This is a genomic window from Paracnuella aquatica (assembly GCF_003332885.2).
Classification (GTDB): domain Bacteria; phylum Bacteroidota; class Bacteroidia; order Chitinophagales; family Chitinophagaceae; genus Flavisolibacter; species Flavisolibacter aquaticus.
Map to the genome: position 1 here is coordinate 57,672 of NZ_QOWJ01000011.1, position 55,883 is coordinate 113,554.

The 55,883-nt window shown below is 50.3% G+C and carries 56 protein-coding genes (2 of these 56 cut by a window edge); 28 read left to right on the forward strand and 28 right to left on the reverse strand.

Annotated elements, in window-relative coordinates; genetic code table 11:
• Positions 1-67 carry the beginning of a DUF2911 domain-containing protein gene (locus tag DRJ53_RS14995; RefSeq protein WP_114236470.1) on the reverse strand. 527 nt of this gene lie to the left of the window's left edge, so only the first 67 of its 594 coding nucleotides appear in the window; its start codon is at positions 65-67; the stop codon falls past the left edge of the window.
• Between the two features lie 56 nt (positions 68-123).
• Positions 124-714 carry an acyl carrier protein phosphodiesterase gene (locus tag DRJ53_RS15000; RefSeq protein WP_241558571.1) on the reverse strand — a complete coding sequence of 197 codons (591 nt, stop codon included), beginning with the start codon at positions 712-714 and terminating at the stop codon, positions 124-126.
• Positions 715-1,187: 473 nt separating this feature from the next.
• Between DRJ53_RS15000 and DRJ53_RS15005 the strand changes: the two genes are divergently transcribed.
• A complete protein-coding gene (locus DRJ53_RS15005; RefSeq protein WP_123893593.1) occupies positions 1,188-1,628 on the forward strand; it encodes a hypothetical protein in 441 nt (146 codons plus the stop codon).
• Positions 1,629-1,780: 152 nt separating this feature from the next.
• The gene (locus DRJ53_RS15010) at positions 1,781-2,755 is read left to right on the forward strand and encodes a deoxyhypusine synthase family protein (RefSeq protein ID WP_114236472.1); all 975 of its coding nucleotides are present in this window, start codon (positions 1,781-1,783) and stop codon (positions 2,753-2,755) included.
• A gap of 108 nt (positions 2,756-2,863) precedes the next feature.
• Here the strand turns inward: DRJ53_RS15010 and DRJ53_RS15015 are convergent, their stop codons facing one another.
• The 3 genes from DRJ53_RS15015 to DRJ53_RS15025 form a co-directional block, all read right to left on the reverse strand.
• Positions 2,864-3,229, reverse strand: a complete 366-nt coding sequence (locus DRJ53_RS15015) for an SPW repeat domain-containing protein (protein WP_114236473.1) — start codon at positions 3,227-3,229, stop codon at positions 2,864-2,866.
• A gap of 51 nt (positions 3,230-3,280) precedes the next feature.
• Positions 3,281-3,538, reverse strand: coding sequence for a carboxypeptidase regulatory-like domain-containing protein (locus tag DRJ53_RS15020; protein WP_162303887.1), 258 nt, complete (start codon positions 3,536-3,538; stop codon positions 3,281-3,283).
• An 80-nt stretch (positions 3,539-3,618) separates the two neighbouring features.
• Positions 3,619-4,626, reverse strand: coding sequence for a trypsin-like serine peptidase (locus DRJ53_RS15025; RefSeq protein ID WP_114236475.1), 1,008 nt, complete (start codon positions 4,624-4,626; stop codon positions 3,619-3,621).
• Between the two features lie 441 nt (positions 4,627-5,067).
• On the opposite strand from DRJ53_RS15025, the gene DRJ53_RS15030 reads away from it, so the two are divergent.
• Complete coding sequence (locus tag DRJ53_RS15030) at positions 5,068-5,877, forward strand: SDR family NAD(P)-dependent oxidoreductase (protein ID WP_114236476.1); 810 nt, start codon at positions 5,068-5,070, stop codon at positions 5,875-5,877.
• Positions 5,878-6,164: 287 nt separating this feature from the next.
• On the opposite strand, the gene DRJ53_RS15035 is transcribed toward DRJ53_RS15030, so the two are convergent.
• The 7 genes from DRJ53_RS15035 to gmk form a co-directional block, all read right to left on the reverse strand.
• Complete coding sequence (locus tag DRJ53_RS15035; protein WP_114236477.1) at positions 6,165-7,631, reverse strand: M28 family peptidase; 1,467 nt, start codon at positions 7,629-7,631, stop codon at positions 6,165-6,167.
• Positions 7,632-7,753: 122 nt separating this feature from the next.
• Complete coding sequence (locus DRJ53_RS15040; protein WP_123893595.1) at positions 7,754-8,182, reverse strand: hypothetical protein; 429 nt, start codon at positions 8,180-8,182, stop codon at positions 7,754-7,756.
• Between the two features lie 92 nt (positions 8,183-8,274).
• Positions 8,275-8,727, reverse strand: a complete 453-nt coding sequence (gene rpiB, locus DRJ53_RS15045) for a ribose 5-phosphate isomerase B (RefSeq protein WP_114236479.1) — start codon at positions 8,725-8,727, stop codon at positions 8,275-8,277.
• Positions 8,728-9,180: 453 nt separating this feature from the next.
• Positions 9,181-10,035, reverse strand: a complete 855-nt coding sequence (gene tatC, locus DRJ53_RS15050; protein WP_114236480.1) for a twin-arginine translocase subunit TatC — start codon at positions 10,033-10,035, stop codon at positions 9,181-9,183.
• Positions 10,036-10,276: 241 nt separating this feature from the next.
• The gene (locus DRJ53_RS15055) at positions 10,277-12,877 is read right to left on the reverse strand and encodes a zinc-dependent metalloprotease (protein WP_206609800.1); all 2,601 of its coding nucleotides are present in this window, start codon (positions 12,875-12,877) and stop codon (positions 10,277-10,279) included.
• 304 nt (positions 12,878-13,181) lie between these two features.
• Entirely contained in the window at positions 13,182-14,441 is a 1,260-nt protein-coding gene (locus tag DRJ53_RS15065) for a hemolysin family protein (RefSeq protein WP_114236482.1), read from the reverse strand.
• A gap of 195 nt (positions 14,442-14,636) precedes the next feature.
• Positions 14,637-15,218 (reverse strand): guanylate kinase, encoded by a 582-nt coding sequence (gmk, locus tag DRJ53_RS15070; RefSeq protein WP_114236483.1) that lies wholly within the window; start codon positions 15,216-15,218, stop codon positions 14,637-14,639.
• A 240-nt stretch (positions 15,219-15,458) separates the two neighbouring features.
• Here gmk and DRJ53_RS15075 point away from each other — a divergent pair, with 240 nt between their 5' ends.
• Positions 15,459-16,310, forward strand: a complete 852-nt coding sequence (locus tag DRJ53_RS15075) for a helix-turn-helix domain-containing protein (RefSeq protein WP_114236484.1) — start codon at positions 15,459-15,461, stop codon at positions 16,308-16,310.
• Positions 16,311-16,395: 85 nt separating this feature from the next.
• Here the strand turns inward: DRJ53_RS15075 and DRJ53_RS15080 are convergent, their stop codons facing one another.
• The 4 genes from DRJ53_RS15080 to DRJ53_RS15095 all read right to left on the reverse strand — a co-directional run bounded on the left by DRJ53_RS15080 (position 16,396) and on the right by DRJ53_RS15095 (position 22,924).
• On the reverse strand, positions 16,396-18,864 hold the full coding sequence (locus DRJ53_RS15080) for a TonB-dependent receptor domain-containing protein (protein WP_123893597.1): 2,469 nt from the start codon (positions 18,862-18,864) through the stop codon (positions 16,396-16,398).
• 333 nt (positions 18,865-19,197) lie between these two features.
• Positions 19,198-20,070, reverse strand: coding sequence for an aldose 1-epimerase family protein (locus DRJ53_RS15085; protein ID WP_114236486.1), 873 nt, complete (start codon positions 20,068-20,070; stop codon positions 19,198-19,200).
• Between the two features lie 651 nt (positions 20,071-20,721).
• Positions 20,722-22,035, reverse strand: a complete 1,314-nt coding sequence (murA, locus tag DRJ53_RS15090) for a UDP-N-acetylglucosamine 1-carboxyvinyltransferase (protein WP_114236487.1) — start codon at positions 22,033-22,035, stop codon at positions 20,722-20,724.
• Positions 22,036-22,216: 181 nt separating this feature from the next.
• Positions 22,217-22,924 (reverse strand): DUF4290 domain-containing protein, encoded by a 708-nt coding sequence (locus DRJ53_RS15095; RefSeq protein ID WP_114236488.1) that lies wholly within the window; start codon positions 22,922-22,924, stop codon positions 22,217-22,219.
• A gap of 730 nt (positions 22,925-23,654) precedes the next feature.
• Here DRJ53_RS15095 and DRJ53_RS15100 point away from each other — a divergent pair.
• From DRJ53_RS15100 to htpG, 9 genes are all read left to right on the forward strand, one after another.
• On the forward strand, positions 23,655-24,725 hold the full coding sequence (locus tag DRJ53_RS15100) for a glycosyltransferase (RefSeq protein ID WP_162303888.1): 1,071 nt from the start codon (positions 23,655-23,657) through the stop codon (positions 24,723-24,725).
• 38 nt (positions 24,726-24,763) lie between these two features.
• Entirely contained in the window at positions 24,764-25,114 is a 351-nt protein-coding gene (gene gldC, locus DRJ53_RS15105) for a gliding motility protein GldC (protein ID WP_175580760.1), read from the forward strand.
• A gap of 103 nt (positions 25,115-25,217) precedes the next feature.
• The gene (locus DRJ53_RS15110; protein ID WP_114236490.1) at positions 25,218-25,676 is read left to right on the forward strand and encodes a GatB/YqeY domain-containing protein; all 459 of its coding nucleotides are present in this window, start codon (positions 25,218-25,220) and stop codon (positions 25,674-25,676) included.
• 113 nt (positions 25,677-25,789) lie between these two features.
• Complete coding sequence (locus DRJ53_RS15115) at positions 25,790-26,308, forward strand: CvpA family protein (protein WP_114236491.1); 519 nt, start codon at positions 25,790-25,792, stop codon at positions 26,306-26,308.
• Between the two features lie 279 nt (positions 26,309-26,587).
• A complete protein-coding gene (locus DRJ53_RS15120; RefSeq protein WP_114236492.1) occupies positions 26,588-27,364 on the forward strand; it encodes an alpha/beta fold hydrolase in 777 nt (258 codons plus the stop codon).
• A 34-nt stretch (positions 27,365-27,398) separates the two neighbouring features.
• The gene (locus tag DRJ53_RS15125; RefSeq protein WP_114236493.1) at positions 27,399-28,055 is read left to right on the forward strand and encodes a CBS domain-containing protein; all 657 of its coding nucleotides are present in this window, start codon (positions 27,399-27,401) and stop codon (positions 28,053-28,055) included.
• Positions 28,056-28,122: 67 nt separating this feature from the next.
• A complete protein-coding gene (locus DRJ53_RS15130) occupies positions 28,123-29,568 on the forward strand; it encodes a POTRA domain-containing protein (protein ID WP_162303889.1) in 1,446 nt (481 codons plus the stop codon).
• Positions 29,569-29,593: 25 nt separating this feature from the next.
• A complete protein-coding gene (locus DRJ53_RS15135; RefSeq protein ID WP_114236495.1) occupies positions 29,594-30,472 on the forward strand; it encodes an NAD kinase in 879 nt (292 codons plus the stop codon).
• Between the two features lie 191 nt (positions 30,473-30,663).
• The gene (htpG, locus tag DRJ53_RS15140; protein WP_114236559.1) at positions 30,664-32,553 is read left to right on the forward strand and encodes a molecular chaperone HtpG; all 1,890 of its coding nucleotides are present in this window, start codon (positions 30,664-30,666) and stop codon (positions 32,551-32,553) included.
• Between the two features lie 76 nt (positions 32,554-32,629).
• Here the strand turns inward: htpG and DRJ53_RS15145 are convergent, their stop codons facing one another.
• A complete protein-coding gene (locus DRJ53_RS15145) occupies positions 32,630-32,860 on the reverse strand; it encodes a hypothetical protein (protein ID WP_114236496.1) in 231 nt (76 codons plus the stop codon).
• 778 nt (positions 32,861-33,638) lie between these two features.
• Here DRJ53_RS15145 and DRJ53_RS15155 point away from each other — a divergent pair.
• Complete coding sequence (locus DRJ53_RS15155) at positions 33,639-34,145, forward strand: DinB family protein (RefSeq protein ID WP_114236498.1); 507 nt, start codon at positions 33,639-33,641, stop codon at positions 34,143-34,145.
• Between the two features lie 113 nt (positions 34,146-34,258).
• Here the strand turns inward: DRJ53_RS15155 and DRJ53_RS15160 are convergent, their stop codons facing one another.
• Together DRJ53_RS15160 and DRJ53_RS15165 are read right to left on the reverse strand one after the other, a co-directional pair.
• On the reverse strand, positions 34,259-34,510 hold the full coding sequence (locus tag DRJ53_RS15160; RefSeq protein WP_114236499.1) for a hypothetical protein: 252 nt from the start codon (positions 34,508-34,510) through the stop codon (positions 34,259-34,261).
• A gap of 86 nt (positions 34,511-34,596) precedes the next feature.
• Complete coding sequence (locus DRJ53_RS15165; RefSeq protein WP_114236500.1) at positions 34,597-35,031, reverse strand: hypothetical protein; 435 nt, start codon at positions 35,029-35,031, stop codon at positions 34,597-34,599.
• 203 nt (positions 35,032-35,234) lie between these two features.
• Between DRJ53_RS15165 and DRJ53_RS15170 the strand changes: the two genes are divergently transcribed.
• Together DRJ53_RS15170 and DRJ53_RS15175 are read left to right on the forward strand one after the other, a co-directional pair.
• A complete protein-coding gene (locus DRJ53_RS15170; protein WP_114236501.1) occupies positions 35,235-35,690 on the forward strand; it encodes a CBS domain-containing protein in 456 nt (151 codons plus the stop codon).
• A 21-nt stretch (positions 35,691-35,711) separates the two neighbouring features.
• Complete coding sequence (locus DRJ53_RS15175) at positions 35,712-36,359, forward strand: GDSL-type esterase/lipase family protein (RefSeq protein WP_114236502.1); 648 nt, start codon at positions 35,712-35,714, stop codon at positions 36,357-36,359.
• A 68-nt stretch (positions 36,360-36,427) separates the two neighbouring features.
• On the opposite strand, the gene DRJ53_RS15180 is transcribed toward DRJ53_RS15175, so the two are convergent.
• Positions 36,428-36,871, reverse strand: coding sequence for a DMT family transporter (locus tag DRJ53_RS15180; RefSeq protein ID WP_114236503.1), 444 nt, complete (start codon positions 36,869-36,871; stop codon positions 36,428-36,430).
• Between the two features lie 504 nt (positions 36,872-37,375).
• On the opposite strand from DRJ53_RS15180, the gene porG reads away from it, so the two are divergent.
• From porG to DRJ53_RS15205, 5 genes are all read left to right on the forward strand, one after another.
• Positions 37,376-38,215, forward strand: a complete 840-nt coding sequence (porG, locus tag DRJ53_RS15185) for a type IX secretion system protein PorG (protein ID WP_114236560.1) — start codon at positions 37,376-37,378, stop codon at positions 38,213-38,215.
• Positions 38,216-38,386: 171 nt separating this feature from the next.
• The gene (locus tag DRJ53_RS15190) at positions 38,387-39,139 is read left to right on the forward strand and encodes an isoprenyl transferase (protein ID WP_114236504.1); all 753 of its coding nucleotides are present in this window, start codon (positions 38,387-38,389) and stop codon (positions 39,137-39,139) included.
• Between the two features lie 246 nt (positions 39,140-39,385).
• Positions 39,386-42,139 carry a BamA/OMP85 family outer membrane protein gene (locus DRJ53_RS15195; protein ID WP_114236505.1) on the forward strand — a complete coding sequence of 918 codons (2,754 nt, stop codon included), beginning with the start codon at positions 39,386-39,388 and terminating at the stop codon, positions 42,137-42,139.
• Between the two features lie 125 nt (positions 42,140-42,264).
• A complete protein-coding gene (locus tag DRJ53_RS15200) occupies positions 42,265-42,777 on the forward strand; it encodes an OmpH/Skp family outer membrane protein (RefSeq protein WP_114236506.1) in 513 nt (170 codons plus the stop codon).
• A 174-nt stretch (positions 42,778-42,951) separates the two neighbouring features.
• Positions 42,952-43,509 (forward strand): OmpH/Skp family outer membrane protein, encoded by a 558-nt coding sequence (locus tag DRJ53_RS15205; protein WP_114236507.1) that lies wholly within the window; start codon positions 42,952-42,954, stop codon positions 43,507-43,509.
• Positions 43,510-43,612: 103 nt separating this feature from the next.
• Here DRJ53_RS15205 and DRJ53_RS15210 read toward each other — a convergent pair whose 3' ends face one another.
• The 5 genes from DRJ53_RS15210 to DRJ53_RS15230 all read right to left on the reverse strand — a co-directional run bounded on the left by DRJ53_RS15210 (position 43,613) and on the right by DRJ53_RS15230 (position 48,210).
• Positions 43,613-44,005, reverse strand: coding sequence for a hypothetical protein (locus DRJ53_RS15210; protein WP_114236508.1), 393 nt, complete (start codon positions 44,003-44,005; stop codon positions 43,613-43,615).
• Between the two features lie 225 nt (positions 44,006-44,230).
• Entirely contained in the window at positions 44,231-45,304 is a 1,074-nt protein-coding gene (locus DRJ53_RS15215) for a carboxypeptidase-like regulatory domain-containing protein (RefSeq protein WP_162303890.1), read from the reverse strand.
• A gap of 127 nt (positions 45,305-45,431) precedes the next feature.
• On the reverse strand, positions 45,432-46,466 hold the full coding sequence (locus DRJ53_RS15220; protein ID WP_241558572.1) for an NAD-dependent epimerase/dehydratase family protein: 1,035 nt from the start codon (positions 46,464-46,466) through the stop codon (positions 45,432-45,434).
• 333 nt (positions 46,467-46,799) lie between these two features.
• The gene (locus DRJ53_RS15225) at positions 46,800-47,261 is read right to left on the reverse strand and encodes a hypothetical protein (protein WP_123893601.1); all 462 of its coding nucleotides are present in this window, start codon (positions 47,259-47,261) and stop codon (positions 46,800-46,802) included.
• A gap of 103 nt (positions 47,262-47,364) precedes the next feature.
• The gene (locus DRJ53_RS15230; protein WP_114236511.1) at positions 47,365-48,210 is read right to left on the reverse strand and encodes a 3-hydroxyacyl-CoA dehydrogenase NAD-binding domain-containing protein; all 846 of its coding nucleotides are present in this window, start codon (positions 48,208-48,210) and stop codon (positions 47,365-47,367) included.
• Positions 48,211-48,373: 163 nt separating this feature from the next.
• Between DRJ53_RS15230 and DRJ53_RS15235 the strand changes: the two genes are divergently transcribed.
• The gene (locus DRJ53_RS15235) at positions 48,374-48,592 is read left to right on the forward strand and encodes a hypothetical protein (protein WP_114236512.1); all 219 of its coding nucleotides are present in this window, start codon (positions 48,374-48,376) and stop codon (positions 48,590-48,592) included.
• Between the two features lie 51 nt (positions 48,593-48,643).
• Here DRJ53_RS15235 and pheS read toward each other — a convergent pair whose 3' ends face one another.
• The 3 genes from pheS to DRJ53_RS15250 all read right to left on the reverse strand — a co-directional run bounded on the left by pheS (position 48,644) and on the right by DRJ53_RS15250 (position 51,784).
• Positions 48,644-49,672 (reverse strand): phenylalanine--tRNA ligase subunit alpha, encoded by a 1,029-nt coding sequence (pheS, locus tag DRJ53_RS15240; protein ID WP_114236513.1) that lies wholly within the window; start codon positions 49,670-49,672, stop codon positions 48,644-48,646.
• A gap of 522 nt (positions 49,673-50,194) precedes the next feature.
• On the reverse strand, positions 50,195-51,010 hold the full coding sequence (murI, locus tag DRJ53_RS15245; protein WP_114236514.1) for a glutamate racemase: 816 nt from the start codon (positions 51,008-51,010) through the stop codon (positions 50,195-50,197).
• A gap of 456 nt (positions 51,011-51,466) precedes the next feature.
• Complete coding sequence (locus DRJ53_RS15250; protein WP_162303891.1) at positions 51,467-51,784, reverse strand: HPF/RaiA family ribosome-associated protein; 318 nt, start codon at positions 51,782-51,784, stop codon at positions 51,467-51,469.
• 197 nt (positions 51,785-51,981) lie between these two features.
• On the opposite strand from DRJ53_RS15250, the gene DRJ53_RS15255 reads away from it, so the two are divergent.
• From DRJ53_RS15255 to DRJ53_RS21735, 6 genes are all read left to right on the forward strand, one after another.
• A complete protein-coding gene (locus DRJ53_RS15255; protein WP_114236516.1) occupies positions 51,982-52,350 on the forward strand; it encodes an aspartate 1-decarboxylase in 369 nt (122 codons plus the stop codon).
• Complete coding sequence (locus tag DRJ53_RS15260; RefSeq protein ID WP_114236517.1) at positions 52,347-53,399, forward strand: ATP-grasp domain-containing protein; 1,053 nt, start codon at positions 52,347-52,349, stop codon at positions 53,397-53,399. The genes DRJ53_RS15255 and DRJ53_RS15260 overlap by 4 nt, the downstream gene beginning before the upstream one ends.
• 63 nt (positions 53,400-53,462) lie before the next feature.
• Positions 53,463-53,933, forward strand: coding sequence for a hypothetical protein (locus DRJ53_RS15265; protein ID WP_123893603.1), 471 nt, complete (start codon positions 53,463-53,465; stop codon positions 53,931-53,933).
• 184 nt (positions 53,934-54,117) lie between these two features.
• Positions 54,118-54,813 carry a DUF4397 domain-containing protein gene (locus tag DRJ53_RS15270; RefSeq protein WP_114236519.1) on the forward strand — a complete coding sequence of 232 codons (696 nt, stop codon included), beginning with the start codon at positions 54,118-54,120 and terminating at the stop codon, positions 54,811-54,813.
• 173 nt (positions 54,814-54,986) lie between these two features.
• On the forward strand, positions 54,987-55,652 hold the full coding sequence (locus DRJ53_RS15275; protein WP_241558573.1) for a PQQ-dependent sugar dehydrogenase: 666 nt from the start codon (positions 54,987-54,989) through the stop codon (positions 55,650-55,652).
• Positions 55,616-55,883, forward strand: the 5' portion of a protein-coding gene (locus DRJ53_RS21735; RefSeq protein ID WP_241558574.1) for a PQQ-dependent sugar dehydrogenase. Its footprint extends 74 nt past the window's final position; 268 of the gene's 342 nt are visible here — the first part of the coding sequence; the start codon lies at positions 55,616-55,618; the stop codon falls past the right edge of the window. The genes DRJ53_RS15275 and DRJ53_RS21735 overlap by 37 nt, the downstream gene beginning before the upstream one ends.

A 55,883-nucleotide genomic window follows, 5' to 3' on the forward strand; every position in this document is an offset into this window, starting at 1 on the left:
CCGAAGTTTGGGCATTGGCGGCAGCGCCACAGGCAGCAAGCATCAGGGTCAGGAACAGGTGTTTCATACTAAATGGAATTAGGGCTTAAAAATAAATAATATCCGGGGGTAGAACGCAACTCATTACCCCAGCAGTTCGGTCAGGCGGCCTTTTGCAAATTTTTTAACATCGGGAAAAAACTCGTTGAAGCATTGCTGCAGCACCGGCTGATGCTGTTGCAACAGGTATCCTGCATGCTCGCCGTCGTCGGGCATCGAGGCGCGGTACATCAATCCGCGCAGGCTGTTGCCAATGCCTTCCAGGGTGCGGTAGCGATACAGCCAGTTGTCGCGTTTCATATAAGTAAACAGCTGTGCAAAACGCGGCGGCAGCTGGGCGCCAAAAGCATCGATGGTGGAATAAGTGTTGTGGCTGAAATGCAGCAGGCCCTGGTCGTCAAAAGTTTCGGGGTCGTTGGCCAAAAAATAATCAAAGGCCACATCGGCCAGTGGTGCGCTGTACAGGCGGTAATGCGGCCTGAACACTTCCTGCGCTGCTTTGGTGGCCGGGTGGCTGTCGGTAAAGGCATCAATATCGCGGTGCAGCCTGATGCCTTTCTGGATGCCTTCGGGGTAATTGTATTGTGCACGCCCCTTGATGCAATCCGAGATCATATTGCCCACCAGTATTTCGGTGTGGTTAAAAGAAAGATATGCGTGGCCCAGAAAATTCAATACTGCAATTTAAGATATGCAGCGCCATTGTGCCCAATGCGGTGCGGTCATTTAACAACAAGTATTTTTCTGCCGGGGCGTTTGATTTCTATCAATAGATGAATGTGATAATTAGATTACCGAGGCATGGCATAAAAACATTGCGCTGTCACTAACCATTACCATTCATCACCTGCGGGCTATTTGTTTAAAAAACTATTGCATCGTTTTTTAGTAAATGAGTTGCTGCCATTGAGTAGCATTTATGTGATGCTTGCAATGTTGTTGTTTACAACATTCACATGAATATGTGGTTGTGTAAAAGCTTTGCGGGCTAAAGGTTTGCAGCGACGGGCACTCTTTCTTTGTTAAGCCTTTTAACAGCCCTTGCCACCCCTCACAATTCACTTGCCCCGGGGTGTAACCCACACTACTTTTGAATCGTCAAACAAACACAGAACAACCAAAACATATCATACTTCAACTAACAAATCATGAAACCTTTATTTATCCTGCTGACCGTTCTTTCTTCCTTTATGGCCCAGGCCAAAAACAACCCCGGAGGGGAAGTAACACCGGCAGCCCTCAAAAGCTTCAGCATCACCTTTGCACAGGCAAGCGATGTAACCTGGACCGCCATCGATGATATGTACAAAGTATCTTTCCAGGTAGCCGGCCAGTATGCCGCTGCTTACTACAGCAACAACGGCAACCTGATGGTGGTAACCCGCAACATCTCTTCGCTGCAACTGCCCGTGGTGCTGCTGGCTTCCATCAAAAAAGACTACAACCAAAGGTGGATCTCCGACTTGGTGGAAGTATCGGATGAAAACGGCACTTACTACTATGTAACCCTGGAAGATGCCGAGCAAAAACTCATCCTGAAATCAGATGGCGCCACCCGCTGGAACAAATACCAGAAATACGAGAAATAACCAAAGCCATTACTATCCTGCAAAAAACCATTGCCTTTAACCCATAACCTATTTGAACGAGCAGTTTTCGTTGTGTGTCCTATTCCCGCAGGGTTTCGTCCCTGCGGGATTTTCTTTTGTAAAAGGTTATTTTTGCCGCTCAATTTTTTACCATGAGCAAAGGACCTGTTTCCCAATTTATAGAGCACCAGTACCGGCACTTTAATGCGGCAGCACTGGTAGACGCAGCAAAAGGCTACGAGCAGCACCTGCTGGAAGGCGGTAAAATGATGATTACACTGGCCGGCGCCATGAGTACGGCCGAGCTCGGTGTGTCGCTGGCCGAAATGATCCGCCAGGATAAAGTGCACATTATTTCCTGCACCGGTGCCAATCTCGAAGAGGACATCATGAACCTGGTGGCGCACAACCATTACGAACGCATTCCCAACTGGCGCGACCTTACGCCGCAACAAGAGTGGGACCTGCTGGAGCGTGGCCTCAACCGCGTTACCGATACCTGCATTCCCGAAGAAGAAGCATTCCGCCGCATACAGCGCCATATTCATCAACTTTGGAAAGACGCCAACGAAAAAGGAGAACGTTATTTTCCTCACGAATACATGTACCAACTGCTCAACAGCGGCGTGATGAAGGATGACTACCAGATAGATACCAAAGACAGCTGGATGATTGCCGCCGCCGAAAAGAACCTGCCGATTGTAGTGGGCGGTTGGGAAGACAGCACCATGGGCAACATCTTTGCTTCGTATGTGTACAAAGGTGAGATCAGCGCCACCACCATGAAGAGCGGAATTGAATACATGGTGTGGCTCGCTAATTATTATAAAGACAACAGCGCAGGCAAAGGCATCGGCTTTTTCCAGATCGGTGGCGGCATTGCCGGCGATTTTCCCATCTGCGTAGTGCCGATGATGTACCAGGACCTGGAGATGCATGAAATTCCGTTCTGGAGTTATTTCTGCCAGATATCGGATTCCACTACCTCGTACGGTTCGTACTCCGGTGCACACCCCAACGAAAAAATTACCTGGGGTAAACTCGACATCAATACACCTAAATACATCATTGAAAGCGATGCTACCATTGTAGCACCGTTGGTGTTTGCATGGATACTGGGTTTATAGAAAAATCATAAACAGTTGCTGCATTGCTTAATGCAATAGCAATGCAAAACATTGTTCCATAAAAAAATCCCGCAGCAACCGTTGCGGGATTTTTTTATTTTAAATTCTTCAATCACTTTTTCGGGTACCCAACACCGATAGTACGCCTACCACCAGGCTTACAGCACCCATCAGTAAAAATGTATTGCGGGCACCCTTGTGGTGCTGCACACCCAACACCCACGGTGCTGCAAACGATGCGGCGCCTACGGCGAGGTCAATGGCGAGGTGCCCTTTATAAGGCAGCCATTTGGCAACGCCCCATTCTGCATCGGTAAGCAATGCATAAGTAAGTGCCCCTGCGGCCGCGGCTTTGCAGGCTGTTTTGGCCTGTGGCAAATGTTGAAACCCGGCTATGCGCGGCGCCATCCACACAAGGGGTGCATAGGCAAAATCGGCTATGCCGTGCTGGCTGCGTTTGATCGCGATGCTCATAATTTTTTTGTTACTGCATACAACTACAGCGCCAATAATAAAAGGGGCCGATCAGTAAGTAAGCCGTATGGTATCGGCACTAGAGGTTAGCTGCACATTTTTTTGTACCGATGCACCGCCGGTTTGCACCTGCAGCGAATAACTGCCCGGCAGCGTAATGTTCGACAGGTAAAAAGCGCCGTTTTCGTCGGTAATCGCAGCCATATCGGTAAATGAACCGGTGCCGCCGGCAACCATCACCACAGCATCGGCAATGGGTTGGCCAGAGCTGTTTACTAAAATTCCTTTAACGGTACCGGTAGTGGCCATTTTGTCGCTTTTTGCAATACATCCAATGAACAGAAAAAAGGCCGGAATGATCAGCCAACGGACCAACCCGGCCTGCATTTTTATACACCCATTGCTTTCCATGACATCAGGTTGTTGTACACAGCCTGCACAATGCGGGTAGCCGAGTTGCCGCTGGTGGCACCATTGGTATGTATGCCTACAGCAAAACGCTGGTTACCGATCTTCAGCCATACCGGCGAGCCGCTTTGTCCGCCCATCGTATCGATCTCGTAAGTAATCACCCGCGAGGCAACGCTTTTTGCTTTTTGTGCCATAAACCATTGCTGGTTGCCGCCTTTATCGCCGGGGTATCCCGATAGATTGAGCAGCGCTGCTTTAAGATAAGCGTCGTCTTTTACCGCAAAACCAAACGCACCGGTGCGGGCACCTGGCCGGTAGTTGTTGGGTAAAATAATGGCGCCATAATCGTAGTTGCGATTTTTGCTTTGCGTCCAGCCCTGCACGCTGCGGAACACGGTGGCAACGCCGGAGCCAAAAGGCCGTGCAGCATCGTTCATGCCCGGGATCACTTCAATGCTGCGGGGCCAGCCGCCCTGGTCGTGCATATACACGCAGTGGCCGGCGGTAATAACGGTGCGGGGCGAAATAAGCCAGCCGGTACCAATATAACGGGCACCATTAGCCGCAGTTATTTTAAGGGCGCAAATGGCGTTCCATGGAAATGTGGAAGTGTTCAGGATCCTGGTGCGCTGGTCCTGCCCGATGATTACTTCGGTGGTGAGCAGGTCGCGTTCCAGCAGCTCGGGGTACGATGCATAAATGGCATCCAGTGCAACGGCGTTTTCTTCAACCGCTTCAAAGCCGGGTTCTTCCAGTTGCGGCGCATCCAGCAGGCTCTCGGTTTCGCTGCGCGATGTGTTGCCTACTTCGCGGTCCACCTCGTTGGGGTTGAGCAGCACAAAACCGCCTTCGGGCACTTCAAATTCGGTTTCTTCGGCCAGGCCTTGCCGGCCGGTTCCGTTGCTTGTGGTAGGGGGTACTTCCAATGCAGGAATTTCGCTGGTTAAAGCATCAATGCCCAACGGTGTTGTCGTTTTTGCAGCCATGATGATTGGTTTTTTTGAAGTGAAATAAATGGGGCAAACGGCAGAATGGGCATGCTGCAAACAGTGGCGGGAGTAGGATACAGCCAATGGTGGTGCAGGCAAAGCGCTGCCTGTGACAGGCGGCGCCGAGAGAACCCGATTAAAGGATTATCAAAGATGGAAGGTGGGGCAGGATGGGATGGGTAGCTATCTCTGATAATGGCGAAAGCAATCGGTGTTCTTGCAATGTGTTACAATTTGGCGCACCGGCAAACGGGCTGCAAGCTGCCGCTGTTTCAAGCACACACGATCCGTTTCTTTTTGCGTTTGTCTGGCATAAATATAAACAATCATATTAGGAAATAAAATCTTTATTTATTGCTGGGCCTGTTGGTTTTAGGCCAAATTTTAGCCATTGGGTGGCATGGTCTTTTTTACCGGTATCAATCCAAAAAATAAAACATGGAACAAACCTCAAAGGGCTATGCATTGATCACTGGTGCCTCCAGCGGCATTGGTTGGGAGTTGGCAAAATTGTTTGCCGCCGACGGCTATCCGCTGATCCTTGTTTCCCGGGATGCGGCTGAACTGGAGGCCAAGGCCAGTGAACTGGCAGGTGCACATGGCGTGGAAGCAGTGGTGATTGCAAAAGACCTGTTTGTGCCGCAGGCTGCCACCGAACTGTACAACGAAATAAAAAGCCGCGGGCTCACTGTGGAAGTGTTGGTAAACAATGCCGGGCAGGGCCGCTATGGGCTGTTTGTAGCGTCTGATGTGGCACGGCAACTGGAAATCATACAGCTGAATGTAACGGCACTGGTCGAGTTGACGCATCATTTTTTAAAAGACATGGTGGCCCGAAATGGCGGCAAAATATTGCAGCTCGCATCCATTGCATCCGAAGTGCCGGGACCGCTGCAAAGCGTTTATCATGCCACCAAGGCGTTTGTGCTCAGCTTTACACAGGGCCTAATCAACGAGTTGAAAGATACCGGCGTTACCATGACGGCCTTGCAGCCCGGCGTGACTGATACCGACTTTTTCAACAAAGCCGATTTCCCGAAAGATCTGAAAATACTAGAACCGGATAGCATGGCCGACCCGGCAAAAGTGGCCAAAGACGGCTACGAGGCACTGATGAAGGGCGATGATAAAATTGTATCCGGCATGAAGAACAAAGTGATGACCACCATGAGCAATGTGATGCCCGATGCCCTGGTGGCCGAACAGATGCGGCAGATGCACACCAAGAAAAGCGATGAAAAGGAATAGGATGTTTATATCCTGTTAGCTTGAATAACTACAATTAAAAAGACCCCAGCGCTTTTTAAAGGCCGGGGTCTTTGTGGTATGAAAAAGGGCAGGATCTTTTGCTTGTTGCACCGCTGCCAATTGCTGCGGTGCCGTGGGCCAATGATTTCATGGGTTGCAACTGTTTTATAGACCCGAAAAATGGCGCAGGGTTTAATTTGCCTGGTAGCTAAAGGGCTTAAAAACCAGAAGGCCCGAAGCAAATGCTTCGGGCCTTCTGTATGTTGTATTGATGCTGTTGCTCGATCTTATCGGCGCAGCGCTGGCAGTTCGCGGTCGCGTTTCAGCATGTCGTTGCGGTTGGCCATTTCCCACGCGGTATGAAATACCAGGCGGGCACGCTTTTCCATCAGGTTGTAATTGATCTTGTCCGGCGTGTCGGTAGGCTTGTGGTAATCGGCGTGGGTGCCATTGAAGTAAAATATAATGGGCACACCGTTCTTGGCAAAATTGTAGTGGTCGCTGCGGTAATAAATAAACTCCTTGTCGTCCGGATCATTGTATTTATAATCGAGTTCCATTTTAATAAACTTCTTATTGACTGCTTCCGAAATGGGGCGCAGGTCGGAGCTCAGCTTATCATCGCCCACCACGTACACGTAGTTGGTCGAGTCGCCAACGGTGCGTTTGGGATCAATGCGGCCAATCATATCGATGTTTAGGTTGGCAGTAGTTTTTGCCAGCGGGTAAGTTGGGTGCATCGAATAATACTCCGATCCCAACAGGCCACGTTCTTCACCGCTTACGGTCATGAACAAAATAGAGCGGCGCGGACCACGGCCTTCTTTTTTTGCCTTGGCAAAAGCTTCGGCCAGTTCAATCACGCTTACGGTGCCCGATCCGTCATCGTCGGCGCCATAATAAATCACACCGCCTTCACGCTTGCCTTCATGGTCGTAGTGTGCGGTAATCACCAGATATTCGTCGGCTTTATCGGCACCGGGCAATACGCCCAGTACGTTGGAGCTTTCGTGCTTGATGGTTGTTTTGTCCACCGTCAGCGCTACCTGTGCAGGATACGCTTTGGGTGCACCGGTTGCTGTTTTAGCCGCTTCAAAATTGTCTTTTAAAATGGCTTTGGCAACGGCTTCCGAAACGGTGATCTGCTGGAGTGGCAGTGATTTGGCAAACTGTTGCACCACCATGCGGCCTTTGCGGGTTGGCTGCGCAGGTGCTTTGTAGTTGGGCGAAAGAATCATCACCGCGGCAGGGCCTTTGGCACGGATGGCCTGCATCGTTTGTTGGTTGGCCGCATCGGCAAAAACCAATACCATTTTGCCCGCCAGGTCGGCGGTTGCTATACCATCAGCGTTGCTTTTTGCAATAGCCACTACCTCGCCTAAGCGAAAGGTGCCCGCCAGCGAAGACGCAGGGCTGATGGAAAAATCGTTGAACAATTGAAATGCCTGTCCGTCCACTTCCAGGCTGGCGCCTGCCAGCGAATCCTGGAACAAGGGGTACATCTGCTGGAAAGAGCCATTGTTGCCGGGCTCCAGGCCAATGCGGCGAAACTCGTTTTCGATGTATGCGGCTGCTTTGCGCTGGCCTTCGGTGGCGGTTTCGCGGCCTTCCATTTCGGGGCCTGCCACAATGTACAGGTGCTTTTTAAGATCGGCCGCCGTGATCGTTTTGGCGTAGTTTTCTGGCTTGGCCGGCTTTTGGGCCAACGCTACCAGTGAGCCGCACAGCAGCACGGGCAAGAAAATTCTTTTCATGTGAACTATTAGGTTAAAAAAGGGCCCGGTAATCCGGTGGCCGAATTTCCGTTTTTACAAACACATGAAGAAGAAAAATTGATGAGTGGTGCAAATCTTAACCTTTGGTTAGGCCATGCACTTTATTTGTTGGGGATGCGGGTGTATTGATCCTGCAGGCCATCATGGGCTTCATCGGAAAGCAGCAGCACATTTGACTCCAGCACTTCTACCAGGCGGTTTTGCTCGGGGTGCGCCGAAAAGCGGATCCAGCTTTTTTGCTTGCCATCGTGTATGCATGCCTGTTGCTGCAGGGTGTAGGTGCCCTGCGCTGTTTCCACATTGTTGGTAAACCAGCGGTAGCGGCCATCGGCCGTAAACTCCACTTTCTTTTGAACGCCGCTCGATTGGGGCGTTTCGTGAATATGGGCAGCTAATCCGCCGTCGGTTCGCTGCCAGTTCCAGGTGCCGGTAATGGTATCGGTATCATTCTCGGACAGCGTTGCTTTTTCACAGGATGCCAACAGCAAGGCGCTGCACAGCATTATGACAGTTGTTTTGAGTTGGTGCATAAAACGCTTGTTTCAGTGCTGACACGGCACTTGTTTCATTCGTTGCATGCACCAACTTATTACAACTTTCTTTTAAAATATAACGCTGTGGCTTAAATGCAAGCCATCTTGCCTACCCGTGTTGCATGGCGGCCACCTTCAAACGGCGTGGTGGCAAATGCATTAACGATGGCTTCGGCTTCGGGGGTAGGAATAAACCGCGCCGGGATACAAATGATGTTGGCGTTGTTGTGCTGGCGGGCCAGTTGTGCAATGTCTTCCTGCCAGGCAATGGCTGCACGGATGCCCTGGTGTTTGTTGGCTGTGATGGCTACGCCATTGGCGCTGCCGCAAACCAGCACACCCCACTCGGCCTCGCCGTTTTCCACCGCGCTGGACACAGGGTGGGCAAAGTCGGGATAGTCCACCGAATCTGGGCTGTTGGTGCCAAAGTCTTTTACGGTATAGCCTGCTTCGCGCAGCATATCGGCCAAAACCGTTTTGTATTCGTATCCGGCATGATCGGAGCCAATGGCTACCGGCTTGGTTTTATCAAACGTGTTCATGGTTGGTTCTTTGGGCAAAGGTAGTTAGGAGTGGGGAGTTGGCAGTTGGTAGTTGATAGTTGACAGTTGGGAGTTCAGAGTCTGGAGTTTGCAGCTTGTGGTTTTTAGTTTGTGGCACTTTATTACTGTGTTGCTGCAGTTAGTGCGTCATTGCGAGGCGCAGCGGTGGTATGTTAGTTTGTAAATGCTTTCGCGCCGAAGCAACCCCCAGCATTTAACGGTGTTTTTCAAAACGCTAAAACAAGTGCTTTTGTGTCGTGTCGTTTCGGGTGGATGGAGATTGCTTCGGCGCACAAATAATTACCTAAACCGAGTTGCCGCAGCGCCTCGCAATGACGAAGGCGCAAAATGTACTGCAATAAAAAGCCCGCTGCAGCGCAGCGGGCTTTAATAATATCTCTTGTTTTTCTATCAACTATCAACTATCAACTATCAACTCAGAACTCCCCACTCCTAACTCCACTCCTTCACTTCATCCGCAGCTTGTTCTTTTTCCACGCGGCGACAGAGGATGATGCTTACTTCGTACAGCACCAGCAGGGGCAGGGCCACCGTCATCTGGCTGATCACGTCGGGGCCGGGAGTGATGATGCCCGCAACAATCAGCACAATCACCAGCGCATACTTGCGTGACTGTTTTAGGAAAGTAGCCGTTACGATGCCCACTTTGGCCAGGAAAAACATCACCAGCGGCAACTGGAACGCCAGGCCGCTGCCCAGGATCAGGGGCGTCATGGTATCGAGGTAGGAGCCGATGGTCCAGCGGTTTTCAATGCCTTCATCGACCTGGAAGGTGGCGAAAAAATGTATGGTGTATGGCGACACTACGAAGTAGCCAAAGCCCACACCCACGAAAAACAGAAAGGAAACCCAAAAGATCACGCCACGGGTTTTGCCCAATTCTTTCTCGGTAAGGGCGGGTTTTACAAACTTCCAGAACTCGTAAAAAATATAGGGAAACGAAAGAATGAGGCCACCAATAAGTACCACCGAAAAGAACATGGATAGCTGCCCGCCCACTGCCGTGTTTTGCATGGGCACGCTAAAATCGGAGATGCACATGCTTTGGCCCAGGCCCAGTGCATGGCTTACACGGCACATGAGGCGGTAGGTTGGAAAATCGCTGTGCGTAGGGCCCATCAGGATGTTGCGAATCACAAACTTGTTGTACACCCCTACAATGATGGCGCCCGCCACAATGGCCAGCACCGACCGGAACAGGTGGCCACGCAGCACCTCCAGGTGATCCACAAACGACATCTCTGCCCGTTGGTTGGCAGCATTTCTATTAAACAGTTTTAAAGCCATCGGGATAATCTACGTAAAAAGTCGGGCAAAGATATAGTTGAGAACGCAGCAATTGGGGGAAAGTAAGGAAAGTAGCCGTTTTGGAAAAATGATGTGCCCCATTGCCGCTTAAAGTTGGGGACGATGCAGTGTGCGACGCAACAGGCGATGAGCAGAACTACTGCAGCCGGCTATCCAAAAACAAAAACAAAGCCCCGCAAAACGGGGCTTTGTAAGTGCTATTGTAAACTGGCAGTGCCGGTTATTTTACTTCCAGTGCCTTGTTGATGAGGAACACCAGGTTTTCGCGGTGGGCACGGCTTTCTTCGTTAGAAGAAACGGCGCCAGCCAACTGGGTTTTGATCTTCTTCAAAGTGTGCAGGGCAGCGGCTTTTGAAATTTCATCGTACTGCATCTTGTCTTCCACCATTTGCGACAGGCCTTTTACATAAGCCGTTTGCAGGTTTTGGCGGTACACGTTTACGTTTGTTTTCAGGTCGGCTGCAAAAACACCCGTGGTTACATCGCCCATCATATCGGCCACGCTGTATTGGTTGCCATACATGCGGCTGTTGGTGATGCGCTGCAAGGTAGCGGGGTGCATGATGTGGGCCAGGGCGCCATTCAGCTGCTGGCTCAGCATTACCGAAGTGATCTTGAAGTCCTCACCGTTGTTGGGTTGGCTAAAGCCACGGCGCTGCATCTGCAGGTAAGCAAATACGGGTGCATCGGCAGCAAAGGCATTGGGTGCAAACACGTATTTGTTGAGCAGGCTAACGGCACGCTTTTGCTGCGCCAGCGGCACTGGCGTAAATGGCTTGGTGCTAGATTGCTGGTCGGGGAAAGAACGATCGACATACACACCACCCACGTAGCGGCTGATGGCCGAGATCATGCTCATGCGCTGGCTTTGCAGCGAGCTGTAGCGGGCACGCAGCTCCTGGTAGCTTTGGCCAGGTTTGCTGTATTTGGCTACCAGCTTGGGCATCAGTGCATTCAGGAGTTTGAAGCGCTCCTCGGCATAGCCCATTGCATCGGAGGTGAGGTCGTTTACGTTCACCCGCGGGTCGATGGCTTTACCGGGCGAACGCATGTCGTCGCCGTCGTTGCCAAAGGCCAGTTTGGGATCGGTGCTGCGGGAAAGGATTTTTTTCAAACCTTCCGTTTCGGCGCCGGCTTTGAACTCGGTGTAGCCGTATTCAATAGCCCAGTCGTCGTAAGGGCCGGCAACGGTGGTGTAATAATCGCCCTGCTTGCTGCGGTCGGCTGCAACGTTGATGGCGGGGTAATCCATTACCGAACCGATGAGGCCGTATTTACGGGTCAGTTCTTTGTTGTTGATTTCTTTTGGCGACCACATCTGGCTTGCTTTCATGTTGTGGTTGAGGCCCAGCGTGTGTCCCATTTCGTGCATGATGAGGTAGATAAGAAACTGCTGGTGCATTTCACCCAGTTCTTTTACATCAGCATTCATGGCTTCCAGCGTGGTAGAGCCGGTAACCAGTTGGGCCTTCAGCTCTGATGCCAGTGTGCAATGCGTATGGTGCTGCATGTCCATTCCAGGAAAATGCAATTGCCCGGCAGTTTGCGGCTTTTCGTTGGCCAGCAGTTCGGCCATGATGGGGGTAGCGCTGCCGCTGTACCACTCTACAGTAATGTCGGCACCCAGAATCTGGCCTGTTTTGGGGTTTACAAACGAGGGCCCGATGGCACCATAAGATGGGTTGGCAGAAGACACCCAACGGATTACGTTGTACCGCACATCGGCAGGATCCCAGGTGGCGGTGTCGGGCATCAGCTTCATTTGCACGGCATTTTTAAAACCGGCTTTTTCAAATGCGGCATTCCATTTATGGCCTGCGTCGGCAATTACCTGGCGGTACTCCACCGGCGTAGTGTTTTCAATCCAAAACACAATGGGCTCCACCGGTTCGCTAACGGCGGCAGACGGGTCTTTTTTCTTCAGGAGCCAGCGGTGGATCATGTCTTTAAAGGGCACGGCCTTGATGCTGGTCTGGTCGGTAACGGTTTGGTTGAAATAACCAATACGAGGGTCGTCGGCGCGGGGGGTAAATTCGTTTTGCGGCAGCTCCAAAAATGAGTGCTGCATGCGTACCCGCACATAACGGGGATCGGTAATGTCGGCACCGCCCGATACAAAGGCCATCGGGTTATCGTAGGCCAGGTCCACCACCACATCGGTGTTGTTGGGGAACGAGCGGATGGCGGCATAGCGCGACTTCATGGGGTTGAGGCCGCCCAAGTTGAAGGTGCCTACGCTAAACGGCGTTGGCGGCGAAACCGGTTTTACCGGGTCCAGCTTTTCGCTGAGGAACAATCCATCAGCGCTGATGAGGTAACCCGAAGAGTCTTCGCCCATAATTTTTTCGGACAAAATGATGGCCTCGGGCTTATCAACGTCTTTGGTTTTGCTCACCGCGTTTTGCGGATCGTACCAAAACGATGTATTGACGCGGCTCAGCTCCAGTCGATCAAAAGATTTTTTTACCGTGAACACAAAATTGCTGCGGTGCATGCTTTGGTTCAGGTACAAGGCCGTGGGGCCGTTGATGGAAAAGCTCTGGTAAATGTACTCGTTGCCCAGCTGTCCTTTTTTCACGTACAGCTGAACCGAGCCGGTAGCCGTATCCTGGTAAATGGTAAACAAGCCTTCAGATTTGCGGCTGCTTTTTACTTTGTCGGTGATGCTGGGGGATGCAGGTTTTTTGGGTTTGGCGCTGTCGGTGGCAGCAACCGGAGTTGGTGGAGGTGTTGCAGCAGTGGCTTTTTTGCCTTTGTTCTGCCCAAAGGTGGCAGAGGCCATGCAAATGCCGGCAAGCAACATGAGGGATTTGGGGGTCATATTACGTTGTAGATTGTTTACAAGAATAGCAAATTGGTTGGATGGACTGTGTTAAAGTAAGGATGAGCGGCAGGAAAGTCGGTAAAGGCGGGAGATGGAAGTTTGGAGTTGGGAGTTCAGAGTTGGAAGTCGGAAGACCGAAGTCAGAAGAAGGGCAGGAACCAAAGCCATTCCGTTTGGTGCAAAAAAGAACTCCGGATTGGATTCCGGAGATTTTTTGAAATATTTGAAATGTCTACATCCTGTATTTTACAACATACATACCCGTCTTCGGTCTTCGGACTCCTGACTTCCGACTTCGCACTCACTTCAGCACCTTCAATTTCACCATCTCAATCCTGGTGTCGCTAACGTTGAGGATGTCGAATTCGTAGTCGTCCACGATGATACGTTCTTTTTGCTGCGGAATGGTTTCGTGGTCGTTGATGATATAGCCCGACAGGGTTTCCGATTCGTTGTTGGGGAAATTGAGGCCGTATTTTTCTGAAATATAATCCAGCTCCAGGCGGCCGGAGAAAATGTATTCGTTTTCCGAGAGGCGTTTTTCTACAAACTCCTCGCTGTCGTATTCGTCCTGTATTTCGCCAAAAATCTCTTCCAGCACGTCTTCCATGGTAACAATGCCGGCGGTGCCGCCAAACTCGTCTACCACCCAGGCAATGCTTTTGCGTTCGAGGGTAAACTTGTTAATAAGATCGGTGGCGCTCATGCTGGATGGAACAGCAGGAATGGGCAGCAATATTTCGCTGATGGCCGCGGGTTTTTTAAACAGGTCGAGCTGGTGAATATAACCCACAATGTTGTCGATGTTTTGCTCGTACACCAGCAGCTTGCTCAGTTTTGTATCAATGAATTTTTGCGTGGCCTCCGCTACCGAGCAGGTGCTTTCGATGCCGATGATTTCTTTACGCGGCACCAGGCACTGGCGGATGCGGATGCGGGGCAACTCCAGTGCATTTTCAAACAGGTCGGTGTTTAGTTCCTGCGGCTCAAATTCACCTTCGTCGGATTGCTGAAAAAGCGTTTCCACATCAATCCGCGAAAAGGCATTTTTGTTTTGGTTGATGCGTACGTTAAAAACGTATTTCAGCACCCAGTTGGAAATGGTGATGAACAGCCCAGCCAGTGGCTGCAGCAGGTTGTAAAAAAAGTTGATGACCCACACAATCCGCGACAGGATCAAATTGGCCCGTGCCCGGAAAAATGCGCGGGGAATGAATTCGGCAAAGATGAGTACGATAAGTGTGGCAATGATGATGTCGGCAAAAATGGTGTACTGCCGCTGCTCGGTGAGGCCCAGGTAAGTCCACAGCGGCGCCATTACCATCGAAAACATCAGCGAAAAGCAAACGAGGAAAATAGTGTAGCCAATAACGGTAGTGGCCACAAATACTTCGGGGTGCTCAAACAGGCTGGCCAGTAGGCTGGCGCCGGGCTTGCCCTGTTTTTTCTTTAACTCAATGTTGAACCGGTTGGCGCTGTAAAAAGCCATTTCTATGCCCGCAAAAAATCCCATCATCAGGATGGTGACCACAAACCAAACTAGCGTAGGAACAACGATCATAGCTTAAAGATAGACAAGAACAGATGAACAGAAGAAGGCGGGGAAGAATATCGAACAAGGAACAAGGAATGATGAATCGCAGAAGTGGAACAGCCAATAATCCAATAATTACTGATTATTAGATTATTGATTATTGTAGGTCATCATCGATTTCACTTCGACATTCGATATTCCTTGTTCCTTGTTCGATATTCTTTAGGCTTTTAAAAACGCAAGCACCAGCTGCTCGGTTTCGGCGGCGGCTTTTTCTAAATGTTTGTTTACAATAACGTGGTGGAAGGAATGTTTAAACGAAAGCTCATAGGCCGCTTTATTGATGCGGGCTTCCAGCGAATCGGCGGTTTCGGTGCCCCGGGAATGCAGGCGGCGCTGCAGCTCTTCGATGCTGGGCGGCTCAATAAAAAAGGAGCAGGTAGTTTCCGGAAACTGCTGCTGCACATGAATGGCGCCTTTTACATCAATATCCAGCAGGGGTACTTTGCCGGCATTCCAAATGCGCTGCAGTTCGCTTTTCAGTGTGCCGTAATATTTGCCTTCATACACCATTTCCCATTCAATAAACTCTTCATGCTGAATTTTATTGGTAAACTCCTCCACGCTCATGAAGTAATAATCGGTGCCGTCTTTTTCGGTGCCACGCGGTTTGCGGGTAGCTGCCGAAATAGAAAAGGCAAGCTTATCGGGGTGTTGCGCCAGCAGGCGGCGGGTAATGCTGGTTTTGCCGGCACCCGATGGCGCGGTCAGTATAATGATCTTTTGCTGGTTGTTGATGGTCATGATCGTGTAATGTAAAATGTCAATCGTCAATCGTCAATCGTCAATCGTCAATCGTCAATCGTCAATCGTCAATCGTCAATCGTCAATCCACTCTTTTAGCGGACAAAGTTAGCGGTTTGCCCTTCTTGATGGACGGCAACCAGGATTATGTATAATGTTGTTATTTAGCCTGCACAACAACAACGTAAGCTGACTGTTTCTCGCCTGTTTACTATTCACCACCGACCATTCACCATTTCCATGCAGCACGTCGAGTTTTTCCATACCGCGCATTTCGAGCACCGTTACCACCGCAAATATGCGGAGGGCGTGCTGGCGCAATTCATTGATTTTTTCTGGGAAACCGACTTCGATACGATGTGGCACCAATATCCTGATGGCTTTTCCGATGCGCTCTTTCCCAACATTGGTTATACTTATCTCATCAACCTCGGTACGCCCTTCGTAATGCAGTTGGAGGATGACCATTACCCGGTAAAAGGCGATGGTTTTTTGCCCCGCAATAAAGCCATGATCTGCCACCACACACCGGGCAACCGGCTGTTTGGCATCAAGTTCAAAGTGTCGCCGGTGCTGTTTCAAAAAAAGATCAACTTCCGCGAATACCGCGAGTACATTTTCCCACTGGCTTACCTCATCGATCGTAGGGTGGTGGAAGAAATAAAAGCGGCATCCAATTTTGTGCAGCGGGTGCGCATCATTGCGGCCTATTATCAGCACATCATCGAGCAGCACAGCGGCACATTGCAGGCCGTGTCAGTAGTTACTTCGGTATTGGAGCAATGCAGCCGCACCAACAATTTTGATATGCCCATCGAGGAACTGGCAGCACAGCACCAGATCTCTTCCCGAACCCTGCAGCGCTACTTTGAACGGGCAACCGGCACCAGCAGCAAACAGGCGCTGCAACTGCTGCGCATCCGCAAAGCTGTGGAGCAGCTGGTAAACGGCAATACAGATTTCAGCTGGCGCCAGTTTGGCTACTACGATTACAGCCATTTTTATAAACACCTCACCGGCTTTTTAACCCACCAGCACATACAACTGCAGCAGCCTCATTTGAAACTGCTGCAGGGGATGGAGGAGAGATGATGGATGGTGGATGATTGATGATAGACAACAGATGGCAAGGAATAATTTAATGTGGTCTTTCTTTCATCTGTTATCTATCATCTTCCTAGTTTCCTGCCCTTCTTGCTTCTTCTTCCGAAGCAGTGGTGCGGCGGCGTGCAGCCTGCACTTTGCTGTTGCCAAACCGGTACGTAAAGCTGATGTTGGCCACGCGGCTTTCGCGGAACGCATGCCAGTTTTCTACATAGCTGCCTTCGTACACCACTTTGGCCCGTGGCCTGTTGGTCCAGAAAATATCCGACACATTCAGGCGCAGTGTGCCTTTGCCTTCCAGCACTGATTTTTGCACGCCTGCTGCCAGCGCCCACTGGCCGCGGGCCACCATGTATCCGTAGCGACCGCCGCTGTTGTAGTTAGCATTCAGTTCGGCCTGCCAGCCCTTTTTAAAAGTAAAATTGTTGGTGGTCCGGATGTTGGCTGCCGGTGCACCGTTGTTCAACTGCGCACCACCCAGGTTGCCGTTGAAATGATTGTAAAAAACATTCAGGTTGTTCACCATGTTCCACCACTTGCTGATGCGGATGGGCGTGGTGGCAGTAAGCCCGAAATAATCCGATGACTGCAGGTTAACGGGAATCTGCACCGTAATATTTGAATCCTGTCCCGGCTTAATTTCAAAGGTTGGGATCACATCCAAAATCTTCGACAACACAATGTTTTGCGGGTCGGTAGTGCGGCTGTAGCCCAGTGTAAAATTCAGTTGCTTTACGGTGTAGCTGGCTTCGTAGCTCCAGGTCATTTGCGGCCGCAGGTTGGGTGCACCGGTGGAGTAAATGGTCGCATCTATCTGGAACAAAAACGGGTTAAGTTGTGAATATCCCGGCCGGTCGATGCGGCGGCTAACCGATACACCAAGTGTTTGGTCTTCTTTTAATTTATAATTGAAAAACGCACTGGGAAACAATTTAAAATAATCGTTTTTAAAAGCCTGTGCACCTTTTTGCTGGCGGGTTCGCACCATTGTTTGCTCGCCACGCAGGCCCACCTGCATGTTGAATTTTTTATATTCCTTGCTCACATTTAAATAGCCTGCGTTGTTGTATTCTTTGTAGTAAAACCGGTTTGTTTTGGTGTCGTCATTTATTGACCCCGATGGAAATACGTTGTAAAATTTCGCATCGTTGTCCGATGACACCAGGCTCCATTTGGCGCCTGCTTCCAGCTTTGCTCCGCCCTTGATCGGGTTTACATAATCTACTTTGCCGGTGCGCAAAATAAGCTTGCCGGTCTGGTCGCCATCCAGTATGTCATCGTCGCGTTTGGGCGTGCCATTGAGGTTGTAAAACGAGCTGGCCGTGCGGGTTAGCGAATGGTTGTTGTACACGCCGTAATCCACGTCGGCACTGATTTCGCGGCCGGTGCTGTCGAAGCTGTGTTTGAAGTTTATATTGGCAATAGTATTGTCCGACTTGTTGTCGTCGGTACCCAGCGATACAAAGGAAAAATTGGGATTGTATTGCAGGTCGTTCACAACGGTTTTAATCTCGGCCTTGCGGGCAAATGTGCTGAAGTTGCTGTTGACCACAAATCCTACGATTGTTTTTTTAGAAGGAAAAAAATCGACGCCAGCACGAACCGCATGTGCATTGATGTTGAACGCCGCATAATTGTCTTTATCGTCCGATCCTTTAAACACGCCTTTATCGTAAAAGTTTCGGTTGATGAACAGGTGGTTCAGCAACTCGCGGTAATTGTAATTGTAGTTGCCAAAAATGTTCACCTTTTTGTTGCGGTAATTATAAGTGGCGCCGGCATTTGTTTTGGGGTAAACGCCCTGCCCGTAGCCTGCGGTAAGGGTACCATTGGCGCCCATGCGCTGGTCTTTTTTCATGCGGATGTCGATGATGCCGGAGTTGCCCGCTGCTTCGTACCGCGCCGATGGGTTGGTGATGATGTCGATGCGTTCAATGGCATTGCTGGGCAGCCCGCGCAGGTAAGTGGCCAGGTCGGCGCCGGTCATGGGTGTGGGTTTGCCATCAATCATAATGATGACCCCGGCACGGCCCCGCAGGCTGATGGCATCGTTCTGATCCACCGTTACACCCGGCGACCGCTCCAACACATCCAGCGCCGACGAACCGGCACTGATGATGGAGCTTTCCACGTTGACCACAATGCGGTCGCTGAGTTTTTGTATGAATGGCTTTTTTGCAGTAACCGTTACGCCTTGCATTTGCGTGGCATTTTGCGGCAGCAGCGTTACCGCCGGCAGGCTAACAGCCATGGTGCCATCGGTAGTAAACGGGGCGGAAAAATAGGTGCTGAAATTAACCGCGCTTACGCGCAGCATGTAGGTACCCGCGGCTACCGATTCCCAACCTGCCGCACCGGTTTTGTCGCTTAGTGCAGTTTTCAACAAGGCCGAATCTTTTGCACGCAGCAGTTCAACGGTTGCGGCTTCTACCGGGGTTTTGCCTTCGGTAAAAATGGTGATGTTTAAGGCTTTGGTATTGTTTTGTGCCACCGTGGCTACTGTTGCAAACAGGAGCATGGCGCAAAGGGTAAAGGCTTTCATTTCAGGCTGTTTTGCCAAAGCTGGCGATAAAGCCAAAGCGGGCACAGCGCAACTAGAGGCAGCGGAGCCGCGGGTACATAAGCGGGCAAAAGCGGCGTTTAGTACGAAAATTATCGTGTCGGAAAATTACAGAGAGTTAATTTGAAAATGTGGGAATTTGAAAATGGGTGTGTCTTGCGTGTTTAGTTGCTTTTCATTTTGAAAAAAGGAATTGCCTGTTATGTTATTTTCTCTGCATTATTTAAATAGGCATTTGCCTCTCAATTATTGCCCAACAAGCACTTCACTGGCTGTTCATTTTCAAATGTTCAAATTCCCACATTTTCAAATTACTCAAAAGCACTCCACCGACCAGGTTGCTGAAAAGGTTTCACCTGCGGGTAATTTAATGATGCCTTCTTTTTCCTCCAGGTCGCCGTTGTGTATGGTGCTGTCGGCAATGCCGCACCAGGGTTCGATGCACAAAAAATCAGCACCGGGTGCTGCCCATAAACCGAGGTATGGAAACCCGCCGAAATGAAACCGCAACCCATGGGATGAGTTGTTGCATTTCAGTTGCACGCTGTCTGATTTTAAGCCTTTCAATACAATAGCATCATGCGCAAAAAGCGCTTTTGAAAGGGGCAATTCGTTGGTGTTTCGCAGCAGATCGTGGGGTTGGGTGTCAATCAATCCTTCGGCGGAAATTGGCCAACGGCCTGCCGTTTCGGCTTCGTTGAAATAAAGATGGTAATCTTCGTAGCTCAGGTGTGGCTCCAGTGGCAGCTTAAATGCCGGGTGCCCGCCCACCGAAAACAGCATTGATTCGGAAAGATGCGGATTCTCTACTTCATACTGCACAGAAACCCTGTTGTGCGATAGGGTGTAGGTTATAAAAAAGTGAAAGGCAAATGGATAAACTTCGGCTGTTTGCTCGCTGCTTTCCAGCAAAAAGCGGATGCTGGACGGCGATTGTTCCTCCACCACAAAATCGCGGTCGCGGGCAAAACCGTGGCGCGGCAGCGCATACTCGGTGCCCATGTGGCGGTACTTTCCATCCTTCAGTGCCCCAACAATTGGAAAAAGCACCGGCGAATGCTTGCCCCATACATTGGGGTCGGCATCCCACAGGTATTCCAGCCCATTGCCTTTATGAAAAATGCGGGTCAGCTCGGCGCCCTTTGCCTGCAGTGTAACCAGGAGGTCGTTGTTTTCGATGGTGAACATACCGCGAAGAAAAGAAAAAACCACACCAAAGGGAATGTCGAACAGATGAACAAGGAACGGACGAACAGATGAAGTTGGGCAGACAATGTCGAATAAAGAACAAGGAATAATGAATGGAACAGCCAATAATTAAACATTATTCATTATTGGATTATTTATTATTGGAAGCAAAGTTGCACCGCACTTCAACATTCATCTGTTCCTTGTCCTTCTGTTCGACATTTTACCCAGCGTTAGAGGTTGGGCGTAGCCCAAACCTGTTGGTAGCAAAATGGCTTTTGCTAATTCCCGTTATTTGTGTTGATCGTAGATCAACCCTGTGAACCGTGGAAATATTTTGTAAAAAAGGAAGGCGGTGGACGGGTTTGGGCTACGCCCAAAAGATTTCTCCTATCAATGCTGTGCTACCAACGGGTGTGGGCTATGCCCACATTTTTGCATGAAGACCGATGCTGGTTTTACAGCAAAATGCTACAAAATGCTAGTAAAGATCTTTCTACTGCAACCGCTCGGACAGTCACTATTTATACCTCAAAATTCTTAATTCTAATTCTCTCCTCCATTCTCTATTCAACATTCCTTGTTCCTTGTTCGATATTCTTTTCTCAACTTCCTCTGTTCGTCTGTTCCTTGTTCGTCCGTTCGATATTTCTACCCCCTGCTTACCCGTTCAATCTGGGCGCCCAGCGCCTGCAGGCGTTTGTCGATGTATTGATAGCCGCGGTCAATCTGGTCGATGTTTTGGATGGTGCTTTTGCCTTCTGCACTCAGGGCCGCAATCAGCAGCGATACGCCGGCACGAATGTCTGGCGAGGTCATATTGATGCCACGCAACTGGTGCTTCCGTTCCAGCCCGATCACCGCGGCACGGTGCGGATCGCACAGGATAATGTTGGCGCCCATTTCAATGAGTTTGTCTACAAAAAACAAGCGGCTTTCAAACATCTTTTGATGAATAAGCACCGAGCCTTTTGCCTGCGTAGCCACCACCAGCACAATGCTCAGGAGGTCGGGGGTAAAGCCTGGCCAGGGATGGTCGTAAATAGTGAGGGTGCCGCCATCGAGGAAAGACTGTATCTCGTACATATCCTGTGCGGGAATGTGAATATCATCGCCAACAAAATTCATCTGGATGCCCAGTTGCTGAAACTTCTCGGGAATGATGCCCAGGTTGGGCAGGCTTACATTTTTGATCGTAACCTCGCTTTGCGTCATGGCTGCCAGGCCAATGAACGAGCCGATCTCGATCATATCGGGCAGCATCTGGTGGTCGGTGCCGCCCAAGCTTTCCACGCCTTCAATGATCAGCATATTTGAGCCAATGCCGCTGATGTTGGCACCCATGCGGTTGAGCATTTTGCACAACTGCTGCAGGTAAGGCTCACAGGCAGCGTTGTAAATAGTGGTAGTGCCTTCGGCCAAAACTGCCGCCATTACCACGTTGGCTGTGCCGGTAACCGATGGCTCATCCAGCAACATAAAAGTGCCTTTCAGCGCTGGTGCTTCCAGGTGAAAAAATCCATCGCCGGAATGGTAGTTGAATTTTGCACCGAGTTTTTCAAAGCTTAAAATATGTGTGTCCATCCGGCGGCGGCCAATTTTATCGCCACCGGGCCTGGGGATGAGGGCTGTTTTAAAACGCGCCAGCATGGGTCCGGCCAGCATTACCGAGCCGCGCAGGCGGCCGGCTTTTTTCTTGAACGCATCGGTTTGCAGGTAGGCCACGTTTACATCATTGGCCTGGAATGTGGCCGTTTGCCGGTCGTGGCGCTCCACCTGCACGTTCATATCCTCCAGCAGTTCTATCAGCAGGTTTACATCCACAATGTCGGGGATGTTGCCAATGGTCACCTTTTCGGCGGTCAGCAACACTGCACTCAATATTTGCAGCGCCTCGTTTTTTGCACCCTGCGGAACAATTTCGCCTTTCAGTTTTTTACCGCCAATTACTTCGAACTGTGCCATTTGATAGATTGATTAAGTAACTACTAAAACGTGTTGCAGCCGGAATGTACGCCTTTTGTGTCCGCCAGCCCGCTGCCGGTGGGGCAGGTGTTGTTTCAAAAAAATAAGTTGACTGTATAACAATCAACTTACATGCGCCGGGCGCTGAGGTTTGCATGCTGCACCAGCAAGGGTGTAGCAATTATTTGAATCGCTTTTTATTGTTGTTGTGCCGGTTGCGGTTATCGCCACCACCGCGGTTGTCGTTGCGGTTGTTGTTGCCGCCGCCATTGTTGTTGCCGCGGTGCCCACCAAACTTGCGCTGTTGTTTGCCATAGCCGCCGCCTCGTTCGCGGGACTCTTGTTGCGGCCTGAAGGCTTTTACATGTGGCGTGTTGGTAAATTCGAGCTGGCCTTTGGTAATGGCGTTCAATTCGCCCTGGATGGCATCGTCGTGCACCTGGTCTTTGTGCCAGTTGCTGTACGCCAGTTTCATGTAATAGGCAATTGCGTTGGCAAATCCATTGCGCTTGTCGGGGTTTTCTTCTGCCAGCGCTTTGTCGATCACCAGTTCCAGGTTTTTGCCCAGGTGTGAAAACTTGGGATACCTTTTGGGGTATGGCAGCGGGTCGGGTCGTGCCTTCAGTGCTTCGCGGGTAGGGATGGGATAAGGCGATTCCACTTCCAGTTTAAAATCGGAAATCAGGAACAGGTGGTCCCACAGTTTATGCCGAAAGTCTTCAACGTTTTTCAGGTGGGGGTTTAAAAAACCCATTAACTCAATTACCGCATATGCGTTTTGCTGACGCCGCACCGGATCTTCAATGGTGAGGAGGTGATCCACCATTTTTTGGATGTGCCGGCCATACTCCCGCATGATCAGGTAACTTCTGGCTGTATTATACTCCATACGCAGCAAATGTAAACAAGGATTGAGGGATAAATACGGATTTCGCAGATTTTTATCACGGATGGAAGGATGGGCTTGAATTGTGCCAAGGACGCAAACAGGCAATTTCCTCTTCTATTTATATAAAAGGAGCGACAAGCATGCTCTTGTTTTTGCAAAACAGAAAAAGGAAAATATGAAATAAGGAAAAATTGTGTGGCTTAAAAATCCGCGCAATCCAAAACCAAATCCGCGTAATCAGCGATACATAAAAGAAAGGGGCCCCGAACCAAGGCCCCTTTTACAAGCCACCATCCTCTTCCACCTAAGAGGTCGTTTAAAAAATCGTATGTTAAGGGTGAAGCGTCGTTGTCTTCGTTTTTAATCTGTCAAATTGGGTGCCAATTGGTGGTTCTGCACGCCAGGTGTTTTGTTTTATTTAATGAATCCACCCATTTGTTGAATAAACACACCAAAGCGGAAACCTCTATTACAAAGACGGAAATATTTTCCACAAATGCCAGCACGTATCTGGATGTTTTTTGATGGGTTAGCAACGGCCGGCACTGCTACTTTCACTGTAGTATAAAGTTACAGAGCATCGGCCTGCCGCAGCGGTGGAAACTTGCCGATATTTAAAGCAGTACTTTATACATCCATTTGGGTATAATTACGATGGCATCCATTGGTTCGATTGGTGCCGACACTTATGCCGGTGGGCTACTGCAAGCCACCCGCGGTATATTTGCCCATGCGTTTTGCAGTTTTTTTTTATGCTGATGCTGCCGTTATAAATGATGATGCCATGTGGTGGCAACACCTGCTGCTGGCAATGGTGCAACAGGGTGTGCAGCACGAGGTGCTTTTGTTTACCAACAAACCAACAGTATTTACGGCGGTGCACAATCGAATATTGCTGCAGGCATACAAGCAGCCCACAGGTGTGTTGGTGCGCCGCCGCACCCTGAACAGGTGGCAGCAAGCAGCACAAAAATCGGAAGCGGCTGCAATGGTTTGTATCGGTATGCAAAGCTTTGTCGCCGGGGCAGTTCCCACCTATATTTTTTTACCGCCAAACCGGCCGCCGGGGCCTAAACTGTTAGATGCGGCCAAAGCAAAGGGCGCTCATTTTTGGGTAAATGACCTAGCTGCAGAAGCGGATCTTAAAAAGAGAGGCATTGTTAACATCACGGTGCTGCCGGGCGGACCTCAGTTTGTGCCGGTTGATAATGGGTTTGATGCAAACCAATTTCAAGAACAGCACACCGAAGGCCAGCCGTATTTTTTATACGCCGGCCCGGTAGCGGCCGCACCAAACATCATTGGTTTGCTCAAAGCATTTTCCCGCTTCAAGCACCGGCAAAAAACAAGTTGGAAAATGGTGCTGCTGCCCCTTGGTGGCGAAGCCGCCGGCGTGGAGGATTTGCAAAAAATGCTGGCTTCCTATAAATACCGCCACGATGTGGTGCTGCCCCAATGGACCGAAGGGCAGACCGGTGCCGCTGCGTATTTTGCCGCAGCGTACGCTTTTGTGCAGCCCACCCCGGTACGACGTTATGGCCATTATCTGAACGATGCCGTTGCTGCAGCTTTGCCCATTATTGCCACCAGCGAACCGCAGCATAAAGAAATAGCAGGCAATGTTGCGCTGTACTACGAAGGCGGCGACGAGCAGCTGCTGGCAACCTGCCTGATGCAGGTATATAAAGACGAAGCGCTGCACGGCAGGCTGTCCGTGGCTGCCCGCGAGGCGGCAGGGCAAACAGGCTGGCAACAAACCGCAGCCGCAGCCTGGCAAAGCCTGGGCGTTGCGGAAAAATAGGGGAATCAATTACCTTCGCCGCTCATTAACGCAACAAAATGATCAAGTCAAGTATCACTATAGATGTAACGCTGGACGACCAGCGGGTGCCGGAAAGTATTGAGTGGAAAGCAACAGAAAGCACCGCCGACCGGCCGCAGCAGGCCCGCGCCATGATGCTGTCGCTGTGGGATGGCCAGGAAAAAACCGCCCTGCGCATTGACCTGTGGACGCAGAAAATGATGGTGGATGAAATGGCCGACTTTTACTACCAAACCTTTATGACGATGGCCGACACGTTTGACCGCGCTACCAAGCAACCCGAACTGGTAGATGAAATGAAGTCTTTTGCCCACCGTTTCTACGAAAAGTTCCGCGAACTGCAGATGAAAGAAAATAAAGCCAGCTAATTTGGTTGACAGTTGGTAGTTGATAGTTGACAGAATGGAATGGCTGTTTACTCCCAACTCCCAACTGTCAACTCCCAACCATCAACTATAAACTCTCCCCGCTATGAGCCTCGAACAAAAGATAATGGAGCAAATGAAGGACGCCATGAAGGCCAAGAACGAAGCTGCACTGCGCGGACTCCGGGCCATCAAGGCAGAGATCATCAAAGCCAAAACAGAACCCGGCGCCAACGGTGCCGTTTCGGAAGAAGGCGAAACAAAGTTGTTGCAGCGCATGGTAAAACAGCGGCGCGACTCCCTGGATATTTACCAGCAACAAGGCCGTGCCGACCTGGCCCAGAAAGAACAGGAAGAAATTGCCGTGATCGAGCAGTTTTTGCCTGTCCAACTGGATGAAACCGCACTAAAGGCCGAATTGCAAACCATTATTGCCGAAACCGGCGCCACCTCGGCCGCCGATATGGGCAAGGTAATGGGCGCCGCCACCAAAAAACTGGCCGGCCGCGCCGATGGCAAAGCCATTTCGGCAGCAGTAAAAGAGCTGTTGCAAAACCAGAAATAATTTACGATTTCGGATTTTAGATTTCGGATTTCGGAACCATCTGATTCTTAGACCTGGCAGCCTAAATAGTAAGCCAGCCGAAATCTAAAATCCAAAATCCGCAATCCTCCTCCATGTTTATCGACAGCATTGTTGCCGGCCTGATGGTGCTGGCCCTTTGGAAAGGGTGGCGCAAGGGGCTGGTACTGGCCCTTTTTTCTTTTCTGGCCTTGGTTTTGGGCTTGGCCGCTGCGGTAAAACTGTCGGCAGTGGCGGCTGCATACCTGGGTGAGCATACCAACCTGTCGGAGCGGTGGCTGCCTTTTGCGGCTTTTGCGCTGGTGTTCATCGGTGTGGCGCTGCTGGTGCGGCTGGGCGCCAAGATGATCGAATCGGGGCTGGAGGCAGTGGCGCTGGGGTGGGCCAACCGGCTGGGCGGTGTTTTATTTTTTGCCCTGCTGTACCTTTTTGTGCTGAGCCTGTTGCTTTTTTACGCCAGCCAGCTCAATCTCATTAAGCCGGAAACTCTTGCCGCATCCACCACGTACCCGTTGTTGCAGCCACTGGGGCCGCGCATTGTGGGGTTATTAGGTATGGTGCTGCCTTTTTTCAAAAATATGTTTACAGAACTGGAAGGCTTTTTTGAACCCTGATTGCTTCCCGCCGGATCGGGTTTTTCATCCCTGCAAAAATTTGGGCGCTGTACCTGCGGCCTCTTTGGCTGCCGGCATACTTTGCTGCACAGACCATTACACATGCCGAAAAAATAGGCTTTAAGCAGCTGGCATTAATTTGTAAACAAGCCGCTGTAGCGCATCGTTACTGTTTCGGGTACAGGCCGTTGGAACAGTTTTAGTTCAGGTAGCGTATCGCTGCTGCCTCATTATCAAATTGAAGTAAAACCGCTATTTTAGCAACGTAAGGAAAAGAGCATGCAATACGAAATAAAAGAACATAATAAGTTCAGATACATAGAGGAAGGACAAGGCGAACCGTTGGTGTTACTGCATGGGCTCTTTGGCGCATTGAGCAATTTTAAAGACCTCATTGAATACTTCCGGCATCACTATAAAGTGGTGGTGCCTATGCTGCCCCTGTTTGATCTGGACCTGCTGCACACCTCGGTCGGCGGGTTGGCCAAGTTTGTACACCGCTTTCTGGAATACAAGGATTATAAAGGCGTGCACCTGCTGGGCAACTCGCTGGGCGGCCATGTAGCCCTGGTGTATTTGCTAAAACACCCTGAGCGGGTAAAATCGCTCATCCTCACCGGCTCATCGGGCCTGTTTGAAAACGGAATGGGTGATACTTACCCCAAGCGGGGCGATTATGAATACATCCGGAAAAAAGCCGAGATCACTTTTTACGACCCTGCAATGGCCACTACCGAACTGGTAGATGAAATTTTTTCCATTACCAACAACCGGATTAAGGTCATCAAGATTATTGCCCTGGCAAAAAGCGCCATCCGCAACAACCTGGGTGATGAATTACAAAATATAAAACAGCCCACACTGCTGATTTGGGGCGCCAACGATACTATCACGCCGCCCTTTGTGGCACAGGAATTTAAAAAACTGATCCCGGGCAGCGAGCTGCATTTTATTGACAAATGCGGCCATGCACCAATGATGGAAGTGCCCGGTGAGTTCAACGTGATCCTTCATAAATTTTTAAAAAAACTGGCTGAGCCTGCAACAGTAGCCTGATCTTTTTTGTCTGTTAAGGTAAAGGCCGTAATCCATGTTAACCCGACAACTCATATCGAACACAATTCCCTACCTGCATAAGGGCGATAAGGTTTATCAGGCATTACAGCTGATGAACGACTACCACGTATCGCACCTGCCCATTGTAGACGAAGAAAAATACCTCGGCATCATCAGCGAAGAGCAACTGCTGCACAGCGACGATGACAACAGCCTGAGCGATCTGCCCATATCGGAAGGCGGCACCACTGTGCAGGCCAACGACCATTTTTTAAAAGCCATTGAAGTAGCCGTGCAAAAAAACCAGAGCATCGTGCCGGTGGTGGAAGAAAACCAGATGGTGGGCATTGTTACCTACAATGACCTGCTGCGCAATGCTTCCGACTTTATGAGCCTGGGGCAGCCCGGCGCCCTCATTGTGCTGGAAATGGAACCCAAGGCGTACTCGTTTACCGAGATCAACCGCATTGTAGAATCCAATGATGCACAAATTACCCAATTAAACACCTTTGCCGATACCGAAACCGGGATGATGCAGGTAACCATCCGGCTTTCTAAAACTGAGGTTTCGGCAATTATTGCCACCTTTCAGCGTTATGAGTACACGATCAAGTACTATTTCGGCGAAGAAATGTATGAAAATGAGCTGCGGGGCAACTTCGACAACCTGATGCATTACTTGAATATTTAGGCTCACCTCCGCTCTGGATCGATATTCGCACGATTATTTCGTACGGATGACTTATATTCATTGTCTGATGAGCGTTGCCCGATTCTGTTCCCTGATGCTGGCTTGCCTGTTGCTGCATTGCTGCGCCTTTTGCCAGGTTGCATCGGTTGAGGGTACCCTCCTTTATTCCACCCGCGAAGAAATTCCACTCAAAGATTCCGCTGGCCTTTTTTCCATAGAGGAAATTAAAATCGTCGGCAACCGCATTACCCGCGACAATATTATTCACCGCGAACTTTCGTTTGCACTGCACCAGCAGCTGCCGCTCAACGACCTGGCCAATGAACTGACCGAATCGAGAAAGCGCCTGATGAATACTGGGCTGTTCCTGGATGTGGTGGTTACGCTAAGCTCACTGCGTGGTTACGAAGCTTATGTAACCATCGAGCTGCGCGAACGCTGGTATGTGTATCCCGTGCCTTTTTTGAAAATGGTGGACCGCAACTTCGGGCAGTGGGTAAAAGAAAAAGACATGGATTTTAACCGGGTAAATTACGGCATCAAGTTTACCCACAAAAACACCACCGGTCGCCGCGACCGCAGTACCCTCAATTTTATGCACGGCTACACCAAGGCCGTCAGCTTTTCGTACCAGGGATTGTTTTTGGACAAAGCCATGAAGTGGTCGGCAGGTATGGGTGTGGCGATAGGACACAACAAAGAGCTGATCTACAACACGGAGCGCAACAAGCAAATGGCCTATAAGGACAACAACGATTTTGTGCACTCTTATTTTCGCGGCTATGCGGAGGTGAACTATCGTCCGGCCATTTTTACCACGCATACTTTTGGCTTCCGGTATTCGCAGGAGCGCATTGCAGATACCATCCTGGCCATCAACCCGGCTTATTCGTTCAACAACAATCGCATACGCCAGCCCGAGTTGTACTACAACATGGCTTATTTCAATGTTGACTTTATTCCTTACCCAACCAAAGGTTTTATTGCCAACGTGCTGGTGCAGAAAAAAGGCTTTCAGCGGCCGTTGAACATGTGGCAGCTCAATGTAAAAACTTCAGCCTCGTGGCCGCTTTCCGAAAAATCGTTTTTTAACCTGCGTACCGCCGGAACGGTGAAGTTGCCCTTTAAGCAGCCTTATGTAAACAAATCGTTGATCGGCAATTCGGATATGTTCATGCAGGGTTACGAGTACTTTGTGGTGGATGGCGTGGCCGGGGGCTACACCAAAGCCACCTTGGCGCACCGCCTGTTCAGCACCAACATAGGCATCCCATCTGAGCGCTTCCGCCGGCTCAATCATATTCCGTTTAAGGCGTACGCAAAAATTTTCGGCAACGCCGGATATGTGTATAACCCGCAGCCTGGCGATAATATGCTGGCCAACCGCATGCTGTACTCGGGTGGGGTAGGGGTGGATATCATCACATTCTACGACTTTATCATCAAGCTGGAATGGAGCTTCAACCAGATCGGGCAAAACGGCCTAAATTTGCACCGCAAGGATTACTTCTGATCAGCCGCAATACAAAAGAACCAATTTGAAGGTAGCTATTTACAGCCGGGTGCTGGAAGAAAGCCAGCTTAAGGACGTACAGCTTTTTTTCGACGAACTAGCCAATGAAGGCTTTGTGCCTGTGGTGCACCAGTATTTTCTTTCCCAGATGCAGGGCCATGTGTCGCTGCCGCTCAATACCACGCATTTCACTTCTTCAGCCGATCTGTCGGAAGACATTGATTTTTTTGTAAGCCTTGGCGGCGATGGCACCCTGCTCGATGCCGTAACCCTGGTGCGCAATAAAGCCATCCCGGTGGTAGGCATCAACTTTGGCCGGCTGGGCTTTTTGGCTTCCATTGGCCGCGACGAAATGCGGGAAGCAATCCGTGCACTGGCCCGCCGCTCGTACATCATCGACAAGCGAACGCTGGTGCACCTTGATGCCAACCTGCCGCTGTTTGGCGATGTGCCTTATGCGCTGAACGAGTTTGCCATTCACAAGCAGGACATTTCCCCGATGATCAAGATCAACACCTACCTCAACGGGGAATTACTCAATACCTATTGGGCCGACGGGCTGATTTTGGCCACACCAACGGGCTCTACCGGCTACTCGCTGAGTTGTGCCGGGCCGGTGGTTTTTCCAGATGCCTGCTCTTTTGTGCTGACGCCTATTGCACCGCACAACCTGAACGTGCGGCCCATAGTAGTACCCGATAACACCATTATTTCGTTTGAAGTGGAAAGCCGGGCGCCCAATATTATTTGTGCCCTCGACTCGCGGCGCGAACTGGTGAGCAAAGACGTGCTGCTGGCAGTGCGCAAAGAAAGCTTTGTGCTGAACCTAGTGCGGCTGAACGAAAACAACTTTTTGCAAACGCTGCGGAATAAGTTGTCGTGGGGATTGGATAAGCGGAATTAGTTGGAAGTCGGAAGTCCGCAGTCGGAAGACAGGGATTTTAATGCAGTCTTTTCATTTTAGTAAAAATGCGCCGCCTGATGTTTCTGTCAATTTGACAACCGGAGGTGCTTTGGCCCGTGCCTTGTTTAACCGCCCCTGACCGCACGGGCGGCCATTATTTTTCCAAACTGTACAAAAAATATAAACGGCTTATGCAGCACCAAAAGGGGACGATTTCGATCCATACCGAAAACATTTTCCCGATCATTAAAAAATTCCTCTACTCCGACCATGAGATTTTTCTGCGCGAACTGGTTTCCAACGCAGTGGATGCAACGCAAAAAATCAAGCGGCTTTCCTCGCTGGGGCAGGCGCCTGGCGAACTGGGCGAACTGAAAGTAAGCGTGGCGTTTGACAAAGAGGCAAAAACCATCACCATCTCCGACCGCGGCATTGGCATGACCGCCGAGGAAATTGAAAAATACATCAACCAGATCGCATTTTCCGGCGCTACCGAGTTCATGGAAAAGTTCAAGGAAGCCAAAGACGCTAACGAGATCATTGGCCGTTTTGGTCTGGGCTTTTACTCGGCGTTTATGGTGGCCGATAAAGTAGAAATTCAAACCCTGTCGTACCAGCCCGGCGCCGAACCGGCCCGTTGGGTATGCGATGGCAGCACCGAATACGAAATAACGGATGGCAACAAAACCGACCGCGGCACCGATGTAATCCTGTACATCAATAGCGAGTCGGAAGAGTTTTTGGACCAGCACCGCCTGGAAGAAATCCTGAACAAATACGGCAAGTTTCTGCCCGTGCCCATTGAGTTTGGTACCAAAACCGAAACCGAAGAAGACGGCGTTGATGAAAAAGGCGAACCGAAATACAAGTCGGTGGAAGTGCCCAACATCATCAACAACACAACGCCCATCTGGACCAAATCGCCTTCGGAACTGAAAGATGAAGACTACCTGAAATTTTACAAGGAGCTTTATCCTTTTTCCGAAGATCCCCTGTTCTGGATCCACCTCAACGTGGATTATCCGTTCAACCTCACCGGCGTACTGTATTTCCCGAAAATCAAAAACGAACTGGAACTGCAGCGCAACAAGATCAAGCTGTTTAGCCGCCAGGTGTTTATTACCGACGAGGTAAAAGACATTGTACCGGAGTTCCTGATGCTGCTGCACGGCGTCATCGATTCGCCGGATATTCCGCTGAACGTAAGCCGCTCATTTTTACAGGCCGATAGCAACGTAAAAAAGATCAACGCTTACATCAGCCGCAAGGTGGCCGACAAGCTGGGCGAACTGTTTAAAAAGGACCGCAAGGCTTACGAGGAAAAATGGAACGACATCGGCATGTTTGTAAAATACGGCATGATGTCGGAAGACAAGTTTTTTGAAAAAGGAAAAGAGTTTGCGCTGCTCACCAATACCAAGGGCGAATACTTTACCCTCGATGAGTACAAAGCGAAAGTAGAACCGCTGCAAACCGACAAGAACGGCACCGTGGTGTACCTATACACAGTGGATGCAGGCCGCCAGGATGCATACATCCAGGCTGCGGGTAAAAAGGAATACGATGTGCTGGTGATGAATTCGCCCATCGATAACCATTTTATCCACCACATGGAAATGAAAGGCGAAAAAATTTCCTGGAAACGGGTGGATGCCGATGTGATGGATAAGCTGATTGAAAAGGACGAGGAACGCAGCCATTTACTTACCGAAGACGAATCGAAAAAAGTAAAAGAGCTGTTTGAGAAGGCCATCGGCAAACCCGAAATGCAGGTGCACATTGAAGCCCTCAGCCCCGACGAACTGCCGGTGCATGTAACCATGGAAGAGTGGATGCGCCGCATGAAGGAAATGGCCAAAATGGGCGGTGGCGGAATGGGCTTTTACGGCAACCTGCCCGACAGCTATAAAGTGGCGGTAAACGGCAACCACAAGCTGGTAAGCCGCATGCTGCAGGCCGAAAGCGAAGAGCAGCAACTGGCCCTGGCCAAGCAAGCCTACGACCTGGCTTTGCTATCGCAAGGCATGCTTACCGGTGCCGACCTCACGGCGTTTGTAAACCGCAGCGTGAACCTGATATAAAAGGCAAAATTTAGAAGTAAAAAGTCAAAAAAGGGTGTCCCCATTCCGGAGACACCCTTTTTTATTTTTAAAATATTCAGTCCATGTATTTCAGCACTTGCTGCTGGTAAGTTGCGAGGTCTTCCTCGGTGGTCAGTTCATCAAACTTCGACACTTCGCCGCCCGGCGAACGGCGCTCCAGCACCACGATGCCGCCACCTACCACAATGCGCCGGGCCTTTTCAAAAATGCTTTCCAGCTCATCGCGGTTGCCAATGGTTTGCAGTTCCTCTACCTTTTGCACGTTGATGGTGTATTCGTGGGTCATGTTTGCAAAAATATTTGGGGCAAAACTATGGGGCAAAGGAATAAAAAAAGAGGTCAAACGTTGGTTCGACCTCTCCTTTCAATTGTTTAACCCGCCATTGGTCTGGCGCCAGCCCCCTATTTACAGATCCGATTGTATGGTAGTAAAACTGGTGTTCCGAATCTGTAGTGGTCTGTACCGGCTTCTCTTTTCAAATACCAAACAGCATACCAAAATGATTTGAGGCGCGGCGGGTAAAATAATTTGTTTTTGCTCCTGCTGTGATGGGGCTAAAAGCCGCTACAGGTGCAGGTTGTAAAGGTTTTCACAAAAGCCCGGCGTTATTTTATTTTGGTAAAAAATAGTGCATTTTGAATAGTGCTGCTGTCGTATCTTTAGTATTCACCAAATAAAAAGGAGGTATTCATGATATCTACAGATCATTCATGGACGCCTTCGGTTAGTATCGTCTAACCGGGCTTTCTCCATTCAAATATCTGTTTCCGACGCAAGTGAATGCGTCAAGTTTGCCACCGGGTATACCCGGTGGCTTTTTTTATGACCACAGATGTATGTGATTGGAAAGGATTGAAATGATTGGCTGGCCGGGTGGATTGCGTTTGCGCTGAATCTGGCTAACTGCAATTAGGATAAAAGTTATTCGCTTTGCTATTGTTCCCTTTCCTTCTATTGTGCTCCTTTGGCCCCTTGTGTCTTCGTGGTTTAAAAATGCCCCCTTATCCACCCGCAATTCATAATTTCACCTCAATCATCTACCATCAATCAACCAGCATCTCCCATGTCCCTTCCCGAAGTATGGCTCCGCGGTCCATTGCCCAATATTCCTGCACTGCTGCAGCCAGTGGCGCATGCACTGTTGCAGGCCCGTGAAGAAATTGAACAACTGATGCAGGATTTTCCGGACGACCTGTTGTGGGAAAAACCTGCAGGTTTGGCCTCGCCGGGTTTTCACCTGCAGCATATGAGCGGCGTGCTGGACCGGTTGTTTACCTATGCCCGTGGTGCAGCACTTAGCGAGGCGCAGATGCAATATTTAAAAGCGGAAGGAAGCCCGCAGTCTGGCTTTCAAACCACGGCGCAACTGGTACAACACCTACATGAAAGCATAGAGCAGGCACTAGCCACGTTATCGGCCGCCGATGAGCAACATCTCACCGACCACCGCGATGTGGGCCGTGCAAAACTACCGTCAACGGTATTGGGTTTATACGTGCATGCAGCCGAACATACCATGCGCCATCTCGGCCAGTTGCTGGTAACGGTACGCATCATCCGCGGTCAATAAAAAAAGGGGAGTGGAAATGATGAATGAGGAATTATGAATGATGAATTAGGAGTACCTCAAATAATCAATAATTCATCGTTCATAATTTCAAATAGTCGCCGGTCAAATGTCGACTACGCCATTAATTCATCAATCCCAATATCATCCAGCCATTGGTCAAACTGGTGGCTGCCGGTGGCAAAAGCCTGCAGCCGCACAATCACATTGAAGTGCTGGTGGTGGTGCAATTCCACATAAAAATCACCCAGTGCATACAGCCGCAGGGTGCAGTATGCCGCTTCGCGTTCCGCCAGCAAAACACCTTGATGCTCCAACACATCAAACTGGGTTTCTTCATTTATCCGGAGGTATTCTGGGAGTTTCATCAACAGGAAATTGAAGCGTAAAAGTATTGCGGTAAGTATGGAAAATTCGAACGGTTTCGGTGAAGTAAGTTTAATACAGGACGAAGTTATTTTTTAGATCGTTGCTCCTGCATTGGTATACCCGGTGGCGCATCGTTGCAGGCGCAGGTTGCTGCCATTCCGGGCCTTTCTGCACCCACTACTATCGTGCCGGCTGCACATTGCTCCAGCCGCAATCTGCAGGTAATGCCGGTAGCCGTTGTACCCTGCACTACCCACACAGGGCAGGGCGTTGCGCGGCGGTTGCTTTTGTGGTATAAAATCAGCCCATTGGCTACCACCGCAGCCGCGTCGCTTTGCGCCATTCCCAGGCATTTCAGACGGCACAATGCGGTTGCCGAAAACTGCAGCTGGCGCGGGTTTCGGTCAAATGCTTCTCTTGCTCCCGGCGGCTTTGTCCGGATCATGGCCCATGCCATGAGGCAGCAAACCAGCAGCAGCGAAAGCATTACATTGCGCGACTTCATGAGCAGGTGGTGCATTGGCGCCACACAGGTAAAACAAATGTGTGCAGCCAATGTTGTTATAAATGTATTGCGCTAAAATTTATTGTGCACCCTTTGCGCTTTCTATTTTGTAAAACTTTTTGCAGATGTTAGGGCACGCAGCACATTGGTTAAAAACAAGCTTGGCACTGCGCATCCAATGCAGTTATGACCTATTTTTAGGCAAATAGTAAACCTTTATGCGAACCGTTGAACATATACTGGAAAGTAAGGCCCAGCCCTTTAACGTCATTGCTCCTGATGCCCTGGTGATAGATGCCCTGAAGAAACTCGATTCGGTAAACCTTAGCTATCTTATTGTGATGGAAGATGGCGCCTACAAAGGCGTTTTTTCGGAACGCGAATATAGCCGCAACGTAGTGCTGAAAGGACGCAACAGCAACACCAGCACCGTAGCCGAAGTAATGACCACCGACCTGCCCCGGGTGCAACTGAGCGATACCGTGGAGCAGTGCATGAACACCATGAGCGAAGCCCGTACCCGCTACCTGGTGGCTTATGATGGCGCAGGCGCTTTTGCCGGCATCATCACCATTCACGACCTGTTGCGCCAGGTAATTTCCGACAAGGAAATGGTGTTCGACAGCAGCATTGCACACAACCTGCTCAACCACGACGAGCGGGGCATTTATTGATCCAACACATCCCATTTAACCATGCGCATATTATTGGTGTTTTTGCTGCTGTGTAGCTTGGCGGGCAATGCCCAGGAAGCGCCTTTTGCATCCGAGATACAGGCATTTACCCGGCAGGACAGCGAGCAGCCTCCACCCAAACGGCCCATTTTATTTGTGGGCTCTTCGTCGTTCCGGTTGTGGCAAAATTTGCAACAGGATTTTGCCGGCAAGCCGGTGCTCAACCGCGGGTTTGGCGGCGCATCCATCCCCGATGTGGTGCGGTATGCCAATGAAACCATTTTCCGCTATAACCCTTCCCGCATTATTTTTTATTGTGGCGAAAACGACCTGGCAGATTCCGATACCGTCAGTGCACAAACGGTGGTGAACAGGTTCACAGCTTTGTTTACCCAAATAAGAAGCAAGCTGCCCGGTGTGCCGTTCACTTTCGTGTCCATCAAACCCAGCCCAAGCCGGATGCACCTGATGCATAAGATGGCAGCGGCCAATGGCGCCATCCGTGCATTTTTACAGCAACATCCGCAAACAGCTTTCGTGGATGTATTTACGCCCATGCTCAACGATGCAGGGCGGCCGCGGCCCGAGCTGTTTGTGTCCGACAGCCTGCACATGAACCGGCAGGGTTATGTGCTTTGGAAAGGGCTGCTGCAGCGGCAGGTGCGCTAACGAATTTTTGTACCAACAACAAAGGGGCCGCTCGCAGGCCCCTTTTGTATTTTATGCCGCAATGCTTTTTATTTTTTTACCAAAAAAATGCCCACCAATATCAACACCACACCCAGCAACTGCATGGGTGTAATGCTGCGCTGCACGGTGCCCAGCCAGCCAAAATGATCGAGCAGGAGGGCCATGAATATTTGCCCGCACACCACTAAAATGAAAGTAAGCGCCACACCCTGCCGCTGGTTGACCCAAGTAATATAGCTCAGGAAAAATGCGCCCAGCACGCCGCCCAGCCAAATATACCACGGCGAAGTGCGGCCCGGCTTCAGCGACACCAGTGAGCTGCCGTTGATAAAGCTGTTGGCCAGCAGCAGGCAAACCGTTCCAATCAAAAACGAAAGCAACGCCCCAACCAGTGCACCACCGGTTTGGCGCCCCAGCCGGCTGTTGAGTATAGCCTGCGCCGGCAGCAGGCAGCCCGCCAGCAGCGTAAAAAACAAGTATAGATTTTTCATGTATGCCTGTGGGTTGTAGCCAAAAATCGTTGGTTTTCGTATTGCGGTTGCCTGTGGCCGTTATGGGTGGCCAGATGAAGGTAAATTTTTTTTGCCCCGGCCGGTAAAATTCAGCACCATCGGGTGCTGAGAAACACTTAGCGTTGAAAAATGGCATTTTGTCTAATATATATCATGCAGTAAACTTGTTGCAGCAACTTTACGCTGTTGAGAAAAACCAAATTCTATGAACCAGTTATTATCTGCACAGTCGCTCCGTAGCTTTGGCCGGCTGATGCTGTTGGTCATTACTTTATTCTGCCTGGTCAACCTTTTAGCTTAGGCCGGTTGTACCCAAAAAAAATTTTGAAGCCGCTCCTAAAAGGGCGGCTTTTTTTATGCGCCTTATACAGTCTGCTCCAGTGGTTGCAACATTTTTTGCCGGTGCAGTCTTCCAGTTTTTGTGCCCGCCTTAAAACAAAAACCGCATTTCACCGTTTAGCTGAAGAATCGTTAATTTGTTTTATGAGAAAATGGATGCTTTATCTGGCGTTTTTTCTGCCTGTGGTGGCAGGGGCGCAATCAATAGTGCAGGAGGGTGAGTTTGGCATATCGGTGGGCGCCGGTCATTATTTCGGCGACCTCAACACAAGGGTTCGGGTAAACCGGCCCAAAATGGCTGCCGGCATTTTCTTTCGGAAAAATTTTGGCAATTACATTGCTGCCCGTGTGGCAGCCAATTATGCACGGATTGGATATTCGGACATTTATAATGATCACAACGAATTCATGCGCCGCCGCAACCTGAGCTTCAACTCCAACGTGTACGAGTTTGCGCTGCAGGGCGATTTCAACTTTTACCGGTTTTTGCCTGGCGAAGCCGGCATGCACTTTACGCCTTATGTAACGCTGGGTGTGGGCATGTTCAACTACGACCCATTTGCCTACCTGCAGGGCCAGAAGTACAACCTGCGCCAACTGGGCACCGAAGGGCAGGGCAGCGCAGCCTACCCCGAACGGAAGCAATACAGCTCTATGGCCTTCAGCATCCCTTTTGGCGTGGGTATCAAATACGCCCTCAACGAACGCATCAACCTGGGCTTTGAGGTGGTGCACCGCTTTACCAATACTGATTACCTCGACGACGTGAGCTCCACTTATGTAGAGGAATCCGTTTTTCCACGCAACCCCGATGGCTCGGCCACGGCAGCCCTGCTGCTTTCCGACCGGTCGTACGAAACCGGTGCGCCAATTGGCGGCAAAGGCATCCAGCGCGGCAACAGCCGGCAGAAAGACCAGTTTGCCACGGCTACGTTCACCGTTTCCTTCAACTTGCAATCGTACCGCTGCCCCGAGGTTCGATAACCATCGGCAGCTCATTTTATTTTTCCCGGCACCGCGGCTTTTCTTTTTTATTTAAACAGAAAGGCAGGCGGTGCCGGTTTTTTTATGGCAAAAACGCGGGTTTGTGCCCGCTTTCGCCTCCGGTAGCACGGTCTGAAACATTACCTTTGCGCCTTATTTAGAGCGCAGCACATGCAAGACCTTTTACAGCAAATAGATAAATCGCGCCTGCCGCAGCATATTGCCATCATCATGGATGGCAACGGCCGTTGGGCAAAAGAGCAGGGGCAAGACCGCCTGTTTGGGCATTTTCATGGCGTGGACAGTGTGCGGGATATTGTAGAAGGCTGTGCCGAACTGGGCATTGGCTACCTTACCCTGTATGCCTTTAGCACCGAAAACTGGGACCGCCCGCAATACGAAGTGGTGGGCCTGATGGAACTGTTGGTAAAAACCATCCGCGCCGAAGTGGAAAGCCTTTGCAAAAACAATATTCGCCTGCACGTAATTGGCGACCTGGCCATGCTGCCCGAGTATGCCCGCCGCGAACTGGCCGAGGCACTGGAAATAACCAGCCGCAATACCGGCCTTAATTTAATTATGGCCCTGAGCTACAGCGGCCGCTGGGAACTGTTGAACGCGGTAAAAAACATCGCTTACGAAGTAAAAAAGGGCCGCCTTGATGTGGCCGATATTGACCAGCAAACGCTGCAGCGCTACTTGTGCACATCAGAGTTTCCCGACCCGGAACTGATGATCCGCACCAGTGGAGAATACCGCATTTCCAACTTTTTGCTGTACCAGTTGGCCTATGCCGAGCTGTATTTTACCTCGGTGCGGTGGCCGGAGTTTAGGAAAGCCAACCTATACGAGGCGCTGCTGGATTTTCAGGGCCGCGAACGCAGGTTTGGCAAAACCGGCGAGCAGGTGGCGGCGGTGAAATAAAAACAGAAGAACAAGGGAAAAGAATATCGAACAAGGAACATCGAATGATAAAGGAGCGCAGCCAATGATTAATAATCAATAATTCTTGATGATGATATTTCTGAAAGCGGCTGCCTGGCGCATTGATCATCCTAATCCTTTTAAATCATACTAGACACCGGTTTAACAAATCCGATTAAAAATTCCGCTTAATTTGCCTGCCCGACAGTGCTTCTTCCTGCACCGGGCCAGCAATAGACTGAACATATGCTTAAAATCTTACCGCGCATTGCAACCATCACTTTAGTAGTAATGTTGGCTGCAAACACATCCGGTGCACAGGAAACTGACACTACCCGCCCCGTTTCTGTTGACCCCGAATTGCTGGCACTGCAAAATGCCCGGATTCCCAAAGAATACACCATCGGCACCATCAACGTTACCGGTGTAAATTACCTTGATACCGGCATCGTGGTTTCCATCTCCGGCCTGCAGCCTGGCGATAAGCTGATGATACCCGGCACGGATGCGTTTTCCAAAGCCATCACCAACCTGTGGCGGCAGCGGCTTTTTTCCAACGTACAAATCTTCATCACTTCACTGCGCGCAGAGGTGATCGACATCGAGATTGCCGTTACGGAACGGCCCAAACTGGGTTCTTTTAAATTTCAGGGTGTAAAAAAATCCGAAGCGGAAGAGCTGGAGAAAAAAGCAGCCCTGGTACGCTCCACCATCATTACCGAAAATACCCGGCGCAATACGGTGGAAGCCATCAAAAAATATTACATCGAAAAAGGCTACCAGAACATACAGGTAGATATACAGGAAAAGCCCGACCCATCTATCCCCAACGCCAGCAACCTCACATTTGTGATTGACAAAGGCAAAAAGGTGCGGGTAAACGAAGTGAACTTTTATGGCAATACGCAGGTGCCCGACCTGAAGCTGAAGCGGCAAATGAAAGGCACCAAGGAACGCAGCCATTTTACCCTGTATCCTACCCGCGTAGAAAGCCCTTACGGCACCAACGACCCCATCACCTTTAAGGAATACATCAACGACCTGGGTTTTTTAAGCGCCACCAAAACCCGCAATTTTCTCGATCCCTATTTCCGCTTCAAGCTGTTTTCTTCGGCAAAATTTGACCCCAAGAAATACGAAGAAGACAAGGAGAAAATTCTGTCGGAATACAACTCGCTGGGCTTTCGCGATGCGCAGATACTGGACGACACCATGTATTACACGCCGGACGGCCACCTGAACATCGACCTGAAAATGGCGGAAGGCAACCGGTATTATTTCGGCAACATCACCTGGCGCGGAAATACGAAGTACGCCGATTCGATCCTCAACAACATTCTCGGCATCCAGAAAGGTGATATTTATAACCTACAGACCCTGAACCAGCGACTGGGAAAACAATTGACCCCGGAAGGCGGCGACATCAGCGGGCTGTACATGGATGACGGTTACCTGTTTTTCCAGGCCAACCCTATTGAAACTTCGGTATATAATGATACCATCGACCACGAGATCCGCATTGTGGAAGGCCCGCAGGCAACCATCCGCAACGTGGCCATTTTTGGCAACGAAAAAACCAAAGACCACGTCATCCGCCGCGAACTGCGCACCATTCCTGGCGAAAAATTCAGCCGCTCCGACCTGATCCGCTCCCAGCGCGAACTGGCGGCCCTGAACTATTTTAACCAGGAAACCATCAATCCCGGCGTAGTGCCCAACCAGGAAGACGGCACCGTGGACATTAACTGGAAGTTGGAAGAAAAATCCTCTGACCAGTTGGAGCTTTCAGCAGGCTGGGGTGGCGGCATTGGCCTTACCGGTACGCTGGGCGTAACCTTCAACAACTTTTCGGTAAAAAATATTTTCAACAAAACATCCTGGGATCCGCTGCCCACCGGCGACGGCCAGAAGCTGAGCCTGCGCCTGCAGTCGAACGGACGGGCCTACCGATCGTATAACTTTTCGTTTACCGAGCCCTGGCTGAGCGGCCGTAAGCGCAATCCGTTTACCATTAGTTTTTACAATACCAAGTATTCCAACGCATACAACTTTGCCACCGGCCGGCTCGAAAAGTCACGTGCCGACTCTAGCTACCTGCGCATTACTGGTGCCACCGTATCGCTGGGCAAGCAGTTGAAATGGCCTGATGACTATTTCAGCATCATGTACTCGCTGAGCTATACGCAGTATGCTTTGAAAAACTATTCGGGCATTTTCCGCGACGACCAGGGTGCGTACCTGAACAACATCACGTCGAACAACGTAAGCTTTAAGATTGCGCTGCAGCGTTCGTCGGTGTTCGATCCTACGTTCCCACGTAGCGGTTCCAACTTCCTCGCTTCGGTGCAGGCCACGCCGCCGTACTCGATGCTGAACGAAAATTTCTCAAAAAATAACGGTCAGTATAAAACGCCTGAGTACCACAAATGGCGCTTCAACGCCGAGTGGTTTGTGCCCATCGGCAAGCCAATGGGTGCCGAAAAGAACCGCCAGTTTGTATTGAAACTGGCCGCTAAATACGGCTTCATGGGCCGTTACAATAAAAACGTGGCTTACTCGCCGTTCGAACGCTATCAACTGGGTGGCGATGGTTTGACCAACCAGTTTGGCTTCCTGGGTTATGATGTAATTGCCCTGCGCGGTTACCCTGTGTTTGAAAATTCAGATCCGTCGGTGAACCCCGACCTGAGCCAGTCGACCCGCCAGTTTACCATCTTCAACAAATACCAGATGGAACTGCGCTACCCGCTGGTGACACAGCCAAGTAGCACCATTTACGGCCTTGCGTTTTTTGATGCGGCTAATGGCTGGTTCAATTTCAAAGAGTACAACCCGTTCCGCCTGCGCCGTTCGGTGGGTGTAGGTATGCGCTTCTTCCTGCCGATGTTTGGTTTGCTGGGCTTCGACTACGGTGTTGGTCTCGACCGATTCCAGCCGGGTCAAACAGGGCTGAAAGGCACCACCAAGTTTACCTTTATGCTGGGCTTCGAACCGGAATAATGGAGCAGCCGAGCCAAATGATGGGATATAATTCTTAAAAGAAGTCAGCCCGTGACCAACGTTAATGTTGGCCGCCGGCTGACTTTTAACTTTGCACTATAAACAGCCACCCCTAAATTGCTTGTATGAAAAAGATGCTGTTCGCCCTCTTTTTGCTTGCAGCCGGTTTTACCGCCGATGCACAGCGTTACGCCATTATCGACACCAAGTTTATCCTGGACAAGCTGCCGGAATACAAGGATGCGCAAAAAACGCTGGACGATATGGCGGCGGTGTGGCAGAAAGAGATTGATGCCCTGCAGCAAGAACTGGATAAAATGTACCGCGACTTTGAAGCCGAACAGGTAATGCTGAGCGATGAGCTGCGCCGCAAACGGGAAGACCAGCTTTTTAACAAAGAAAAAACGCTGCGCGACCTGCAGCGCAAACGCTTTGGTTTTGAAGGCGATCTGTTTAAAAAACGGCAGGAACTGGTAAAACCGGTTCAAGACAAAGTATTTAACGCCGTGCAAAAGTTGGCTGTGGCCCGCGGCTACGACTTTATACTGGATAAAAGTGAAGGAATTACGGTTATATTTGCCGACCCCAAGCTGGAAAAAAGCGAAGATGTGCTGAAAGAACTTGGAGTGAAGAATTAAGTAAAATTTCAAATTTCAAAATTCAAAGCGGCAAATGAGGTAGTCAATTTTTTTGAATTTTCAATTTTGACTGTTGCCTTGCAGATTGAATTGTTAAGAAAAAATAACCCCCGCTAAGCATACAACCAAGCCACAAATACCGTCATCTTACAATTATTGAACAAACAACCCCCAATGAACAAGTTTAAATTTTTAGTGGTAGCACTGCTCATGATTGTAGCTGCAGGCAGTGCCCAGGCCCAGAAAACAGGTTACATCAGTGTAGAGCAGGTATTGTCGCTGATGCCCGAAACTGCCCGCCTCGACTCACTGCTGCGCAAGTACCAGGCCGACTCGCTGAACCCCCAGTTTACCTACATGGTGCAGGAGTACAACCGCAAAGACAGTATTGCCAACGGCAAAGACTCGTTGAAAACCCCACTGCAAGTGCGTAACCAAATTCGCCAGGAGCTTGAAGGCTATGCTTACCAGATCCAAAACTGGCAGCAAATTACCCAACAGGCCCTGCAAGGAAAACAGCAGGAACTGCTGGAGCCCATTTACCGCAAAGTGGAAAACGCCATCCAGGCCGCCGCTAAGGAAAATGGCTATGCCTATGTACTGAACCGCGAAGCCTTGTTGGTAGTGCCCCCCGCCGACGACCTGTTGCCGCTGGTGGCCAAAAAGCTGAACCTGAAAGTGCCCGCCACAACCGGCGCACCTGCAGCGGCAGCCAACGCCCCGAAAAAATAAGTCGCTGATTTTTCGCTATAATAATAATGGCCATCCCGCTGGGGTGGCCATTATTATTGGGTTGAATATGAGCGGTGCAACGGGATTCCCGGTTGCAACGCTTTTAGTTTCTTTTCCTTAAAATGTAGGAAACCGCATTGCCGCTGTTGTCGGTCAGGGCTTCATGCAGCTGCCAGCCATTGAACCAGAAAAAGTTCAGCCGGGCCATGTCCCCTTCTGCAACAAAAACCAGTTGCTTCCCATTTCTATCGGTGATGTTCAGTTCCTTTCTTTTGTTTGAAACCTGGCCGTAGTCAAAAAATAGTCCATCGCCGGCCCGCCGGCCAAAGCGGGCATACGTTGCATTGACGCTATCGAGGCGTATGCCATTGACATAGCCGTAAGTATTGGCATCCAACACGGTGGGCATGTAATCGGCGGTGTTGGGGCCGGTGGCGGCGTTCTGTGCAAAAGCAGTGGCCGAGCACAACATCAGCAGGGGTAAAAATGCTTTCATCAGCAGTTTGTTTTTTGGCTAAGCTAAACCGAAGTGGGCCACAATATTTGCAGGGCATTGTTAGCTTTTTGCAAAATGAGCGGCGGGTTTACGGGTATGCGTAACCGCACTATTTTAGAAATATCCATGCATCGGCATGATCGAGCACTGTACATAAAAAAGCCCATGGAGCAAGGCAATACCAGGTTTTGCTCCAAGGGCTTTTTCTTGATCAATAGGTTACAGCTATTCCTCCGGCTCATAGTCAAACGGCAACTGGTCGGCCAGGTTTTTCCAACTCCAGTAGCCTTGGTTTACCCAGCTGCGCTGGTCGCGAAAATAGCCGTTGGGCATGATAAGGATGGCATCGGCAAGGTCTACATACGAGATTTGGATGGGCACATCGGCAGGCAGCTTGTACTGTTGCAGGTAAGCCGTCTCGGGCTTTGCCTTGATATAGCTGATGCTGGCCTTGCGTGGAAACCACAGCTCCGCATTGCTGGTGGCCGTGTCGAAAAAAAACAGGCTGGTATCGTAGGGGTTGGCCAGGCGGCCAAAGGTTTTGTTGTCGGAGGTGAGCATATCCACGGTAAAACCTTCTCCCTTCAACGTGCTGTCGTAATAAGCCCGCAGAAAGTGCAGGCGGCTGCCGTGGTATGCATTGCGCCTCGCTTCGGCCCAAAGTTGCTGTTGTGCCGTATCTCCTTCCATGGGCATAAACAGGCAGGCGCCGCGGTACGAGTTGAGGCTTGTTTTGTTGTAAAAAACAAAGGAATCGAGCTCGTAGCGCAGGTTGTAGCCCAGCGCCCTGTTGGCAATGCGCAGCGGCTCGGTGGCCACCACTTTAATGCGGTCGTTGCGTTTGTAATAAAAAAACTTGAGCGCCTCGGGGTTTTCGAGGCTGGTGCTGTCGGCAGCGGGAGTGGCGCCAATAAAATATTTCAGGAACAGCTGCCCGTGTTTTTCCCAGCCATCCGGCACCTCGCTGCTGCTTTTTACCACCACTTCGCCAATGCTTTTGTCTTCTTTTTTCAGCTCAATGTCGAGGGTTTTGGCTTCGTTGGCGTCAACGTTCACCGTTTGGCTTTGGTAGCCGGTAAACGAAACGATCAGTTCGTAGCCGCCCCGCTCCAGGGCCAATTGATAGCGGCCCTCGCTGTTGGTGATGACCCCGCGGGTGGTGTTTTGGGCAAAAACCGATGCACCCTGCAACGGCTGCTTTGTTTCGGCGTCAACCACCTGCCCCGAAACAACGGACTGGGCCAGGGCGCCAATAGAAAGGGTGCACAAAAGCACCAGGATCAAAAGTTTGCTTTTCATAGCGTATCGTATGTGGTGTGTTTGTACCATGTGTATTTGCCGAACAGGATTACCGAACGATGCAGTGAGTGACACAACAGGCGCCCAACCAGGGCTGTGCTGTCGGTTACCCCAATATCCCCGATTGCTACAACGTGATGGTGCCCTCTTTTAGTGCCTGCAGGTAGCGGGCCGTGGCAGCCGTAATAACCTGAGGGAGGGGCGTGTACCGAAACTGCGGCAGGGCCTGCAGCAGTGCGCCACTGTCGAACTCGGTGCGGCTGCGGGCCACCCGGGCGGTGTCGGCAGTGAGCAGGGGCTTTTTGCCGGTAAACAGGGCTTTGATGGCTTCCATGCGCCATGCCAGCCCGGCCAGTGCAGGTGTTGCTTCGCGATGCGGTGGTTTTTTGCCAAAACCTGCGGCAATGGTTTGGAACAACTGCTCGAAAGAAATATTTTCGGCCGATACAATGAAGCGCTGTTCGCTGATGCCGGAAAGTAACAGTTGCACGGCTGCTTCGGCCACATCTTCCACACCTACAAACCCGTTGACACCGGTGCTGTACCAGGGAAACTCGTTGTACACGCTTTTAAAAATAGCGCAGGAACTTTGGTGCCAGTCGCCATACCCAAGTATGGTGCTGGGGTTGATGATCACGGCCTCGAGGCCTTCGGCCATGCCACGCCACACATGCATTTCGGCCTTGTGTTTTGATTTGGCGTAATCGGTATTGTTATCGCCTTCGCTCCATTTTTTTGCTTCCGAAACTTTTTCTGCTTTTGTGGTGCGGCCCAGTGCGGCTACCGAGCTTACATGCACCATGCGCTGCACGCCGGCTTCCAGTGCGGTGTTTACCACGTTGGCGGTGCCTTCTTCGTTTACAGCCATCATCAGCTGGCGGTCGGTCTTATCGAACGAAACCACCGCAGCGGAATGTATGATGGCGTCCACGCCTTCCATGGCATCGGCCAGGGCCACTACGTCGAGTACATCGCCGGGTACCCATTCCACCGCTTCTGCAATATGTTGGGGAATAAAAAACGGCAGCTTGCCGGACCTGCGGAGGGCACGAACAGCAATGCCTTTTTGCACCAGGTTTTGCAGGATATAAGCGCCTAGAAAACCGGTACCTCCGGTGAGGAACACTTTGCGGGGAAGATTGATATGTGGAGCAGGATACAAAGGAGCTGCAAGATAATCTATGGCGGCATATCAACTAGGCCTGCCGCTGCAACGCATGCCATTAAATGATAAAAAACAGGTGGGCTGGTAGTGGCTTTTTTAAACAGGTAAGTGGTTTTATTTATATATGCACCTGTTCGTGGTTTTTCCATTACTAGATTGAGATGGCGGTTGCCGTGCTTACTACTATCGTGCAATGGATTTCCAATAGGCGGAGCGATAGCGCGGTGTCGACCTGGCTAATGTACAATAGTAATTTGAAAGGCTGCTGACTAGCTAATTTCCGTCGGCTCTACTTGCGGCTATGTGTTGTCGGACGCACAAAAATCGCAGCTACTGAGGCATGATCGGGTCTATCTTGATGTCTTCCTTCCCGTCACTAACGATACGCTTATAATTTTGCTGTAGCTGCGTCATTATAAAGACACTGATAAGAAATGGTACAATAAAAGACAGGAAAGAAAGGACTCCATCGATCCACCACTTATAGTCTGCAGGCCGATGATCCCCTTTTGTTACTATAAGTATGTGTCTACCTTGTGATTTCATCACAATCCAGTCAAAGAGGCGGAAAATAATGAGAAATAGAACCGGTATAAAATAAGCAGTTTCAGCAACATCATGGTTTCTTACACGATGCAATCCGTATAGTGCAGTTGTGATGGTTAATGCAAGATGAAGCAGATAAATGGATGGTTTGAAAAGCTGATTGTAGTATTTGTTTCTTGGGTTGGAAGAAAAAGCCATGAACATGAAAAAAACGTATCCTAAACCGATAATTACACTAACTGTCATTTGGATTTTGTTGTGGCTGTCGCAATTTTCAGTGAAATGCCTTGCAGCGGACAAAGAAATTGTTTAGTGGGATGGTTAATAGTAAAACGCCGCTAGTTATCGGTTAGGCCTTGTCGTAAGTATAGTATCCTTTGCCGCTCTTTTTACCCAAATGGCCTGCTTCTACTTTTTCCTGTTGCAGTGGTGATGGGCGAAGTCTTTCGGGCTGCTGCAATTGTTCCCACACCGAGCAGCTTACGGCATAGTTTACATCGTTGCCAATCAGGTCCATTAGGCGGAACGGTCCCATTTTAAATCCGCGGGCTTCCATCAGCCGGTCAATGGTTTCCATTTCCACACCAGCCTCTGCCTGCCGCAGGGCTTCAATGTAAAAGGGCCGGGCTACGCGGTTAACAATAAAGCCCGGCGCATCGGTGCACGCCACGCTTGTTTTGCCAAGGCGGGCCACCAGCGCTTCCAGCGTTTTAATCACTTCAGGGTCGGTTTGTGCACCGGCTACCACTTCCACCAGTTTCATCAGCGGGGCAGGGTTAAAAAAATGCAGGCCTGCAAAACGGTCGGGGTGGGGCAGGTTGTTGGCCAGCTCCGAAATAGAAAGAGAGGAAGTGTTGGACGCAAAAATGGTAGCGGCATCGTTGATAGTAGCCAGTTGGGTAAACAAGCCCACTTTGGCTGCGGGCTGTTCCACAATGGCTTCAATAACCAGCTGTGCCGTGCAATCGGACAGGTTTTGGGTAAAAAAAATCCGGTTCAGGATTTCATCCGGCGCACCTATTTTTCCTTTTGCCGCCAAAGCCTGCAAGGAACTGTGCACCGCCTCTTTAGCATTTCGCAGCACTTCACTGTTGGGTTCAAATAAAATGGTGGCAAAGCCGGCCGTGGCGCAAACCTGGGCAATGCCGCGGCCCATAGTGCCGGCGCCGCACACCGCAATCGTTTCAATATTCATGAGCAAGAAATAGGGATACAAGTTACGGAAGACTGCCTTTACCCCACTGGCCTTTGCCCCAATGCCGGAGCGGGAACGAATTTTGACAGAGAGCCAATAAATATGGCCCTTGCCGCAACCAGTTGGCGGGGCTTGCCAATTGTTTCACCCAAAAATTACAGATATGCGATTCGGACGTAAAAAAATTCAGGAAGAAGAAAAATGGCTGGCGGGCATCAGCATTGCGCTCGGCGCCACTGTGCTGGCACTGGGCATTGCCACGCTTTTGCTGGGCCGCCGCCAGGGCAAAAAAGCCGGTAAAAAGGCACCGCAGTTAAACCTCGATAACCCCGGCACACAAACCGAGTTTCCCACTGCGGCGACTGAGTCGGAAATAGGTTAAACAGGTATGGAAAAAAGAAGGCGGACTCATGTAGTCCGCCTTCTTTCTCTTTTATGTTGCTGCGGTAAACTGTCGCAAAAACCGCACATCATTTTCACTGAACAGGCGCAGGTCGTTGATGCCGTAGAGCAGCATGGTAATGCGTTCGATACCCATGCCAAAGGCAAAGCCGGTGTATTTGTTGGAGTCGATGCCGCAGGATTCGAGCACTTTGGGGTGCACCATGCCGCAGCCTAAGATTTCTACCCAGCCGGTTTGCTTACACACCCGGCAGCCGCTGCCACCGCAAATCAAACAGCTGATGTCCATTTCGGCACTGGGCTCGGTAAACGGAAAATAAGAAGGGCGGAACCGCACTTTTACATCTTTGCCAAACAGCTCCTGCACAAAGAAATAAAGGGTTTGCTTTAGGTCGGCAAACGATACGTGCTCGTCGATGTACAGGCCTTCCACCTGGTGGAAAAAGCAGTGTGCACGGGCCGAAATGGTTTCGTTGCGGTACACGCGGCCGGGACAAATAACCCGGATGGGCAGCTTGCCTTTTTCCATTTCCCGCACCTGCACATTGCTGGTGTGGGTACGCAGCAGCCAGTCGGGGTTTTGGGCAATATAAAAAGTATCCTGCATGTCGCGGGCCGGGTGGTGCTCGGGCAGGTTCAGCGCCGTAAAGTTATGCCAGTCGTCCTCAATTTCGGGTCCGTCGGCTACGGCAAAACCAAGGCGGTGAAAAATATCGATGATGCGGCGGCGCACCAGGTTAATGGGGTGGCGGGTGCCGGCCACGATGGGATCGCCGGGCAGCGACAGGTCGATGGCAGCAGCCTGTGGTTGGTCGCTGTCGGTTGTTTCCTTGGCCGATTCGTATTTGGCTTCGGCAAATTGCTTGAAGTCGTTGAGCACCTGGCCAAACTCCCGTTTTTGCTCGGCGGGTATGTTGCGCATTTCACCAAACAGGGCTTTTACAATGCCTTTGGTGCCTAAAAACTTGATGCGGTATGTTTCCAGTTGGTCGGGGGTAACAAGTTCCAGGGCCTCAATTTCCTGGCGGTAAGCATTTATTTGCTGCACAATGGACTCCATGCGGCAAAGATAACCGGTAGCGAAAGAATATCGAACAGGCGAACAAGGAATGTCGAACAGGGGAAGGCGAGGGGGAAAGAATAACGAACAGACGAACAAGGAACAGAGGAATGTCGAAGTTGTAGGGATTGTGAATTATTGTTTATAGATTATTAATTACTAGAGTTGTTGCGGATAAATATTGCAGCTCCACAATATTGGGCGTAGCCCAAACCCGTTGGTAATAAAGCAGCATCATCGGTATCAATTTTCCCGTTGATCGTAGATTAACCCGGTAAACGGGATATTTATTTACAAAACAAGATGGAGCACAGGTTTGGGCAACGCCCAAATGGTTGTCGCTAAAAACCATTGCTACCAACAGGAGTGGGCTACGCCCACTTTTAATTTAATGATGGCTACCCTTATCCCGATATAGAAATATCACCCTTTATGCACCATCCCACCAATTCATCACTCATAATTCATCATTTTCAACCCTACTTCGTCATTCCTCTGTTCCTTGCTCCTTGTTTGATATTCTCACAGGTCCACATGGTTGGCCGAAACGCCGGCGCCGTAAAACGCGGCGGCGTGGCTGTTGAAATCGGCTACAGAATCGGTGGTATAAAAAAGGCGGTTGCCCTGGCGGGTGATCTGCGTTTCAATTTCGGGGTGGCGATGTAAATAGTCCTGCAAGCTGTTGGCCACAATGCCGCCCTGCGATACCACCTGCACACCTTGCGGCAAAGCGGCTTTGATCTTCTGCTCCAGCAGGGGATAATGCGTGCAGGCCAACAATACAGTATCAATCTTTGGGTTTTGCGCCATTAGCTGCGCCACATTTTTACGCACAAAAAAATCGGCGCCGGCACCTTCGTGTTCGCCGTTTTCAATGATCGGCACCCACATGGGACAAGCCTCTTGAGCAATGTGCAACTGCGGAAAGAATTTATTTATTTCCAATGCATAACTGTTCGATTGCACCGTGCCGCGGGTAGCCAAAATGCCGATGTTGCCGGTGCGGGTGTAGGCCCCAATGGTTTCGGAAGTGGGCCGGATAACACCCAATACCCGGGCGGTAGGATTGAGGCGCTGCAGGTCCATTTGCTGGATGCTGCGCAAAGCCTTGGCCGAAGCGGTATTGCAGGCCAAAATAATGAGCGGGCATTGCTGCTGCAACAGCCACTCCACGCATTGCAAGGTGTATTTATACACGGTTTCAAACGACCGGGTGCCATACGGTGCCCGGGCATTGTCGCCCAGGTACAGGTAATCGTATTGCGGCATCCGCGCCACTATTTCCCGAAGCACGGTAAGGCCGCCATAACCCGAATCGAACACACCAATTGGATGCATGGCCGCGAAGGTAGGAAACAGTTGCGGGACGGCGGAATGCAGCGGTTCTGTGGGATGAGTCTATTATACAATTGCAATGAGTTTTTTGGAAGATACCTGGTGGCTTGCAGGAAAGTCTTTTATCGACTTATCGATTTAACGTGTACATAAACAACTGCACGCTGACGATCAAATCACTGTATTATTGAAATCAAAAGCCAATAATATTTTAAAATATAACGGTAACCTCTAAACGCAATAGGCAACTCGCATCATTACCGCAATTTTATATTGGTTGAAATTTTGCAGGCGCAAAAAAACTAAAACAACCATCTTCCATTATACATGCTTTTTAACAGGTAAGCACAAAATTTTTGTACAACGCTTTTCTACAAAACCAGAGAGGCCCGCCACAATTGTGGCGGGCCTCTCTGGTCGTTTTATTACAGCATTATTTAATACGCTGCGGCTACATATTTACTCGTTCACTTTTCCCTGCCAGCGATCCACCTGCTTTTCTTTTGCCTTGCGCAATTGCGCCTGCAACTTGTTCACACACTCGTCAACGGCCTGCTCAAATTCCACGGCCGATTCTTTAATAAACAAATCGGGGCCGGGCACTTCCAGTCTTATTTCGCAATAGGTGCTGGGCGTGGCTTTGTCGGGGCCAAGAAACAGGGTAACATTCGCCCGTACAATATGATCGCTCGGGTTTAGTTTTTCCAGTTTTTCCCGAACATAACTTTCCAGTACTTCGCCTGCTTTAAATCCTAAAGATTGTATGATCACATCCATAGCGTAATATTTTGGTGCAATGGCTACCATTTTCATACCAACAAAAAACCGCTGGCACTGCGTGCCGTTGCCACCTAAAATTAATGCATGTAGACGTACATGCACTTGTCAAAAAAGCACTACTTTATGGCTTAATTTTTTTATGTTGTTAGATGCCACCCTGCGGGGAGGGCACTCCTCACCCCTAAACGCCATATATGCAGATTCAATTATTGCGTACCAAAGTGCAGCAACTTGTTGTTTCCGAAAGCTCTGAAAATTATCCCGGCTCCATTGCCCTGCCCGATGAGCTGATTGAAGCATCGGGCCTGCGACTTTTTGAACTGGTACATGTAAACAACCTTACCAATGGCAACCGCATTGTAACCTACGTGGTGCGCAGCAAACGCGAAGGTTTTGTAACGCTGAATGGTGCTGCTTCGAAACTGTTCAGCAAAGGCGACAAAATACACGTGCTGGCTTATGGATATTTTGATGAAGCTGAAGCCGTAGGATTTGAACCTCGCATTATATACGCCGATGAAATGAACCGCCTGAAAGAAGTAAAAACCTACAGTTTTCAATGAGTGGATGGCGGAAGCGTATAGGCCAGTGGGAACACTGGCCTTTTCCCGTTTTTTATGCACCGTTGCTGCCCGCCTGGTTGCGCAATTATGCCCGCAGCAAGTCGCTGTGGTATTTTGCGGCAGCCAATCCTACCATTACCTACGGCGGTTTTGAAGGCGAAAGTAAAAGTGAGCAATACGTGCAATTGCCGGCACACTTGTGTCCAAAAACGGTGGTGGTACAACCTCGTACGCCGTACGATGCAGTACTGCAAGAGGTGGCCGATGCCGGCTTGCAATTTCCGCTGATTGCAAAGCCCGATGTTGGCATGAAAGGCATTTTATTTCGCAAGCTGGAAGGCGCCGCGCAATTGGCGCAATACCACAACCGCATGCCGGCAGCTTACCTGGTGCAGGAGTATTTGGACCACCCACTGGAGGTAAGCATTTTTTATTACCGCATGCCCGGCACCGATCGCGGCACCATCACTGCATTGATACAAAAAGACCTGTTGCAAGTGCAGGGCAATGGCCGCGACACGGTGGCGCAACTGGTGCAGCGCAATGCCGACATCCGGCCTTATTACGGTGCCGCTGTGCGCCATTGGGGTGCAAAAATGAACGAGGTATTGCCGGACGGCGAAACGCTGGTTTTATCTCATGTGGCCAACCTGGTGAACGGCGCACGGTTTAAAAACCTGCAGCACCTGATCGATGCACAACTGACTGCTGTGTTCGACGAGATCAGCCACCAGAGCCAGTTTTACTACGGCCGGTACGATATTAAATGCCACCAGCCAACCGACTTGCACACCGGCAGAAATTTTTACATCCTCGAGTTTAATGGTGCCGGATCGGTGCCCAACCATGTATTTACCGGCACTTATAGTTTGGGGGGTGCTTACGCCGAAATTGCCCGCCACTGGGATCTTTTATACCGAATTAGCAAAGCCAACAGGGATCGGGGTTTTCGCGTTCCGTCCACCGCCGAAGGCCGCCGTTTTATGAAGGGCATGCGGCAGCATTTCGACCAATTGAAGGCGCTGGATAAAAAACTGGTGCTGTCGTAAACTGGTATTGCCGTTCAGCCTTTTTTGCCTACGCCAGCTGAGCCGTAATGCTATTTTAGGCCCATGAAAAAAGGCCTCTTCGTTTTGCTTTGCTTTTTCTGTATGGCGCCGGCATTTGCGCAGGTTGTAATGGTGGGCCCCATGCTGCACCTCAATTTTGAAGGCAAAAAAGTGAAACCGAGCTTTGCCGTAGAAGCTTCCTGCTGGTGGCTAAAAGGTATTCCCTACGGTGTGGATGCAGGGTTTGAATTTCAAAAAGGCAAGTTCCGCTTATACAGCGAAGCGCAAACCGGTATTGGCATTGCCGGCCTATCGGCAGGGCCTTTTGTTGAGTTTGCAAAAGCTACCCCGGTAAAAGCAGGGCTGCAACTTACCGGATGGATGAACTATTATATTGGCGCTGATTTAAGAGTGCGCATTTACCGCGGCCCCGACGTTTTTGCTGCAGGGCTGTACGGAAAAGTGCCTCTTTTTGTGGAAGGCAATAATGAAGAAAACGAATCGGAGTGGTGGGATTGGGACGACTGGGATTGATCAAATTACTGAGCAAGTAATTTCGTTTGTACATGCCTGTTGCTGTTGCGTTCAGGCATTTTTATTTGTCACAATCCAAGGATTAAACAAGGATGTGCTTAACCTCTGCTGCGCAAAATTTTTTTACATCCTGTTCAACTAAAACGTGGCATTCTGCGTTAACATTTATCAAAACCCCTAACGTATGAAAAATGTCTTTCTGAAAATCTGGGCTATTGCCGCCCTGAGTGTTTTTGCAACTTCCTGCTCCGAGGACGAAGATGATACCGCGAACCAACAGGCTCGTGTAATGGTGGTACATGCTTCGCCAAATGCGCCTGCTGTTGACGTTCGTGTGAACAATACTGTTGCTGCATCTAACCTCGCTTTCCCAAGCAACACACAGTATTTGAATGTAAATGCAGGCGCTGCCAATTTTAAAGTGTCGCCAACCGGCACCACCAATTATGTAATTGATGCCAACGCGCAGCTTAATGCCAATGCCAACTATTCGGTGCTGGCTGTAAACACAGTAAACAACATTTCGGCTTCGGTAGTAATGGACGACCTTACAGCGCCGGCGGCGGGCCAGGCCCACGTTCGCTTTTTCCACCTGTCGCCCGATGCACCAGCAGTTGACATTGCTGCAAGAGGTGGTGATGTGCTGTTCGCTAACCGATCATTCAATGATCAGAGCACCAACGCTGCAAGAGCTACTTTCACCGCCATCCCCGCAGGAACATACAACCTGGATGTACGTTTGGCCGGACAAAGCGCTGTAGCGCTGCAACTGCCTGCAGTAACAGTTGAGGCTGGTAAAATTTATACCGTATTTGCCAAAGGCTTACTCACCGGCACCGGTGCACAGGCACTGGGCGCACAAGTAATCGTGCACAACTAAGCACGCCAATTTTTCCAAAAAATAAAAAGGTAAAGTCATTGGTAACAGATGGCTTTGCCTTTTTTTATGGCTTTGTGCACCGCGCAATGTTTTGAAAATGATATGCATTTCGATGTGAGTGGTATCATTTTTTCTGCGGTAGCATCGCTTGTTCAACCCTTAATCAACCAATCATGTTTTGTAAAGTAAATTTTGTGCTGGCTTCGGCCATTGTATTTGCCGGCTGCTCTGCCAGCTCCTCTACCAACGGCGGCAGCAGCAACGATACCGGGAGCACCGGCGCCCCGGTAGAAACACGTGCACCCAACACCAGTTATAAACCTGCGTTTGAAGGGCAAACCCGCATTGGCAGCGTAACCACAAAAACGCCTTATGCAGGCACCGCCATCAGCACTGCATTGCAAAGCCCCTGGGGCATTGCTGCACTGCCCGATGGCCGGCTGCTCATTACCCAAAAAGCCGGCACCATGCGTATTGCCACCACTGCCGGCCAGCTAACCGAGCCCATTACCGGCCTGCCTCCGGTAAACTCCAAAGGCCAGGGCGGCTTGCTGGGGCTAGCCATCGACCCGGATTTTGCCTCCAACCGGATGGTATATTGGGTATTTTCGGAAGATGTTGAAGGCGGAAACCTGACTGCAGTGGCAAAAGGTGCGCTGTCGGCAGATGAGAAGCGCATAGAAAATGCCTCGGTTATTTACCGCGCCACGCCTGCATACAATGGCGACAAACATTTTGGCGGCCGCGTGGTGGCGATGAGATCAACATCATACAGCCCGGCAAAAACTATGGCTGGCCAACCATTGGCTATGGCATTGAATACAACGGGCAGAAAGTAGGCGAAGGCATTACGCAGCAGCAAGGTATGGAGCAACCTGTTTATTATTGGGATCCGGTGTTGTCGCCCAGCGGTATGACGTTTTACAGCGGCGATGCTATACCCGAATGGAAAAACAACCTGTTCATTGCCGGCCTCAACAGCAACCATATTGCCCGCATTGTTTTGAACAACAATAAAGTGGTGGGCGAAGAGCGGCTGCTGGCCAATGAAGGGCAGCGGTTCAGGGACA

What these genes read in the sequence shown, in the direction of transcription:
- DRJ53_RS15005 (WP_123893593.1), top strand. Translation starts at nt 1,188, where the DNA reads ATGAAACCTTTATTTATCCTGCTGACCGTTCTTTCTTCCTTTATGGCC.
- DRJ53_RS15010 (WP_114236472.1), top strand. Translation starts at nt 1,781, where the DNA reads ATGAGCAAAGGACCTGTTTCCCAATTTATAGAGCACCAGTACCGGCAC.
- DRJ53_RS15015 (WP_114236473.1), bottom strand. Translation starts at nt 3,229, where the DNA reads ATGAGCATCGCGATCAAACGCAGCCAGCACGGCATAGCCGATTTTGCC.
- DRJ53_RS15020 (WP_162303887.1), bottom strand. Translation starts at nt 3,538, where the DNA reads ATGGCCACTACCGGTACCGTTAAAGGAATTTTAGTAAACAGCTCTGGC.
- DRJ53_RS15025 (WP_114236475.1), bottom strand. Translation starts at nt 4,626, where the DNA reads ATGGCTGCAAAAACGACAACACCGTTGGGCATTGATGCTTTAACCAGC.
- DRJ53_RS15030 (WP_114236476.1), top strand. Translation starts at nt 5,068, where the DNA reads ATGGAACAAACCTCAAAGGGCTATGCATTGATCACTGGTGCCTCCAGC.
- DRJ53_RS15035 (WP_114236477.1), bottom strand. Translation starts at nt 7,631, where the DNA reads ATGAAAAGAATTTTCTTGCCCGTGCTGCTGTGCGGCTCACTGGTAGCG.
- DRJ53_RS15040 (WP_123893595.1), bottom strand. Translation starts at nt 8,182, where the DNA reads ATGCACCAACTCAAAACAACTGTCATAATGCTGTGCAGCGCCTTGCTG.
- rpiB (WP_114236479.1), bottom strand. Translation starts at nt 8,727, where the DNA reads ATGAACACGTTTGATAAAACCAAGCCGGTAGCCATTGGCTCCGATCAT.
- tatC (WP_114236480.1), bottom strand. Translation starts at nt 10,035, where the DNA reads ATGGCTTTAAAACTGTTTAATAGAAATGCTGCCAACCAACGGGCAGAG.
- DRJ53_RS15055 (WP_206609800.1), bottom strand. Translation starts at nt 12,877, where the DNA reads ATGACCCCCAAATCCCTCATGTTGCTTGCCGGCATTTGCATGGCCTCT.
- DRJ53_RS15065 (WP_114236482.1), bottom strand. Translation starts at nt 14,441, where the DNA reads ATGATCGTTGTTCCTACGCTAGTTTGGTTTGTGGTCACCATCCTGATG.
- gmk (WP_114236483.1), bottom strand. Translation starts at nt 15,218, where the DNA reads ATGACCATCAACAACCAGCAAAAGATCATTATACTGACCGCGCCATCG.
- DRJ53_RS15075 (WP_114236484.1), top strand. Translation starts at nt 15,459, where the DNA reads ATGCAGCACGTCGAGTTTTTCCATACCGCGCATTTCGAGCACCGTTAC.
- DRJ53_RS15080 (WP_123893597.1), bottom strand. Translation starts at nt 18,864, where the DNA reads ATGAAAGCCTTTACCCTTTGCGCCATGCTCCTGTTTGCAACAGTAGCC.
- DRJ53_RS15085 (WP_114236486.1), bottom strand. Translation starts at nt 20,070, where the DNA reads ATGTTCACCATCGAAAACAACGACCTCCTGGTTACACTGCAGGCAAAG.
- murA (WP_114236487.1), bottom strand. Translation starts at nt 22,035, where the DNA reads ATGGCACAGTTCGAAGTAATTGGCGGTAAAAAACTGAAAGGCGAAATT.
- DRJ53_RS15095 (WP_114236488.1), bottom strand. Translation starts at nt 22,924, where the DNA reads ATGGAGTATAATACAGCCAGAAGTTACCTGATCATGCGGGAGTATGGC.
- DRJ53_RS15100 (WP_162303888.1), top strand. Translation starts at nt 23,655, where the DNA reads ATGCGTTTTGCAGTTTTTTTTTATGCTGATGCTGCCGTTATAAATGAT.
- gldC (WP_175580760.1), top strand. Translation starts at nt 24,764, where the DNA reads ATGATCAAGTCAAGTATCACTATAGATGTAACGCTGGACGACCAGCGG.
- DRJ53_RS15110 (WP_114236490.1), top strand. Translation starts at nt 25,218, where the DNA reads ATGAGCCTCGAACAAAAGATAATGGAGCAAATGAAGGACGCCATGAAG.
- DRJ53_RS15115 (WP_114236491.1), top strand. Translation starts at nt 25,790, where the DNA reads ATGTTTATCGACAGCATTGTTGCCGGCCTGATGGTGCTGGCCCTTTGG.
- DRJ53_RS15120 (WP_114236492.1), top strand. Translation starts at nt 26,588, where the DNA reads ATGCAATACGAAATAAAAGAACATAATAAGTTCAGATACATAGAGGAA.
- DRJ53_RS15125 (WP_114236493.1), top strand. Translation starts at nt 27,399, where the DNA reads ATGTTAACCCGACAACTCATATCGAACACAATTCCCTACCTGCATAAG.
- DRJ53_RS15130 (WP_162303889.1), top strand. Translation starts at nt 28,123, where the DNA reads ATGAGCGTTGCCCGATTCTGTTCCCTGATGCTGGCTTGCCTGTTGCTG.
- htpG (WP_114236559.1), top strand. Translation starts at nt 30,664, where the DNA reads ATGCAGCACCAAAAGGGGACGATTTCGATCCATACCGAAAACATTTTC.
- DRJ53_RS15145 (WP_114236496.1), bottom strand. Translation starts at nt 32,860, where the DNA reads ATGACCCACGAATACACCATCAACGTGCAAAAGGTAGAGGAACTGCAA.
- DRJ53_RS15155 (WP_114236498.1), top strand. Translation starts at nt 33,639, where the DNA reads ATGTCCCTTCCCGAAGTATGGCTCCGCGGTCCATTGCCCAATATTCCT.
- DRJ53_RS15160 (WP_114236499.1), bottom strand. Translation starts at nt 34,510, where the DNA reads ATGAAACTCCCAGAATACCTCCGGATAAATGAAGAAACCCAGTTTGAT.
- DRJ53_RS15165 (WP_114236500.1), bottom strand. Translation starts at nt 35,031, where the DNA reads ATGCACCACCTGCTCATGAAGTCGCGCAATGTAATGCTTTCGCTGCTG.
- DRJ53_RS15170 (WP_114236501.1), top strand. Translation starts at nt 35,235, where the DNA reads ATGCGAACCGTTGAACATATACTGGAAAGTAAGGCCCAGCCCTTTAAC.
- DRJ53_RS15175 (WP_114236502.1), top strand. Translation starts at nt 35,712, where the DNA reads ATGCGCATATTATTGGTGTTTTTGCTGCTGTGTAGCTTGGCGGGCAAT.
- DRJ53_RS15180 (WP_114236503.1), bottom strand. Translation starts at nt 36,871, where the DNA reads ATGAAAAATCTATACTTGTTTTTTACGCTGCTGGCGGGCTGCCTGCTG.
- porG (WP_114236560.1), top strand. Translation starts at nt 37,376, where the DNA reads ATGAGAAAATGGATGCTTTATCTGGCGTTTTTTCTGCCTGTGGTGGCA.
- DRJ53_RS15190 (WP_114236504.1), top strand. Translation starts at nt 38,387, where the DNA reads ATGCAAGACCTTTTACAGCAAATAGATAAATCGCGCCTGCCGCAGCAT.
- DRJ53_RS15195 (WP_114236505.1), top strand. Translation starts at nt 39,386, where the DNA reads ATGCTTAAAATCTTACCGCGCATTGCAACCATCACTTTAGTAGTAATG.
- DRJ53_RS15200 (WP_114236506.1), top strand. Translation starts at nt 42,265, where the DNA reads ATGAAAAAGATGCTGTTCGCCCTCTTTTTGCTTGCAGCCGGTTTTACC.
- DRJ53_RS15205 (WP_114236507.1), top strand. Translation starts at nt 42,952, where the DNA reads ATGAACAAGTTTAAATTTTTAGTGGTAGCACTGCTCATGATTGTAGCT.
- DRJ53_RS15210 (WP_114236508.1), bottom strand. Translation starts at nt 44,005, where the DNA reads ATGAAAGCATTTTTACCCCTGCTGATGTTGTGCTCGGCCACTGCTTTT.
- DRJ53_RS15215 (WP_162303890.1), bottom strand. Translation starts at nt 45,304, where the DNA reads ATGAAAAGCAAACTTTTGATCCTGGTGCTTTTGTGCACCCTTTCTATT.
- DRJ53_RS15225 (WP_123893601.1), bottom strand. Translation starts at nt 47,261, where the DNA reads ATGACAGTTAGTGTAATTATCGGTTTAGGATACGTTTTTTTCATGTTC.
- DRJ53_RS15230 (WP_114236511.1), bottom strand. Translation starts at nt 48,210, where the DNA reads ATGAATATTGAAACGATTGCGGTGTGCGGCGCCGGCACTATGGGCCGC.
- DRJ53_RS15235 (WP_114236512.1), top strand. Translation starts at nt 48,374, where the DNA reads ATGCGATTCGGACGTAAAAAAATTCAGGAAGAAGAAAAATGGCTGGCG.
- pheS (WP_114236513.1), bottom strand. Translation starts at nt 49,672, where the DNA reads ATGGAGTCCATTGTGCAGCAAATAAATGCTTACCGCCAGGAAATTGAG.
- murI (WP_114236514.1), bottom strand. Translation starts at nt 51,010, where the DNA reads ATGCATCCAATTGGTGTGTTCGATTCGGGTTATGGCGGCCTTACCGTG.
- DRJ53_RS15250 (WP_162303891.1), bottom strand. Translation starts at nt 51,784, where the DNA reads ATGGATGTGATCATACAATCTTTAGGATTTAAAGCAGGCGAAGTACTG.
- DRJ53_RS15255 (WP_114236516.1), top strand. Translation starts at nt 51,982, where the DNA reads ATGCAGATTCAATTATTGCGTACCAAAGTGCAGCAACTTGTTGTTTCC.
- DRJ53_RS15260 (WP_114236517.1), top strand. Translation starts at nt 52,347, where the DNA reads ATGAGTGGATGGCGGAAGCGTATAGGCCAGTGGGAACACTGGCCTTTT.
- DRJ53_RS15265 (WP_123893603.1), top strand. Translation starts at nt 53,463, where the DNA reads ATGAAAAAAGGCCTCTTCGTTTTGCTTTGCTTTTTCTGTATGGCGCCG.
- DRJ53_RS15270 (WP_114236519.1), top strand. Translation starts at nt 54,118, where the DNA reads ATGAAAAATGTCTTTCTGAAAATCTGGGCTATTGCCGCCCTGAGTGTT.
- DRJ53_RS15275 (WP_241558573.1), top strand. Translation starts at nt 54,987, where the DNA reads ATGTTTTGTAAAGTAAATTTTGTGCTGGCTTCGGCCATTGTATTTGCC.